Below are 57671 nucleotides of genomic sequence, written 5' to 3'. Positions count from 1 at the left end.
GCTTTCACGGCCGAGCAGCGTGGTGCCACGCGCGCGTTCGGCCCGCGGGACCACCGGAATGGCCGCGATATCCGTGGCTTCGGCTGCCGACGCGGTCGGTTCGATCTCTTCGTCGGAGAGCAGCGCGGCGAGATAGTCGGATTGCTTGCGGGCCATGGGCTTACCTCGAAGGACGCTCTGAGAGGGCAGGGGTATCGGAATTTAAAAAGAACAAATGGAAAACGCCGAACCTCGACGGCGTTCCCGAAAGAACGATGCCGTCGCGGTCCGGAAGGGCATGGTCAGCCATTGACCAGCAGCTCCTCGTCCACTTTCTGGCTGCGGCCCCAACCGGCGCGAACGAGCTGTTCGATCTGGCCCAGCGCCTCGTCGAGATTGGCGCGCGAGCGCTTGTGCGTACGCGCGGTGCCGATCGGCTTTTCCAGTTCGTAGACGGTCATCATGCGCATGGCGGCATGGCTGATCTCGGCGCTTTCGAGGATCGGGACCGGGAGCAGGGCAGGGCCGAAAGTCTGCTCCATGATCGTGCGGACCATCTCGTGGCTGGGATCGTTGCCGTCGAACTTCGAGCAGATCAGGCGAACGAACGAATAGTCGACCTCGATGCCGACACCGGTCAGCTGGTCGAGCACCTGGTCCATCATCGAAAGGAACTGCACGGTCGAGCAGAAGTCCGGCGTGGTGGCGGCAAGCGGCACCAGCAGGGCATTGGCCGCCTGCATCACGGCAAGGCTGATCGTGCCGAGCGCCGGCGGCGGATCGAGAATCACCACGTCGTAATGGCGCGAAAGATCCGTAAGTCCTTGCTTCAGCTTGCGGAAGCGCGCGGCCAGTACCGATTGCCCGTCGGAACCGGCAGCGGCGAGTTCGTACTCGACGTCGAACAGTTCAAGGTTCGAGGGGATCAGGTCGACATTGGGCCAGGGCGTGCGCTTGACCGCATAGAGCAAGTCGGCCTGGGTCGGGTCGATCGAGAGATAGGGGTAGAGCGTCTCTTCCCGCGTGATGTTGAAGTGCGGGTTGAAGCCGAACAGCGTGGTCGTGGTTGCCTGGCTGTCGCAGTCGACCACCAGCACCTTGTAGCCGTGCACCGCGAAATAGTGCGCAAGATGGGTGGTGACGGTAGATTTGCCGACGCCGCCCTTGAAATTCTGCACGGCGATCATCGCCGGAACGTCAAGCGGCGCGCGGGCCGGCGAGGCGCCGAGCACTTCGCGCATGTGCAGCATGTCCTCGATCGAGTAGCCGAGCCGGCGCCCGTTTTCCCCGGCGGGGGGAGGGGGCAGGCGGCCGTCGTCCTCTGCCATGCGGATACGGTTGGTGGAGCAGCCAAGCAGCTGCGCCGCTTCGGCGATTCCGGTGCGGACATTGAGTCCCTTGCGGCTTTCCGGCAGAAACGCCTTGCGCCGCAAGCGCTCGATCATCTTCTCTCCCGCCTCGGCAAGATCGCCAATCTGGGAAATGACGGCATTCGATTCGGCCACGCGGCACTCCATTGAAGCACTTTTGCGGGCAGGATAGGCAATTTCATTCATTTCGGCAATGGGATGGCCTATATTCCTGTTTGTAGTGCCACCCACCCCCTTTGAGACGCAATATCTTGGGGGCGGGCCTGTCTGGAGCCCTTTTTTCCAAACGGGCAGCAAGCTTGTTTGGCTGCCGTTCATTTGTTTGCCGGCGAATCATCGGAGGCGATTCAGGGCGGCGATTCGAGCCGGCGTTGTGCGTGGATACCGAACCGCCTCAAGGCCGAAAGCCCCCAACCTACGCCCGATGGCCGACTGCTTGAGGCCCACGAAGCGAGTGAGGGGTTCGCACCGTGCGGCGGCGTCTGGCTGGCGGTTGCGATCCCGCCCCAGCACGTCGTTTCGCAGGCCATATCTGCGTCGTTGGTGATCCGCGTCGGCCTCGTCAGCATCGGCTTCGTTGAAGCGGCGCACGGTGCCGGCGGGCAATTGTTGAGGAAGAAAGCGCGCGGCCGCACATCGAGGCGGGCGAACTGGTGCGGATGCTGGACGACCGGACGCTGCCGCCCGATCAGATTCCAATCGTTCAGGCCCCGGTTGTCAGCTTTCGTCCGCCGCCGTCTGCACCGACTGGAAGCGGTGGGCGTGGCGTTGCAGGCCGATGCGGGTGCGGCGGATATGGAGGATGAGCGCGGCCTGTGCGGTTTCAACCTCGCCCCGGATCACGGCATCGTAAAGCAACTGGTGCTCCACGTCATGCGTGCGGCTGCCGCTGGCGAAGGCAAGCTTCAGGTAAGCGCGGCGATAGCTCTGCGTGGTGTCCCAGACGCGCTCGACGATCTGCGCGAGAAGGGGGGTCTCGTGCCGCCGATAGGTGATCCAGTGAAACTCGCGGCCCAGCGCAATGGCCTCGTCAATGTCGGTGACTTGTTCGTTGCGCTCCATCACCCGCTTGAGATCGGCGAAATCGCCTTCGGTGAGGTGCGGCATGCTTTCGGCGAGCAGCAGCGGCTCGATCCGCTCGCGGATCTCGTAGGATACCTCAAGGTCGCGCAAGGACAGGCTGGCCACGCGCGCGCCGGTATTCGGGCGCATGACGACAAGGCCGCGCGCTTCCAGCATGCGCAGAGCATCGCGCACCGGGATGCGGCTCGTTTCCAGTTCAGCGGCCAGTTCGTCCTGCTTGATGCGCGCGCCGGGGGCGATCTCGCCCGCGAGAATACGCTCGGCAAGGATGTCGGCGATGCGCTGGCTGGCCGCTCCCGAGCTGGCCAAATTTGAACTGGAAGCAGGTAACGTCATCAGGTTCCTTCGAAGGCCGCTGACGGCTGCATAGCGCTCCTGCCCGAACCAAGGAAGCTTCTGTCCAGTTCATCGAGCCGGGTGATCCCCAACATGGCCATCGCCACGTCGATCTCGTTCGCGAGCAAGGCCAGCGCATGGGCCGCCCCGGCCTGTCCTGCGGCGGCGCAGCCGTAGAGCGTGGCGCGGCCGATCATCACCGCGTCAGCGCCAAGCGTGATGGCCTTGATGACATCGGCCCCGCGCCGCACGCCGCTGTCGAATAGCACGGTGGCGCGGCCGCCCACGGCGTCGACGATAGCTGGCAGGGCATCGATGGCGGGCGGCGAGGAATCGAAGTTGCGCCCCCCGTGATTGGATACGGCAATGCCGTCCACCCCGTGCTCGACCGCGCGGCGCGCGTCGTCCGGATGGAGCAGGCCCTTGACCACCAGCTTGCCCGGCCAGCGGCGGCGCAGTTCATCCATGTCCTTCCAGTCCACTGAGGCCGAATTGGTGACGCGCGCGACTTTGCCGGTGATGCGGCCGCCGACTTCGGCGGGATAGTTGGCGAACTGCGGCAGTCCGCCTTCCAGCATATAACGCCCCATGACCGAGGCGAGCCAGCCTGGGCGGCGCAGGAAATCGCTGACGAGGCGGGCGTTGGGCCGGACCGGGTTGGACATTCCGGCGCGGCGGTTGAATTCGCGCAGCGGCCAGACCGGGGTATCCACGGTCAGCACCAGCACGTCGGCGCCGTGCTTCCCGGCAGCTTCCACCACTTGCCACGAAAGCTCGCGCCGTTCCCACAAGTACATCTGCATCCAGTGGCCGGCACCGGCGACCTTGGCGATATCCGCAAAGCTGGTGGTCGAACTGGTGGTCTGGGTGAAGGGAATGCCCGCCGCGGCAGCGGCGCTGGCGATGGCGCGCTCGCCCCGGTGCCACATGAGGTCGGCAATGCCGGTCGGCGCAATCACCAGCGGCAGGGGCTGGCGGCGCCCGAACAGCACCGTTTCGGCCGAGCGCGCGGACACATCGCGCAAAGTGCGCGGCGTGAGGTGCAGCGATTGCAGGGCCGAGACATTGCGGCCGATCAGCAGATCGTCCTCGGTCCCGCGCTCCATGAACTCCCAGATCGCGCGCGGCAGCCGGCGCCGGGCAAGGGCGCGCAGCTGACCGATGTTGTGGGCCTTCTTCGCTATGGCCATCAGGTCAGGCCGAGGTTGGCGGCAAACGTCGTGCCTTCGTATTCGGTGCGGAAGACGCCGCGCTTTTGCAGGATCGGCACGACTTCATCGACGAAGTTGGTGACGGAAGACGCCATGACCGTGGGCGTCAGGTTGTAGCCATGGCAGCCAGTTTCGCGCCAGATCTGCTCCAGCTTGTCGGCCACTTGCTCGGGCGTGCCGACGATCTGCGGCATGCCGACCGAAAGGCCCCACTTGATCGCCACTTCGCGCAAGGTGAAGGGGCGGTCGCCCAGCACCGAGGTGAAGGCCTTCATCAGCCCCTGCGAGGCCTGCGTTGCCTGTTCCTGCATCGGCTGATCGAGTTCGATGCCGGAGAAATCGACGCCCATCGTGCCCGAAAGCCGGGCAAGGCAGCCGTCGAGCGGCAGGCGCTCGACCAGATCGTCAAGGTGGCGCTGCGCTTCCTCCTCGGTGCCGCCAAGGATCGGCTGCACGCCGAACAGCACGCCGGGCGCCTTGCGGCCGAGGCCGGTCGCGGCTTCCTGCAACTGGTTCATGTAGCGCTGCATGCCGGGCAGGTTGGGCTGGATTGCGAAGACCACGTCGCCATGCTCAAGGCCGAAGCGCAGGCCGCGCCCCGAGGTGCCCGCCTGGAACAGCACCGGGCGCTTCTGCGGCGAAGGCAGCACCGGGCCGACCGTCTGGCACTTGTGGAACTCGCCGTCGAAATCGACGAACTTCACCTTGGAAGGGTCGGCGTAGATCCCCGCCTCGCGGTCGGCGAGGACGGCGCCTTCGCCGATCGAATCCCACAGGCGGTAGCAGATCTCCATGTATTCGTCGGCGGCGTCGTAGCGGCGGTCGTGATCGAGCTGCTGGTGGCCGAGCGCGCGGTGCTCGCCGCGCAAGTGGCCGGTGACGATGTTCCAGCCGATGCGGCCGCCGGACAGGTAGTCCAGCGTGGAAAGCTGGCGCACGATCGACCACGGGCGGTAGGAACTGGTCGACATCGTGGTGGCAAGGCCGAGGTTCTCGGTCACGGCAGCAAGCGCGGAAAGCAGCACGACCGGATCGTGGTTGGGCCAGCAGATGCCGTACTTCACCGCGTCTTCATGGCTGTCGCGATAGCGGTCGAACACGCCGGGCGTATCGGCGAAGAACAGGCCGTCGAACTTGCCGCGCTCCAGCGTGCGGACGAGGTCCTGCCACGCCTTGAGATCGGCCATCGCGTCCAGCCGGTTGTCGCCGGGCGCGGCCCAGCTGAGCACGGTGTGATTGATCGGTGAATGGATCTGGAAGCTGACCAGATGCATCTGCTTGCCTGCCATTGTCTCTCTCCTGCTTCCTTCGCGATGCGCGGATTTCAGCCCGGCGCATGCAGTCTTTTTGTTTCCGGCCTGTTTTCAGGATGCGACCGGGCCAATGGGCGGAACTGTCGGCCCGGTCGCCCCTGCTGGACCGCCTTGCGGTCCCCTCCCCAGGTGCAGCTTTTACGTTCTTAAGACGCGGCGTCGTTGAAGGCGCCGTCGTGGATTTCGATGCCGAGGTCGGCAATGATCTTGTCCATGCCGAGGATCTCGAACAGCACTTCGCCTTCGCCGATGCGGCGGCGGAATTCGACTTCGGCGGCGGCGCGGGTCTCGGCCTTGGTGACGGTCTGTTCGATGAGTGCGCGCGGGATCACCAGCACGCCGTCGGAATCGCCGACGATGAGATCGCCGGGCTCGACCTGAACGCCGTCGGCGACGATCGGCACGTTGACGGCGGCCGGTCCGCGCTTCTTGGGATGCTCGACGGAGACGGCGGTGGACCAGACCGGGTAGCCAAGCTCGCGGATCGCATCGACATCGCGCATGGCGCCGTGGACGACGGTGCCGGCAAGGCCCTTCTGTTTCGCGTAGGTGCAGGCAACGTCACCCCAAAGTGCACCTTGGTGCCCGCCGCCATTGGTCAGGACCAGCACGTCTCCGGCCTCGGCAACCCAGAGCGCGGCATGAATGGCAAGGTTGTCGCCGGGGAAGTTCCACGCGGTGACGGCCGGGCCGCAGAGCTTCTGGCCGGGGGCGATGGGGACCATGGCGGGGCTCATCAGGCCCATGCGCCCGGCGATCTCGCCAAGGCCTTCGTGCAGGTCGGCCACACCGAACTTCGCGGCGCGGGCGACCAGCGCGGGATCGGGCCTGGGAATGCTGCGATAGATCACGGACTTGAGCGGGGCAGTCATGCGAAAATCTCCGGATTGAGCAGGGTTTCCGGCCGCTCACCACGGCTCACGAGCGCCACCACGCGGGCGACATTGAGCGCCATGTCGCGCATTCCGGCCTCGGTAACGCCGGCGACATGGGGTGAGAGCAGGCAATTGGGCAGGGCGAACAGCGGATTGTCGCGGGCGGGGGGCTCGGCCTCGAACACGTCGATGCCGGCGCCGGCGATCTGGCCCGCTCTCAGCGCGTCGGCGAGCGCGGCCTCGTTGACGATGCCGCCGCGCGAACAGTTCACCAGGATCGCGTGGGGGGACATCAGGCCCAGCTCCACAGTGTCGATCAGATTGCGCGTGCCTTCGGTCAGCGGGGTGTGGATCGAGATCACGTCGCGCCGCAGGATTTCCGCCAGCGGCAGCGGTTCCACCCCGGCAGCGCGGATGTCCTCATCGGGAACCACGGGATCGAAAGCGGCCACTTCCGCGCCGAAACCGGCACCGCAGATCTGTGCGACACAGCGGGCGATGCGGCCGAAGCCGATCAGGCCCACGCGCGCGCCGGTCAGGTCGCCAAGGCGGACGGCCCAGCGTTCGTCCCAGCGGCCATCGCGCACAAGTGTATCCATCTCGCGAGTCCGGCGCAGCAGCGCCAGCATCATCGAGACGGCCCCTTCGGCCACGGCGGTGGAATTGTTGCCGCCCGGCGTATTGGCCACCATGACCCCGCGCGCGGTGGCAGCGGCAATGTCGATATTGTCCACCCCGGCCCCGTGTTTCACGATGGCTTTCAGGCGCGGCATCGCGCCGAAAACCTCGGGCCCCAGCGGGCTGGTGCGGATGACGATCACACTGGTTTCGGCAAGGCGCGGGTCCTCCCGCCAGTTCGCCGGAGCGATGATATCGTGCGCCTGCTCCATCCGTTCGACGCCGAGCGGATGAATCGGATCGATAATGCATACGAGTTCACGGGAACTCATGGGGTTTTCGCCTCTCCAAGCCATTTATGTATACTTTTTTGTCTGATGGCTTGGTGAAGCCTCTTTTCAGAACGGTCAATGGGCAATAGGTCTTTCGCCAAGCAGGAGGCGTGCCCATCGGCGCAATGCCGTGGGAGCGATGCCCCGAAACAGGAGAGAGAGATGTTCGCTGCACCGCCCGCCGTCATGGCGGAATTGTTCTGCCGCATTCCCGACAAGTTCCGCCGTTTCGGCGAAAGCACCGAATGGGCGCGGGTGCAGCTGCACGGCGCGCCGGCCCCGGTATTCCTCGAAGGTCCGGTGTTCGACGCCGAGGGCAACCTGTGGGTGACGGACATTCCCTGGGGCCGCCTGTTCCGCATCTCGCCCGACGGCACTTGCGAACTGGGCTTCGAGTACGACGGCCAGCCCAACGGCATGAAGTTCCTGGCGGATGGGCGCCTGCTGGTGGCGGACCACCACAAGGGCATGGTGATCTGCGATCCTGCCACCGGCAAAGTGGAGACGTGGTTCGACCGCTATCTGCTGGAGCCGTTCCTCGGCTGCAACGATCTCACGATCGCCAGCAACGGCGATATCTACTTCACCGATCAGGGCCAGTCGGGCTGGCAGAATCCCAATGGCCGCCTGTTTCGCGTGCGCGCCGGAACGGACCGGCTCGAACTGCTGCTGAGCGGCATCCCCAGTCCCAACGGCCTCGTGCTTAACAAGGCGGAGACCGCGCTGTTCCTGGCCGTCACCCGCGCCAATGCGGTCTGGCGCTGCCCGCTTGTCGAAGACGGCGAGGTCGTGAGCAAGGTGGGGACCTATATCCAGATGTCCGGCGGCTCGGGTCCGGACGGCCTGACCATCGACGAGGATGACAATCTGGTCGTCTGCCACGTCGGCTTCGGCGCGGTCTGGCTGTTCAGCAACCGGGGCGAGCCGATGCTGCGGATCGACGTGCCCGAAGGCCGCCACACCACCAACGCGGCCTATGGCGGCCCGGACAACCGCTGGCTCTATTTCACCGAATCGAGCACCGGGACGGTCTATCGCACCGAGATGCCGGTTCCCGGCCGGCCGATCTATTCGGCCAGCATCTGAGACCTTACCAGTCCGGCGGGGCAGCTTGCGAGAGGCCCCGCCATTCTTCGAAGAACGGCGTCAGTTCGCCCGGAAGCGCGGCAACGAAGGCCTCGTCCAGCGGATAGTGCGGCATCGCTTCCGCCACCGCGTCGAGCAGGGCAAGGCCCTGCACCCGGTCCTTCGGCCGCTTGAGCGGATTGCGCTTGGCCTGCGCCGCCATCCAGAGCTTGTGGAGGGCAAACCAGCGCGGATCGGGCGCAACGATACGTGCCGGCGAGCCATCGCGGCAACCGATCACCTGATCGACCGGGCGCCCCAGCAGCAGCCATTCCTGCTCGGGCAGCGGCACCGGGCGCGGCTGGTCTCGTCCGCCCAATGTGGCCGCGCGCGACGGGGCCACCAGCAGTTCCACTTCGTAGGCCTTGGCATTGCGCGCCTGAAAATCGCGCTCGGCATTGACGGTGAACGTGGAATCGACCGCTTTCAGCATGTCCCACACGCGCCGCTCGTGCTCCTCGGCTTCCAGCGCGATCCACGCGAGGTCGAAGTCCTCGGTCTCGTCGGGCAGATCGATACGGCCATTGGCCTCGATCATGTAGGCGGCAATCGCATTGGTGCCGACGACCAGCAGGTGCGAACCCAGCAGGTCGCGCCGGTCACATTCGCGCAGGATCGGCCCTGCGTCGGAGGACAGCAGCGGCAGCCGCAGCGCGCGGTAGAGCGCCGCCGCTTCGGCAAGGGCCGGGCGCAGCGCGCGCACGCGCTCTTTCAGCGCCGCTTTTGCTTCATGATAGTCGGCAAACTGCGCTTCCCGTGCCGGCGTCATCGGCCCGAGGCTCTTGCCGTTGCCGCCCCGGTCGAAGATGCGGTAAAGGTATTCGTGGCCGTTTACCGTCTTGCGCCGCAGGTCGTAGGGCAGGGCGGCAAGGTCGCGCTCGGCATAGATCCATGTCTCGTAGCGCTGGCGCAAGTTGACCAGCAGGCGGGACTGCTCATCGGAGAAGGGGCGGACGCGGGCCATGGCTTTTTATCCCACAATTTATAGATATCGTCAATTTGTGGGATAATTGCGCCCAGCCATTCGAAAATCCTCTGGCTGCCAGAAAGGTTCGACAGGTTCCGGCGCGCAAGAGGCTTGCATAAGCTGCGGGCAAAGAAAAACCGGAAGAGGATTTGCCAATGTCGATCAGCCTGCTGCCGGACAATCCGGCCTCCTGGACCTATCGCCGTTTCGAGGACCTCTATGCGATCCCGCGCGAGGAGCGCGAGAAGCTGCAACTGGAAGCCGTGCGGATCAATTTTGCAAAATTGCGCAATCGGATCCCGGCCCTGAAGAAGCTCGCGGACCGGCAGGGCGTGGAGGCGATCGATCGGATCGAGGATATCCTGCCGGTCTGCTTCGATCACCGCGTGCTCAAGAACTATCCGATCCAGATCATCGAGAACCGCGATTTTGCAAAACTCACCGGCTGGCTGGACAAGCTGACCGCGCATGACCTCACCCGCGTCGATCTTACGGGCGTGACCACCATCGAGCAGTGGCTCGCCCGCCTCGAAGCCTATGGCATGCTGGTGACCTATTCGAGCGGGACGACCGGCAAGCTCTCTTTCGTGCCGCGTTCCTATGACGAGCTTGGCCCGTGGAAATTCCACTTCTTCAACGTCAACCGTGCGTCGAGCGGCGTCGATCCCTGGACCACCAAGCTGCCGACCTTCTTTCCCGGCTATCGCGGCGGCTATCAGACGATGCTCAAGATGATGAGCCTGTTCAATGTCGAGATGGCGGGCGGCGAGGCCAACTACCACACGCTTTACGACACCCACATCCCGGCCGACCTGATGGCGCTTTCCGGACGCCTGCAGGCCGCCGAAGACCGGGGCGAGGTGATGAGCCTCGGCCTCGATCCGGCATTGCTCGATCAGCGCGAGGCGATGATGCGGCAGGGCCGCACGCGCGAGGCGGACATGGAGTCGTGGTTCGGCAAGCTGATCCACGACTTCCGGGGCCAGCGCGTGAAGATCGGCGGCACCTTCGCGGACCTCTACCGCGTGGCCCGCGCCGGGCTCGACAAGGGGATGACCTGTCAGTTCGCAGCGGGCTCCATCGTCGAGGGCGGCGGCGGCATGAAGGGGTACAAGGATGCCCCCGCTGACTGGGAAGAACAGGTGAAGGCCTTCTTCGGGGTCGCGCGGCTGGGCAACCAGTACGGCTTTTCCGAATGCATCGGCAATGCGCCGATGTGTTCGCACGGATACTTCCACTTCCTGCCATACACCGTGCCCTTGCTGATGGACGGCGAAGGGCGCGCGCTGCCACGCGAAGGTGTCCAGAAGGGCCGGCTCGCGCTCGTCGACCCGATCCCCACGTCCTATTGGGGCGGCTTCACGTCGGGCGATGAAGTGACGATCCATTGGGAGGAGGACTGCCCCTGCGGTTGGGGCGGTCCGCGCGCCGCCAAGACGATCCGCCGCTTTGCCGAGAACGAGGGCGGGGATGACAAGATCACCTGCGCCGGATCGCAGGCGGCCTACAACGAGTTCATGGAATTCGTGGCGGGAGAGGCGTGATGGAACCGTTCATGGCTGACGCTCTCGACATCCCGATCATCGCGCGGGGCCGGGTCATCATGCCGGGCGAGGACGCGGTGCTGTTCAAAGGGCGGGGAGGCGCGGATTTCCGGCAGGCCGATCCGCATAGGCACATCCACGACCTTGTGCTTGGCGATACGGCGCGGCTGCGCGACCTGCACGATACGCCGATCCGTGAGATCATCGACCTCTTGGCAGAACTGGGCAAGCGCCTGCGGCTGGAGGACAACGAACTGCTCCAGCAGAGTTTTGCCCTCGCCCTGAAAGCAGGCGGGCTGGCCGAACCGATCCTGCGCGGCGTTTATGATGCGCTGCCTGCGATGTTCGATGCGGCGATGATGACGGGGCTCGCGGACAAGACCATCGGGCTCGATCATCTCGACGGCTGGGTGCCGGGGCAGGGCGACTATGCCAATGTCAGCATCCGCGCGGTGGGCACGCGGCAATTGCACATCACGGCGGGAAACGTGCCGGTGGTGGCAGCGATGACGGTGGCGCGCGCGGGGCTCACCAAGTCCGACATTCTCATCAAGTCGCCGTCCAACGATCCGCTCACGGCCAATGCCATCGCCCGCACGCTGATCGGTCTGGCGCCCGATCATCCGGTGACGAAGCATATCGCCGTCGCCTACTGGAAGGGCGGAGAGGAATTCATGGACTCGCAGATCGTGCGCACCAGCCGCATCGACAAGATCACCGCCTGGGGCGGGATGAGTTCGGTGCGCCACATCCAGAAGTTTCTCCAGCCCGGCATCGACCTGACCGCGCTCAATCCGAAATATTCGATGTCGATGGTGGGCCGCGAGACGTTCCAGAGCGATGCCGCGATGGACGAGGCGGCGGTGGGGCTGGCGACTTTGGCGGGGTTCTACAACCAAACCGCATGCGCCAATACGCGCATCGTCTATGTCGAAAGCGATTGCGATGAGGCGTCGCTGGAGAGGGTGATCGATCTCGGCCGCCGCATGGTCGCGGCCTATGACCGGCTGCCGCCGCTGCTTTCGGTGCCGTTCACGGTGCCGAACCGCGAACTGGAAGCCGAATTGGCGGCCGCCGCGCTGGAGGACGATTTCTACCACGTAGAGGGCGACACGCTGAAAGGCGGCTTCGTCGTTTCGAAGTTCAACGACCGCGTCGAATTCTACGACAAGCTCTCCAATCGCGTGGTCAACTTCGTGCCGGTCGACAACCTAACGGACGTGCTCAAGTGGTGCGACGATACTACCCAGACCGTCGGCATTTACCCCGAGACCATCCGTTCGCGCCTCTTGGATCTGTTCGCCTTGGCGGGCGTGCAGCGGCTGGTTTCGCTGTCGGGCGGCGATCCGATGACAGTCTACGCCAATTCGCACCACATGCCGCCCGGCTCGCCGCACGACGGGATCGAGCCGATGCGCCGATCGGTGCGCTGGGTGGTGGACATGCGACCTGCTCCGGACGGTGTGGCGCTCGGCCTCGCGGCGGAATAGCATCCGCGTTCATGGACACCGCACACCTCAAGGCCTTCCTCAAGATCGCGGAAAGCGCATCGATCAGCCGCGCCGCGGAATCGCTGGGCATTGCGCAGCCCTCGCTCAGCCAGCAGCTTCTGCGGCTTGAGGATGAGATCGGCTTTTCCCTGTTCGAGCGCACCGCGCGCGGAGTGACGCTGACCGAGGCGGGTCATGTCTTTCGCGAACGCGCGCGACAGATCCTCCATGCGACCGAGCAGGCTGTTGCCGATGCCCGCCATTTGCGCGCCGATGCGCGCGGCCAGGTGGTTCTGGCGATGCCGCCCTCGCTGATGCGCGTGGTGGGTGCGCGCCTCGTTGAGGAACTGGCGCGACAGGCGCCCTCGGTTCGGCTGCGGCTGGTGGAGGCCTATTCCGGCGCGGCGCGCGGCTGGCTGGAAACGGAGAAGGTCGACCTGGGCGTTCTCTACGAGGTCCATCCGCTGCGCCACCTCGCCACACGCACTTTGGCGAGCGAGGAACTGGTTCTGGCGGGGCCATCCGGCCGGTTTGCGGCCGATGCGAAAGTCGAAATTGCTGCACTGGCCGCCGAGCCACTGGTACTGCCCGGGCCGCAGCATGGCTTGCGGCAATTGCTCGATCGCGACGCGGCGAGGCTGGGTCTGACATTGCAGATCGCGCATGAGATCGACTCTCTTGATACGACGATCTCGCTGGTGGAGCACGCGGCGGCGCTGACCGTCCTGCCGCTTTGTGCTGCGGCGGGCGCGAGAGAGAAGGGCCGGATCAGCACCGCGTCCATCGGCGATCCGCCCTTGCGCCGGACGCTGACGCTCGCCCGCAACCCCTCGCATGTGCTCACCCATGCCTCGATCATGGTCGAGGGCTTGTTGTGCCGCGTGATGGCCGATTGCGCGGCGGCGGGGCTTTGGCGAACCGATGTGAACGGTGAATGATAGGGAGTGAATGATGGGTGAGGGCGTTCTGGCCGGCAAAGTTGCGCTGGTCACGGGAGCGGGACGCGGCATCGGCCGCGCCATCGCGCTGCGACTGGCACAGGACGGCGCCCGGCTGGTCGTCCATTATAGCGGCAGCGAGCAGGGCGCACTGGAGACTGCAAAGATGATCCGCGATGCCGGCAGCGAGACCATGACTGTCCGCGCCGACATTGCGCGGCGCGATGAGGTGCGGGCGCTGTTCGAGGCGATCGATGAGGGGTTCGGACGGCTCGACGTGGTGGTCAACAGCGCGGGCGTGAGCGGCGGCGGTTCGCTGGCGGATCTCGATGACGAACAGCTTGAATGGATGCTGGGCGTCAATTTGCGCGGGCCGCTCTACGTCGCCTCGGAAGCGGCGCGGCGGCTGGGCGAGGGCGGCCGTATCGTCAATCTCTCCTCCAGTCTCGGTGAGTTTCCCATGGCGGGATCAGGCGTCTATTCGGCCACCAAGGTCGCGATCAAGAGTCTGACCGAAAGCTGGGCAAAGGAACTCGGCCGCAAGGGCGTGACGGTGAACACCGTGATCCCCGGCGCCACCGCGCCGGGCATGATGGACAAGGCGCCCGAGGCCACGCGCGCCTTCTTCGAGAACGCCTCTCCCTTCGGCCGGATCGGTACGGCGGGCGAGATCGCAGACGTGGTGGCGTTCCTTGCCAGCCCTCAGGCAAGCTGGGTTTCGGGGGCGCATATCATGGCGAACGGGGCCGCGAACACCTGACGTGATTTAACAATTAGACGCTGTTAAATTGGCGCGGTATATCGCCGCCATGGGCAGACGATCGGACCACACCCGCGACGAACTGGAAGCGCTGATCCTCGATGCGGCGCAGCAGTTGATGGAGGAAGTCGGCTTTGCCCGCTTCTCCGCGCGCGAGGTGGCCAAGCGCATCGGTTATTCGGTGGGCACGGTGATGCACGTCTTCGGCAGCGTCGATGCGCTGGTGCTGGAGATCAATACGCGCACGTTCATCCTCTGGGCGCAGTGGCTGGAGGAGCGGCTCGCGGCCGCGCAGGGGAGCGAGCGCATTCGCGCGCTGGTCGAAGGCTATTTCGATTTCGCCTCGCAGCGCCGTAATCTCTGGTCGGCGATCTACGAGCACCGCCTGCCCGAGACGATGGTCATGCCCGAGGATCTGGCGCGGCGGCGCAGTGGGCTGATGGCTATCGTCGAGCGCGAAGTCGCCATTGTCCTGCCGGAAGTGCAGCACGGAGAGGCGGCCCGCCTTTCGCGCTCGCTGGTGGCGACGGTCCACGGTCATTGCAGTTTCGCGCTTGGCGGGAGCTTCGCGCTGATGGGCGAGACGGAGCCGCTGGCCATGGCGATGGCGCGCGTCGTCGAAGTCCTGCGCGCACATGGCGCTGATCTCGACAGCGAGGATGCAGGCGGTCTCGCAGCCTGAATTTCATCCGGATCCGAAGTTCCAGAAGTGGTGATTGCCACCCATGTCACTTTACCAGAGGCTTTGGGTAAAGTGACACAGATGGAAAAAGTGACGGAAATTCGCGCTCTCATGCAGATTGTGGATTCCCACGGATTCGCACTTGTGCTTGATTCGTTCCATGTTGGAACTCCCGCTCAGCCGCCCGCCCGCCCCTGAACGCGGGCTCGACATGCCGGGGATCATGCGCACGATCGCCGTTCACTCGGCGCGGCCGCGCTATACCTTCATGGTACTGGACCTCATCGCCCGCGTCGCTGGCCGGGGCGGAGCGGCCGGGCCGCTCGTGCGCGACGGCGAACAGCTGGTGCCGATCCGCGAATGGTTGTCGGCCGCCATCGCGCCGAGTGCCGCGCGCCACCATTACCGCAAGGCAACTGTCGAGGCGGTGCGCCGCGGCATGGCCGAGCGCGGCCTGCTGCCCCCGGATGCGGCGCAGGCTCAGCAACTCGTCGACATGGAAGTTGCCGACCGCGTGCGCATCTCGGGCATGACCGCCGTCAGCCGCGCGGTTTCCGAACTTGTGAAGGCCGGTCTCGTGACCCGCCACTATCAGGGCTTCCGCGTCGACCATCACAATCGCGGCGCCCAGCGCCACGCCGTCTATACCGTGCCGGCGCAGGTCCTTGCTGCGCTGGCACGGGGACAAGTGGCCTGAGGTATCCGGCGGCCGTCTATCACTCGGCCGGCCCGGCTGGCTGCGTCCGCGCTTGCCATTGATAAGCCGGGACCGTTTCGCCGCGCGGACGGTATGTCAGGCTGAAACGACGGCCTTCGCGTTCGACCTGAAGGGTAAGGGTGGCATCCTGTTTCCCCTGAAGGGCGTCCTGCGGAAAGCGGTTGAGGATCCGGTCGCCGTTTTGCAGGCCCGCCTGTGCGGCGGCGGAGCCGGGTTCAAGGCCTTTGACCACGCGGTCGGGTGACACCAGCACGAGCGGATCGAAGCCAAGGTCGAACCTCTGCAGCGGCTTGACCACTCGCTCGAAGCCCGGCCCGAAGGCATCGGACGGGGGAAGCACGGTTTCACCTGCGAGCATGCGGTCGAAATCGGCCAGTCCTTGCGCGCCCAGTTCCTCGCCCAGAAGCCGCTTCCAGAGCGCAAGGTCCATCGGCTTTCCGGCGCGCCGCTCGGCGAGCATCTTGCGCACGACATCGTCGAGCGAGCGCTTCCCCTGCGAGGCATGGCGGATATCCGCGTCGACCTTCGCGAAATAGAGCGAGCCCCGGTCATAGGGCAGTACGCGGATACGCGTATCCTTCCAGAACCCGTCCGCGATCCGGTCATTGGGCATGGCGATAAGCGCATTCGTGTAATAGCGCGCAGCGGTCGAATTGAGGTCGTCCAGGAAAGCCTGCTGCGAGATCAGCCCGGCGCGCCAGGGCAGCATGCGCTGGTAGTGAACGGCAAGCCCTTCGCCGAACCACGAGAGGTTGAGCCCGCCCGGAGCATCCATCGAACCGCTCAGCGAATTGATCCAGGCATGGACCATCTCGTGCGCGAGCAGGCTCTGGAGATCGGTGATCGGGGTCGTATCGCTGAACGTGAAGGCGAAACTGTCGGTCAGCCCGATGCCGCTGCCGGGATTGAGCCTGTTGGTCCGGGCAAAGACGCCGAAGCTGGCAGGGCGCTGGTCGAAGAAGGCGCCGTAGAAGCCCTGAAGCCGCGCAGCCCAGCTCATCAACTCGGGTGCCTCGAAGCCGAAGCGGCCTTGCCAGGCGCCAAAGAAAGTACCCTTGGAATAAGAGCCGATCTGCCCGGCCATGTAATAGGTGTCGGCCAGCTCGGCGGATCCCAAGGGATGGCTGCTCACGGCATCGCCGGCGCCCAGACTGGAGATTCCGCGCGCAGCGGCGCCGGCGCGCGAAAGGTCCCAATGCACCGAGACATTGCGGAGCCTGTCGTCGGCGGGAAGCACGAGGAAGGCCTTGCCCGAACCCGAGATTCCGCCATCCGCCGCGCGCAGTTCGTACTGCGGCTTGGCGAGTTCGGGCTGATGCGGGTCGATGGCAACGCGATAGGCGAGGGTCACGGGCCCCTCGACGGGACGCTGCGGCGTCCATTTGCGATCGACATTGTCGCCGTCCTGCCGCGCGTCTTTGACGGCAACCGGGATCACGCCTTTTGCGTCGGTGAAGACAAGCCCTTCCATGGTTGCGGCCGAGGTTTCGACCGTATTGGCCGTCAAGGCGATGGCGGCCAGCGCGCCGTCGTGCAGGGGATCCTCGAAGCGGATGACGACGTTCATCCGCGTCAGCGCGCCGCTCGGATCGGCGAGCGGGGCCAGCGTAACGGTCAGATCGGGCGTTTCAGGCGTGGATGCGGCGGCCAGCGGTGTGGAAGCCAGCAGGGCGGCGCCAAGGGCGATGCGAAACGAACGAGGGCGTGTCATGGTTCAAGGCTAACAGTCTGCGCCGGTGGGATTTGTGCAAAGGTCGCAGGCCGTGCGCGTCCGCGTGCATGAATTATGCACCCGAAACACTTTTGCCGGGCCTCACCTGGGGGAGTTCTACGATCAGGTGGGGGCCGAGGGCAGCGGCAGCCGGTGCGTCCACTTGAGTTCGGAAAGCGTTGCCGTGGAGCGCACATCCTCAACGCCGGGAAGGCGCAGCAGAGTCCGGAACGTAAAGTTCTGGTACCAGGCAATGTTCGGAGCCAGGACCTTGAGCATCACGTCCATCTCTCCGAACAGCGTATAGGCTTCCAGGATTTCCGGCGTGGCGTTGACCGCGCTGATGAAGCGTTCGCGTTCGGTGTCGGACAGGCGCGACATCTTGAGCTGCGCGAAAATGAACATGCTCTCCCCGAACTTTTCGCGATCGAGGATGGCCACAGTCTCCCGCACATAGCCATCTTCCTTGAGCCTCTGGATCCGCCGCCAGCAAGGCGACTGGGAAAGGCCGACGCGTTCGGCAATCTCGTTCGAGGATTCAGTGGCGTCTATCTGCAGGCGATCGAGGATCTTGAGATCGAGCCGGTCGAGTTCGGCAGGCAAATTTATGCTCCCTGACGTGTTCTGTTGGTTTGATCATGCCATGATCTGTCATCCTGACGCAACAAAGCGTGAGAAATTTCCAAACGCCGCGCTAAGGTTGATGCTGAACGCATGAGGTATCGGGGGCGGGGCGATAAGATGAAACGGAGCGAACTGGCAGTCTTCGATGCCGAAGACGTGCGGGCCTTGCTGGACTATCCGTCCTGCATCGCGGTCGTGCGCGAGGCCATGAAGGCGCTCTCGCGCGGAGAGACGCGGCAGTTGCTGCGCACGATGATTCACATGGGCGGAGGCCGAACGTTCGCGCAGATGCCCGGCGCGCTATCGGACAGCGGCATGTTCGGCGCCAAGATGATCAGCGTCTTCGCCGAACCCGGCCAGCCCGGCGTGCGCCGCCATCGCGGGCTCGTGACGATGTTCGAACCCTCGGAAGGGCGGCCGGTCTGCGTCGCCGATGCCGAAGAGATCACGCATATCCGTACGGCTGCCGCCACGGCCGTCGCTACCGATGCGCTGGCGCGGGCGGATTCCCGGATCCTTCTGCTGGTGGGCACGGGAGCACAGGTTCATTCGCACCTGGAAGCCTTGCCGCTGGTGCGGGACTTCGACCGCATCCTGATCTGGGGGCGCGACCTCTCGCGGGCGCAAGCCGTGGTCGACCGCTGGAGCGGCCGGCTGCCGGTCGAAGTGGGCGCCGACCTTGAAGCGGCGGCGGGCGCGGCGGACGTGATCTGCACGCTGACCGGCGCGCGCGAGCCGATCCTGTTCGGCAAGTGGATCAAGCCCGGCACCCACATCAATATCGTGGGATCGAGCGGCCCGGGGCCGGTCGAGATCGATGGCGAACTCGTCGCCGCCAGCCGCTATATTGCCGACAGCCGGGCTTCCGCGCTCGATGCGGCAGCCGAGTTCCTCAGCGCCAGATCGGCGGGACTGGTCACCGACGCGCACATCGTCGCCGAGATCGGCGAAGTGCTGCTGGGCCGTATCGCCGGCCGCGAGAACGGCGAACAAATCACGCTCTACAAGTCGCTCGGTCATGCGGTGCAGGACCTTGCCGCCGCCGCCCACATCTACGCCAAGCACCAATCCGGGAACGCCTGATGCCTTCGAAAAATGCCGCTGCGCTGCGCTGGCTCGCCTGCTCCACGCTCGCCCTTTCCGCCGCCGCGCTCCATGCCGAGAGCGAGCGCTTCGCCGTGATCGACAATGGCGAGAACGTCGGCCACGTCTATGCCGAGATCGACGGCAACCACGTCACGATCGATCACGACGTCAAGAGCAACGGTCGCGGACCGACCATGCACGAGGACATCGTGCTGGGGGTCGGAGGCGTGCCCATTAGCTGGACGCTGACCGGCACGTCGACCTTTGGCAATGCCGTCGACGAGCGTTTCACGGCCAAGGGCGGGGCACTGTCCTGGGCCGACACGACGGGCAAGGGGGCTCTGAAAGCGAAGACATCCACGCTCTATGTCGCGCAGGAAGGCAGCCCGTTCTCGCTCGGCATCTATGCGCGCGCACTGCTGGCCGATGCCCACCATGCGCTGCCCGCCGCGCCCGGCGGCGCGCTCTCGCTGGAGGAAGAAGCGCCGGTCACGCTGGGCGGCACCGCCTACAAGGCCTATCTCGTCAAGGGCATCGGGCTGACGCCAAGCGCGATCCTGCTCGACGATGCGGGCCGCCTCGTCGCCGCCTATTCGCCGACGAACGCCACGCTGCGCGAGGATCTGGCGACGTATGCGGGCGAACTGGGCCGCATCGCCGCAACCCGTTCGGCCGAGCGCTTCGCGGCGATCCAGAAGAAAGTCGCGCACAGCTACGACGCGCCGATCCGCATCCGCGATGTCCGCGTATTCGATCCCGCAAGCGGCAAGCTTGGCGATCCGGTTTCCGTGGTGGTCTTCGGCGATCGGATCGCTGCGATTGAACCGCTTGGCAGCCCGGCCTCGCCCGGCGAAGTGACTGTGGAGGGCGCCGGCCGGGTGGTGATCCCCGGCCTCCACGACATGCACGCGCACGTTTCGCTGCAATCCGCGCTGCTCTATATCGCCTCCGGCGTGACCAGCGTGCGCGACATGGGCAACGACAACGCGTTCCTGATCGACCTCACGCGCCGCATCGAGGACGGTGAGGTTGCCGGTCCGCGCATCGTGCGCAACGGGTTCCTCGAAGGGCGCAGCCCCTATTCCTCACGCAATGGGTTCATCGTCGACAGCGAGGCGGAAGCGCTGGACGCGGTGCGCTGGTACGGCGCGCGCGGCTACTGGCAGGTGAAGATCTACAACAGCTTCCATCCCGAATGGGTGCCCGCCGTCGCCGCCGAGGCGAAGCGGCTGGGCATGGGCGTCACCGGGCATATCCCGGCTTTCACCAATGCCGACGCGATGATCGCGGCGGGCTACGACGAAGTTACCCATATCAACCAGCTGATGCTGGGATGGGTCCTCGATCCCAAGGAGGACACGCGCACGCCGCTGCGCCTCACCGCCATGCGCCGCACCGCGGGGCTGGATCTGAACTCGCCGCGCGTCACTGCGACGCTCGATACCATGCAGGCAAAGCACATCGCGCTCGATCCCACGGCGGTCACGCTCGAACTGCTGATGTTGAGCCGCAATGGTACGATCAGCCCGGCGGTGGCGGGCTATTTCGATCACTTGCCCGTGGGCGTTCAGCGCAACCGCCGACAGGGGATTGCGCCGATTGCCTCCCCCGCCGATGCCGCTGCCTATGATGGGTCGTTCGTGACCATCAAGGCGTTGCTGCGCGACATGTATGGCCGGGGGATCACGCTCTTGCCCGGGACCGACGACCAGACCGGGCTCTCGCTCCACCGTGAGTTGCAGATCTATGCCGAGGCGGGCATCCCGACTGCCGATGTGCTGCGCATCGGTACGCTCGGCCCCGAGCGCTATATGCACCGCGATCAATCCTACGGCTCGGTCGAGAAGGGCAAGTATGCCGACTTCGTGCTGCTGGACGGCAACCCGCTGGAGGACATGTCGGCGCTGCACCGCATGGCCATGGTGGTGAAGGGCGGGACGGTCTATTTCCCGTCGGAGATCTGGAGCGAAGTGGGCGTGAAGCCCTTTGCCGCCGCGCCGAAAATCAGCGTGCCGCCGTCAGCGCCCAAGCAGGCGGCGCTGACCAATGGCGACGATGTGCACGAGGACTTTGCGTTCTGATCGGGAGAAATGGGCAGGGAAGTCAGACTTCCCTGCCGTTCCTCCTGGCGAAGTACCAGACCGCGCCCAGCATGCCCCAGATCAAAAGCAGGACATAGGGCCGCCAGTCGGTCTCAAGCCCGACGAAGATCAGTCCCATCGCGCAGAGGGTTCCGGTGCCGCCAAGCATCATCATCTGGCGGCGGGCGGGGCGGAAGCTGGCGCTTGCGTGAAGGTCCGGCCGGTCGCGCGCGACGCGCAGGGCGCAGAAGCAGATGCTCGCATATTTGGCGAGATTGGGGATGTTCACGGCGAGAAACAGGAACGTCAGTTCCATCGGCATCAGCAGGCCTGCGCAGCCGATCGCGAAGACCGCCAGCAGCGCCATGTGCGGCACGTGCCAGCGCGGGTGAACCTGCGAAAGCACGCGTGGCAGCACGCCCGCCTCGGCCATGGCAAAGAGGCTGCGGCTGAACATCGTGAAGATCGAATTGAGGCTGGTACCGATGGCGACGATGGCCGCCAGAACGATCACCGGAACGGCAAGCGGGCCCATGAAAGCCTGTGCCGTCTCCAGGATCGGTGCCTTGCTTCCCGCCAGTGCTTCCGGGCCGAGAACCCCGAGCGCGACGAACGCGACGGCGGTGTAGAGCACTGTCGCCGAACCGATGGCAAGGGCAATGCCCAGCGGGATATTGCGCCGGCTTTCGGCCACTTCCGAACCGGCCTCGGTCGCCGCCTCGATGCCGAAGAAGAGGCCCATCAGCAGCGGCGCGGCAGCGATCGCGCCATGGATGCCGTGCGGCAAGAAGGGTTCAAGGCGGGCCGGTTCGGCCGCGCCGAACCCGCCCCAGATCGCGAAGAGGCCGAACAGCACAATAAGCGCGCCGATCATCAGCGTCTGCGCCCGCGCGGCGACATGAACGCCGAAGATATTGGCCAGCAGCGCAAGCACGAGCACCGCAAACATCGTGGGCTTTACCGGAAGCGGCACGAGCAGCGAGACATAGCGCACGAGCACCAGTGCCAGGACGACCATTGCGCCCATGTTGGCGATGATCCGCATCCAGGCGATGAAGAAGCCGAGCGTCGGGCTGAGATAGCGCGATGGCCACACGAAACTCGCGCCCGACACCGGATCGGCCGAACCGAGATAGGCATAGCTCACGGCGATGAGATACATCGGCAGCGCGGCTATCAGCACCGAGAGCAGCATCCCCGGCCCTGCGAGCGCGGTCGCGGGCGAGACCGCCGAGAAGATCGACACGCCGACGGCCGTGCCGAGACCCATCGAGACGACCCCCCACAGGCCGATGCCCTTGCGCAGGCTGCTGGTATGGTCACTCATGTGCAGGGATCCGCCTTGATGAACTGGACGAGGTCGGCCTGGAACCGCGCGCGGCTGGTATCGTCCGAATAGAAAACGTGCCCGCCGACGTAGCGCGCGTTGCGGTAGCGCGCCGTGGGCAGGCTGGACTGCGCGAAGAGATAGTCCGCCGCGCCAATCGTGGTGGTGGTGTCATAGAGGCCGGTGCCGACGAAGAGGCGAAGGCAGGTGTTTGACTGCGCGTGTCGTTCCACCGTGGCCATGAAAGGCCAGTCCGCGAAAGGCGAATCCGCGCCGCCATAACGCCACTCGTCCTCGAAGCGGGCGAGCACCTTGTAGCTTGCGGCATCCGGCACTTTCAGCGTCGATGCCAGGTAATCGGTCATCGCCTTCCCGTAGATGTCCGAGATCGGCGACGAGGGATCGCCGGGCATCATCGTCGTCACTGTCGCCGGACGCGCCGCAAGGTAGCGCGCATCGTAGCGGCCCATGACCTTGCTTTCCCCGCGCAGCAGTTCGACGCGGAAGCGCTCCTTGGAAATGCGCAAGTCGTTGGCGAGGTAGAAGGCGGCGGGAATGCCGGTCAATTCCTCCAGCCGCGCGGCAATGCGCGCGCGTTCCTCCTGCGGGAGGTCGCGGCCCCGATAGAGCGCGGGCAGGTAGACGTCGCGGGCGAAACGGGCCGCCTCTGCCGTGACCGCCTCGGCGGTGCAGGGGGCCTTGAGCTTGCCATGGTAGCAGGCGATGGCCGCGAGCGTGGGCAGCGAGACCGCATAGGTCACGACGTTATCGGGCCTCTGCGAGGTCTCGATCATGTTGAGCGCCTGCCCGAGCAGGACGACGCCGCGCACGTTGCCGCCAAGGCCCATCTCGTCCAGCGCGTCCAGCATGGCAACGGCGCGGATCGTGCCGTAGCTCTCGCCAAGGATGTAGACCGGGGCTTTCTGGCGGTCATGGGCATAGAGCCACTGGCGCACGAGGTCCGCGGCGGCGTGGGCATCGCCGGAGACGGTGCTGTACGGCGCGGCGGCCGCGCCCTTGGGACGCTGGGAAAATCCGGTGCCCGGCGGGTCGATGAAGACCACATCGGCAAGGCCGTAGAGGGCAGATGCGCCGGGGATGTTTCCGGTCGAGGTCTGGCCGGGCGCCGCCGGGTCCTGCGGAACATGGGCGAGTGCGGGGCCCAGCAGGCCCATTTGCAGATAGGCCGAAGATGCGCCGGGGCCGCCGTTGAAGGCGAATATGACGGGACGTTCGTGCCCGGAGGCTTTCCGCGCGGAACTCTTGCGGGCGGGCGGCTGCGAATAGGACAGGAACCCGGCGGTGGCGGGCGTGGTGTCCGCGCCGGCTGAGACAGGGACAGTTCCCAGCTCGACGCGGACATGCTGGCCCAGATCAGGGGGACTGATCTCGGCAGCAATCTTCAATGCGATGGGAACCTGTCCCGGCGCCGGCTCTTGAGCCAGTACCGGGACAGGTCCCTGCAATGCCCCCAGCAGCGCAATCGCGGCGAATTTCATCGCTCGTCCTTGCGCTCTTTCGGTGCGACCCGAGGGCTTCGGCGAAGTGGGCATCATCGTGTGTCCGTATTTCGGTGGGTTTCGCGGTAGGTCAGCAGGCTGTCGGTCAGCGCCTGAAGCCCGTAATCCAGCCGCGATGGCTCCATTGCGAAGCCAAGCCGGATATGGCCGGGCGCGCCGAAGTAGTCGCCCGGAGCCACCAGTACTCCGCAGCGATCGGAAAGCCAGCCCGAGAAGTGCAGCGTGTCCCGGATGCCAACAAGGCGGGGAAACGCAATGCAGCCGTGCTCGGGCAGGTCGCCCTCGGCAAGGCCCTGCGCGCGCCAGTGGTCGTGGTAGGATTCGATGATCGGCCGCGCCCGGCCAAGGACGGAAAAGGTGTTCTCGCGGAACCGCGCCGGGTTTTCGACGACCAGCGCGGCGATCCCGTGCGCCAGGTTGGAAATGGCGAATTCGACTTCGCGCGCCATGTCGCGGATCGGGCCGAGCGTGGCCTCGTCGCCGACGATCCAGCCGCAGCGCAGGGTGGAAAGGCCGTAAAGCTTGGTCACGCTGCTGATGGAGAGGAAATGCGGCGAGATTCCGCGCGCGGCCGCCGGACGCGCGGCTTCCCCGGCATAGCCGCCGTAGACTTCGTCGAAGACGAAGGTGACGCCGCGCCGGTTGGCGATTTCTCCCAGCGCGCAGAAGGTCTCGTCATCGAGCGCCATGCCCGAGGGATTGTGCAAGTTGCTGAGCACGACGAGACGGGTTTTCGGCCCGATCGCCGCCTCAAGTTCGACGGGATCGATCTGGAACCGCGCGCCGCGCCGTTCGAAACGATCCACGCCATTACCGGTGGCATGGGCGAGATTGGCGAACAGATCGAAGCCCGGGTTTTCGATCAGGATACGTTCGCCCGGAGCCAGCAGCGCGCGGTAGACCAGCGACAGCGCGCCCGTCGCCCCGGTGGTCGTCAGCACCTGGCCTTCGCCAACGCCGTATTCCCGCGCCAGCGCGGCCACGAGGTACGGGTTCCCGCGAACGAATGTGCTCGTGTAGCGCGAGGTCACGCCCTTGCCGAAGCCTTCGAGCAGGACCTCGCGCAGCAGTTCGGTCGGTTCCGGCACCGAGCTTTCGAACAGGCCGACGAGCAGGTCGCGCGACGAACTGTTCCTGAGGATCGAGCGCCTGACCCAATCGGCATAAGAGGTCGTGGTCAGGGGGGGGCTTTCGGCCATGGGTCTGTAATCTACCGGAAAGTTCGGAAGGAACGTGAAGAGCTGCGGCGGTGCCGTTGAAACGTCACCGCCGCAGCCTCGATCACATCTTGACCTTGGCGCCGATCCAGAAGCGGCGGCCGAGGATGTCGCCGTAGGCGATCTGCGGGTAGGAGGGGCCTTCGTCGGTGAAGTTGTCGATACCGGCGCGCAGCGAGAAGCCGCCGAGGTCGACTTGCGCCGAGATCGAGTGGGTCAGGTTGCTGTCGAGCATCGGATTGGGATTGTTCTCGATCGTCGCGTCGTATGCGGCCTTGGTCTTGTCGAGATAATAGGCCTGATAGCTCACCCGCACCTTGCCGCGGCTCCAGTCGAGGTTGAGACGGCCTTCCCAGGTCGGCTTCTCGTACGTGTTGTCGGTGCGCGTGAAGGTCTCGCCGGTGACCGAGGTGGTCAGCAGCGAATTGTGCGTTGCGCTCACGCCGAGGTGGAAGGTCCCGATGTCACCCGGCGCGAAGGTGTAGTCGAGCGCGTAGACTTCGCCGCGATACTTGACGATGCCCGCATTGAACGTGGTCGTCGTGCCGGTGACGATGGTGCCGCCCGGGCTCACGCCGTCCGACGCCGCAAGACGCGTGAAAGCGTTGCAGACGGTCGGGTCGGGGGTCGTGTTGTCGTAGCAGGCGGAGGTGAAGTCCTCCGTGGTGAAGGCCGAGAGGCCGTCCTTCAGATCGATCTCGATGCGGTCGGCACTGATCGTCAGGCCCGGCACGAAGGCGGGCTGGAGAACGACGCCGTAAGTGAACGTATCCGAGATCTCGTTGCGCAAGTTCGGATTGCCGCCGGTGGTGATCGTGGCGCGCTCGAAGTTCTCCGACGGGTCCTGGAAGGCGGCGAGGCGCTCGGCCGCGCTCTTCCCGGCGTTGGTGCCGTCGGCTTCTACGCCGTAATTCGGGTTGGCCTGGAAGGCGGCCAGGCAGTTGGCCTGGCGGACCGACGGGTTGGACCCGCTGCTGATACGGTCGGCATCGCAAGGGTCGAACCCGACCGAGCCCAGTGCGGTTGTCGAGGGCGCGAACAGCATGGCCAGCGTCGGCGCGCGGAAATTGCGGCTGCGCGATACGCGCAGCGTAATCCCGTCAACCGGCTGCCAGCGCAGGCCGAGATCCCAGACCTGTTCCTTGCCCGCGATCGAATTGTCGACAAGCCGCCCGGCCGCGCTTGCCTCCAGCAGGCGCACGATCGGCACGTTCATGGCCTGATCCACCAGCGGAATCAGAAGTTCGCCCGAAAGCTCGTCGGTGTTGTAACCGGCCTTCTGCGCCACTTCCATGGTGCCGCCTTCGAACAGGCCGAGCTGGTTCGCTTCGAGCGGGGTGTACGACACCTGCTCGTCGCGGTGTTCGTAGGCGAGGCTGAACTTGACCGTTCCGCCCGGCAGGCGAACCACGTCGCCGCCGATGGTGGCGAGCAGGTCGGTCTGTTCGTTGGTGTAGTCCTGACCGGTGCGCACGCTCACATAGTTGCGCGCTGCGGACGAGACATTGCCGTTGCCGAAGGGGTTGATCGGTGCGCAGGCGGGATCGTCGTTGGTGGTGTCGGCGTCGGCATTGATGCCGCAGACGATCTTGCCGCCCGATAGCACCGAGTCGATGGCATTGGCGTATTTCGTGTTGTCGACGTTCCAGCCGCGCGTCTTGCCGTTGACGCGGGCGTAGCTGCCCGAGACGCTCCAGTAGAAATTGCGCTCACCGGCCGAGAAATCGCCGTCGAGAGCGAGCAGGGCGCGATAGGTGTCCGTCTTGTAGGTCTGCGTGTTGTCGGGCGTGAGGTCGTTGAAGTACTTCGAGAGGAACAGCGGCGCGCCCGCGGCGAACGCCGGACGCGCGGCCGAAAGTGCGGCCTTGGCCTGGTCCGTCAGGTAGGGATTGTCGATCGTGAAGATCACCGGACCGGCGTAAGTGCCGTAGTTCAGGATTGTGCGGCTCTGGCCCTGCGGGATCTCGGTGCCTTCTGTGCGAGCATAGAGCAATTCGGTGCGCAGCTTGATCGCATCGGTCACGTCATAGTGCGCGATAAGGTTGCCGGTGAACCGCTCGACGCCGGTGCGCAGGCCCGCAAGGTCGCGGTAGGCATAGCCGTCGCCGCCGCTCGAGAACGGAATGCCGACCTCGGTGCCCGGGTTGTAGGGAACGACGTTGCCGCTGGAATCGAATTGCAGCGGCGTGCCGTTCGACTGGGTGAGAAAGCGCGTGAACGGCGCGGGCGTGTTGAACAGCACGCCGTTGGAATTGAATTCCCAGAAGTGCGCGTCGAACAGTTCCTTAACCGACGGAATGCCGTCGCTCGGGCCCGTATCATCGGGATTGCTGACGGTCAGACGGCCGAGCGCGGAAAGCGGCCGGGCCGAGAACATCAGCGTTGGCGATTTCGCATAGCTGACATCGATTGCCACGTTGCCGCGGCCGCCGGCGAAGTTGGTGCCGGCCGTGCCGCGCAGGCTGTAGGTATGGAAGTCGCCGCGCGAGGCGATGCCGTTCTGGGCGTCGAGTTCGATGCCTTCGAACTTGTCCTTGAGGACGTAGTTGACCACGCCGGCAATGGCGTCGGAACCGTAGACGGCCGCGCCGCCGCCCTGGACCACTTCGACCCGGTCGAGCAGTCCCAGCGGAATGATGTTGGCGTCAACTTGCGCGTCGCCAAGGCCGGACGAACTGGTCACCATGCGGCGGCCGTTGACCAGCGTCAGCGTGCGTCCGGCGCCAAGGCCGAAGAGGTTGGGGAACTGCTGGCCCGAGCCGCTGCCGTTGCCGCTGCCGTCGGCCTGATTGAGCATCGGGCTGTTCGAGGTAAGCTGGTTCAGTGCCTGCGCCGCGCTGGTGAAGCCGCGATCGGTGATCGTCTGGGCATCCACCACGTCGAGAGGCGCGCTCTCGGCGGCACGGTCGCGGCGAATGCGCGAGCCGGTGACGACGATGTCGTGCGCGGGTTCCTCGCTGGCCGAGGCCGCCGTGTCCTGCGCATATGCTGGCGTGGCGGCGAAGATCGCGACGAAGGCGGTGGAAACCATGAGGCCTGCCAGGCCCCCGCTCCTGCCCATTCGCTGCTGCTGCTCCCTGTTTGTCATCGAACTACCCCTCATGTTCTGTCTGAATTTCACCTGTTGGCGACGACCCTAGCCCAAGGCGTGCGGCAGGTTTTTGCGAAGTGCATGCGCGGCGGGGGGCTCCACGCATTGAAATTATCGCGCCAATGGCGCGTGAGAAATTTTTAGTCCTGCTTTGCGCGCTTTTGTGGATTGGAAATGAAAGTGGACAGGTCTTGCACAAATTGACGGCTGGCGGCGGGGTCCTCGTACATCATGTGCCCGCCGGGATAGCAGTGCGCGGCGATCCGCGCGGCCAGCGCAGCGGGAAAATCGCCCGCCGCCTGCCGGTTGGCGGCGCAGCCGTTGAGCGAATCGTATAGCCCGGTCGCCACGAAAATCCGGCTCTCGGGCGCCTTTTCGAGCACGTGCTGCACCCACGGCTGCGAGGCGCTCGGCGGACCTTCGCCTGCCATGGCGCGCGCCAGCGATTCCTTCGTGATCGGGGACTGGTCGTATTGCCAATGCTCGCCCACTGGCAGCGCGGGCACGTCGATACCGGCGTACTGGCCGCCGGCGTAGCCGAGCTGGCGCCGGTAGAAATCCAGGATGGCGGCGCTGCCCTGCTTCTCGTCCTCGGCGGCATCGGTGCGGCGCATGTCGAAGATGCCCAGCGTCTTGCCCTCTCCGGCCATGAGGCCGCGCCGGAAATCGCGGGGCGAAACCCAAAGCGTCTTCGCATCGATCCGGGCGGGCGCAAGGCCGGTGTAGCGCGCCAGATCCGCGACCACTTTCGCACGCGCGGCGTCGTCCACTGCCTCGGGATGGGCAAGGGCGGGGTACCAGACCCGGCGCGCCCAGTCCTCGGACGCGGCAAGGGCAGCGGCAGGATCGGCCGCAAATGCAGCGTCGAGCTTGCCCAGCGCGAGCGCGGTGGCGGTGCGATTGGGCAGGGTCAGCGCCCGCATCAGCGCCCGGTCGCGCTCCTCGCCCATCGGAATGCCGCCCGAAATGAGCGCGATCCCGGCGACCGGCTGCCCCTGGTCGATCAGCGCTTCCGCCACGCCTGAAGCGCGCCAGGTGCCGAAGCTCTCACCGACGAGATAGACCGGCGAACCCTCGCGGTGCTGTGCCTTCAGGAAGGTGCGAATGAACCGGGCGGTCGCTGCGAAGTCTCCGGTGGTCGAGTAGAGCCGCTCGGCCGCCTTGTCGGATGCGGCGCGGCTGAAGCCGGTACCGGCAGGATCGACGAACACGAGATCGGCGACGGCGAGCGGGCTGTCCGGATTGTCGGAGAGCGTCTCGCCTTTGAGAGTCCGGGGCCCGAGTGCGTGGAATTGCAGCAGGCGCGAATCCGCGCCGGGGCCGCCGTTCCATACGAATGCGATCGGGCGCGGCGTCGCGCCCTGCGGGGCGGCAAGATAGGCGGTGTAGAACAGGTCCGCGGCCTTGGCGCCGGTCTCGTCGGCAATGGCGATCGTGCCTGCGCAAGCGCGGTAGGCGAAGGCTCCGCGTTCGGCCGAAAGACTGCTCTGCGTGCCGCTCGCTCCTGCCGGACAGGCGGGCGTGTTCGCCCCATGAGCGACAGCGCGCGTGTCAGCATGGGCCTGCGCGATAGGCGGCGCGGCGATGGCGGCGAGCAGGGCGCCGAGGATGGAAAGCGGCTTGGCGGGCATGGACGGCCTTTCGGGATCGGACTGGCGCGGAGCAAGCTAGCGCAGCCTGCGCGGCAATTTTATGCACGAATGGGGGACGTGCCCGATCGTCATGCACCGAGTTCCGGGGGCGCTATCTTGTCGCTCGGGTCAAATGCGCAATTCTTATGCGCAAGCCTTTGCCTAGGATGCGTAAATGATCCAGCGAACCGATTCGCCTCGAATGCCGATACTCTCGCGCCGGACCGTGCTTCGCGGATCGGCGCTCGTGCCTCTGGCGCCTGCCGTGGCCGGAAGCGCATTTGCCGCGCCTGCCGCTGCCGGTTCGCTGGCCCGGCCCGGCGATTTCGCGACCTTGAGCAAGGTCTACCTCGATTCCGGCACCATGCACCCGGTGCCGCTGCCCGCGAAGGCTTCGCTCGACGCCTATCTTCAGGCCCGCGCGGAAGGGCGTTCGTGGTCGAGCCACGATGTCGAGACCCGGATCAAGTCCGCCTTCGGCCGCCTGGTCAATGTCGCGCCCTCCGATCTCGCTTTCGTGCAGAGCACCACGGCGGGTGAGCAACTGGTGGTCGACGCGCTCGACCTTCCGGCCCGCAAGGGCAGCGTCGTTACCGACACATTGCACTTCTTCGGCTCCTTCTGGCTCTACGAACAACTGGGGAGGCAAGGTGTCGAGGTGCGCTGGATCCGCCCGGTGGACGGGCGCATCGATCCGGCCGCCTACGAAAAGGCGATCGGTCCCGATACCCGGCTCGTCAGCCTTTCCGTGGTCTCGACCTACAACGGCTTCGAGCACGACCTGAAGCGCATCTGCGAGATCGCCCACGCGCGCGGGGCGATGGTCTATGCGGACATCATCCACGCTGCCGGCACCGTCCCGCTCGACCTGACTGCGAGCGGCGTCGATTTCGCCGCGACCGCCTCGTACAAGTGGCTGATGGGCGATTTCGGGCTCGGCTTCCTCTATGTCCGGCCTGACCGGCTCGCCGGGCTCAAGCGGCCGCAATATGGCTATTATCAGCTCGATGGCTTCACGCCGCATGTCTATCCTTTCGATACGCCGGGAGACACGATTGCCGACGTGACACCGCGCGCCGATGCCGAGGGCATGTTCGCTATGGGCACGCATTCGCACGGCGTGATGGCGCAGCTCGACTGGTCGCTGGCGCGGCTGCTCGAACTGGGTGTCGACAACATCACGGCGCATCGCCAGCCGATGCTGCGGCGCCTGCACGAAGCGCTGCCTGCGAAGGGCTATACCGTGGTGACGCCCCCGGAATGCCGCAGCCCGCTGCTCACTTGCGTGTTGCCCGATGCCTACAAGCGGCTGTCCGAGCCGCTGGAGAAGGCCGGGATCGGCATCACGCTCAGCCGCAACCGTTTCCGGGTCTGCCCTTCGTGGTTCAACACGATGGATGACATCGAACGCCTGATCGATGCCCTCCCGGCCCAATCTCCCGCCGTTTCCTGACAGGACAGAACCACCCGATGACCCAGACGATCCTGCGCGCTCCTCTTCTTGCGCTCGCGCTTGCCGCGCTTCCGGCCACGGCCATCCACGCACAGGACGAGAGCCTGCCGATGCCGCCGGTGTTCCTCAAGGCGATGGAGCCGATGGCGGAGCGCGAAGCAGCGACCGAGCGGGTGATCGTGACCCATCACAAGGGCGCCATCGGCGGACGCACGATGGCCTACGACGCCATCGTCACCGAGACGCCCGTCTCCAACGACAAGGGCAAGCCGGCCGCTGTCGTTGTGACTTATGCCTATGTTGCGCCGGCCGCCAAGGGCGGAGCGAAACGCCCGGTGCTGTTCGTGTTCAACGGCGGCCCCGGCGCCTCGTCCTCGCCGCTGCATTTCTCGGCCTTCGGGCCGGTACGGATCGCGGACCGAAAGGGCACGACGCCGCACCTGGAGGCCAACCCGCATAGTCTGCTCGACGTGGCCGATCTTGTCTTCATCGACCCGCCGGGCACCGGGGTGAGCATGCCGGTCAAGGGCGCCGATGCCACCAGCCTCTTTTCGGTAGAGGGCGATGCCCGTGCGGTTGCACAAGTGGTGCAGCATTGGCGCGAGGCGAACCACCGGACCGACGCGCCCTTTGCGCTCGTGGGCGAAAGCTACGGCACGGCCCGCGCGCTGGCGATGCTGGGCGCAGAGAGCAAGGACAAGCTACCGCTGCCCGATGGCGTGGCCCTGCTCTCGCTGGCGATCGGCGACAACGATGGTCCGGTGATCTCGGACGTCTCGCTCCTGCCGACGCTCGCGGCGGTCGCGTGGTACCATCAGGCCGTCGACCGCAAGGGCCTGACGGTGGAGCAATACTTCGCCGAGGCGCGCACCTTTGCCGAGAACGACTACGCCCGCGCCCTGATCGCCGGGGCCTCGCTGGCGCCGGCCGAACGCGCGCGCGTGGCCGCGCGGCTGTCCGAACTGGTCGGCCTGCCCGCAGCGCAGTTTGAGAAGGACGGACTGCAACTCGACCGGCATGCATTCATGCTCGGACTGCTGGGCGCCAAGGGGCTGCGGACCGGCCAGCTCGATGGGCGCGTGACGCGCGCCATCAGCGAATCGAACATGCACCCGCCCTTCGACGATCCCTCGATGACGCTGGGCGCGGAAACCGGCACGCTGCTGGCGGACTATATCGGCAAGGAGCTCGGCTATCCGCTGCCGAGCGCTTACAGAACGCTCAATCTCGGTATCAACTTCAAGTGGAATTGGGGCAAGGGAGAGCTTTACAGCACGCTTCGGTTCGCGCCTTACCTTGCCGATGCGATGGCGGCGAAGCCTTCGCTCAAGGTCATGACCGTGGGCGGCTACTATGACATCACCACCCCGCTCGCGGCCGGGCAGTTTGCGCTGAACCGCGTGGGGGTCGGGCCCGAACGGCGGACATCGCTAAGCTACGCTGCCGGTCACTCGGTGTTCGAGGACGAGGGCGAACTCACGCGTTTCGCCTCCGATATGCGGGGCTGGGCCAAGGCGCTGGGGGGCGCCGCCCACTGATCCTGCATGTCCGGGGCCGGCGTGCCGATCTGCACGGGCAGGTCGGTCGCCGGCTCCGGGCTTAGTGTGCGAGAAAGGCCGCGCAGGCGAGGTCCTGAACGATCGAGCCCAGCGACTTGTAGACCGTGACTTGCGACGCGGACTCGCGCCCGGCGTCGAGGCCGGCGAGAATCCTGCCGATTTCGGGACCGACATCGTCCTCGGCCGCAAGGCCGAGTTCGACCGCGCGCAGATACTCGGCCCCCTGTGCCAGCACGCCCACGCGGTGGTCGGGAATGAAGCGCGTGCGGCGGACCAGCGCGGGATCGATCTCGACCGGCCCGGCACGGCTTGAACCGACGGCATTGACGTGAACGCCATCGGCGACTTGCTCCGAAAGCAGGATCGGTTCGGCGGCGGCGCTGACCGCGCAGATCACGTCCGCATCCTTGACCGCTTCGTCCACGCTACTGGCCGTGCGGGTGGCAAGGCCGAAGTCCCGCTCGATCCGCGTCGCCATGGCGCGCGTCTTGGCGGGATCGCGGCCCCAGATGGAGACGGCCTCGAAGGGGCGGACATGGCGCAGTGCGGCGGCGTGGTGCCAGGCCTGCTCGCCGGTGCCGAGGATCGCGAGACGCTTGGCATCCGCGCGCGCCAGCGCGTCGGTGGCGACGGCGGTCGCGCAGCCGGTGCGGATCGCGGTGACCTCACCGGCATCGACGACGGCGGCGGGCGCGCCGGTCACGGGATCGAACGTCACGATCACGCCCTGATGCGATCGGCCCTGCGCCGCCGCGCCCGGAAAGACGCTCACGATCTTGGCGCCGAAGCCCGATCCTGTGAGCGCGCCGGGCATGACGCCGAAAGCATTGCCCTCATCGAGGTCGATGATTCCGCGCAGCAATTGCTTGCTGCCGCCGGTCGAGAGCGCGATCATCGCCTCGCGCACCAGCGCGATGCCGGTCCGGTGGTCCAGCCGCTGCGCCACTTCCGCCGCATCGATCAGCCGCATGGTCACGCGCCCCAGATGGTTTCGGCGTAGCGCAGGAAATTCAGGCCGAGGATCTTGTCGATCCGCGCCTGCGAATAGCCCTTCGCCTCCAGCATCCGCGCGAGTTTGCGGAACTGGTCGGGGCCGCGCAAGTCGACCACGAAGGGGTAGGTGTCAGGCCGTTCGCCTGCCGCGCTGATCCCGGCGGCGCGGCGCTCGGCGATCTCCTTGGCGAGTGCGGCGCGATAGGCGACGAGATCGTCGATCTGCGTCACCGTGCCGTCGGTGCCGATGCCCACGTGGTCCTCGCCGCACAGGTTCACGGCATAGTCGATGTGGCGCACCACGTCCTCGGCCGTCGCATGGCCGGAGAGGTTGAGGAACGGCATCGAGTAGATCCCCACGAACCCGCCCCTTTCGGCCACCAGCCGCAGTTCCGCGTCGGTCTTGTTGCGCGGCAGGTTGGTGACGGAGCGGCAGCCCGTGTGGTTGATCGAGATCGGTGCCTTGGAAATACGCGCCGCCTCCAGGCAGGTCTGCTCGCCGCTGTGCGACAGGTCGACCATGACTTTCGCCGCGTTCAGCCGCTCGACCACTTCGCGGCCGAAGGGCGTGAGCCCCCGGTTTTCCGGGGCCATCGAGCCATCGCCAAGCTGGTTGGCCGGGTTGTAGGTGAGCTGGATCACCTTGACGCCAAGGTTCGCGAAGATGTCCACGCGCGAGGCATCATTGCCCATCATCGCGCCGTTCTGGAAGCCGTAGATGACCCCCACTTTGCCTTCCGCCTTGGCCTTGCGGATATCGGCGGCGGTCAGGATTTTCAGCAGGCGGTCGGGATGGGCACGCATGGCCGCATCGGTTTCGGCAACAGAGCGCACGCTGAATTCGAACGGGTCCTGCGGGCCCGAAACGTACCCGAGCGTGACATTGACGGCCGTAAGCCCCGAAGCGCGCGCCTCTTCCAGCACGCGCGGGCTGAACAGGACCGCGTCGCCGCCTTCCGGACTGTTCGGGTCACCCAGACCACCCAGCGCGTTGATGACGATGCGCCCCGAAACAGGATCGCTTGCCCCCACGGCGGCCGCCATGGCACGCGGGCCCAGCGCGGCACCGGCCATCGCGACCGAGCCCCCTGCGATCAATGCGCGCCGATCAATCTTCATCGTCATTCCCCATTTCCTCGACCGTCACCGGCCGGTAGTCGGCGCGGGCGAATTCCTTGCCGCGCTTCACTGTCATGGCGATGCTGCGCACATTGCCGATGTCCTTCACGGGATCGGCGGCGAGCACCACGAAATTGGCAAGCTTGCCCGCCGCGATGGAGCCGGTGTCCTTCGCCTGCCCGGCCGCTTCGGCGCCGACCAGCGTGGCGGCATGGATCACCTCCAGCGGCGGCATGCCGACATCGTGGGCAAGAAAGTCCAGCTCGTCATAGAGTGCGGGCCAGGGGCTGGCGACATCGGCCTCGAAATCCGTGCCTGCCGAAACCGGCACTCCGGCCTTCCATGCCTGCCGCACCAGCCGCGCGGTTGTCGCGCCGGTGCAGCGCAGCGGGCGGATTTCCGGGTGCGTCTTGCGCAGCTTGTCGTAGCGCACGAAAAGGCTGCCGGTGGCATCTACAATGGTGCCTTTCGCCAGCATTGCCTTGTAGAGCCCGGCGATCACTGGATCGTCGCCCGTCTTCGCCAGCAGGCTCTCGTTGACCGGGGTGTGATCCTCGTAGGAAGCGAGCATGACCGGCTCGACCTGATAGGCGAGATAACAGGCGTGGCTGACGACATCGACGCCCGCCGCGATCACGTCCGCCGGGCGCGTCGGGAAGACCGCGCTGTGCGCCCAGACCAGCATGCCCTGCCGGTGCGCCTCGGCGGTTAGCTTGGCGATGAGGTCGGCCGGCAGGTCGGCATAGATCTTGATCGCGGCAGCGCCAGTGCCGCGCGCCAGCGTGATCGCCGGGGGAATGTCGGTGCTCTCGTCGATCGCCTGCGCCCAGGGGGCGGTGCCCGCCTTGTAGCCCATGCTGACCGCGCCGATGCGCGGGTCGTTGAAGAACGGCGGTCCGGCGGTGACGGCGGCGGCGCGGATGTCGGGCCCCGGGATTTCGCTGACCAGCGTCTGGCGGGACAGTTCGCTGACCGAGCGCAAGTCGTCCGCCATATCGCGGACCGTGGTGACGCCGCCGTAGAGCAGGCGCCGCAGCATCGCCTGCGCCCGCTTTGGGTTGGGCGGGGTGGCCATGTGGACATGCGTGTCGATCAGACCGGGGATCACCCAGCGCCCTGCGAGGTCGACGCTGCGCGCCTGTCCGGCGGGCAGCGAGCCATGCGGCCCTACCGCGACGATGCGCTCGCCCTCGACGAGAATGTCCTGACCGGCGCGGGCCGGGGCGCCGGTCCCGTCGATCACGGTTGCGCCCGAATAGAGCACCCGCTGCGGCGGTGCTTCGGCGGCTTTGGCACCGGCAGTTACAGCAAGGGCGGCCAGCCCGGCGAGGAGCGTGAATTTACGGAAACGTGCGACCATCCGCCGTCGCTAGGACAGGTTTGGCCGCCTTCGCAAGCGCCTCGCCGCAAGCGAGTGGGAAAATTCGAAAGTTTTTGCGCAGCGGCAGGCGGCCCGAGATTTCTCGACCGCCGCGCGCGGTTCGGCTAGGCCGATGCAGGCCGCAACCGGAGACGAACGAGGCATGCGCGATTGCGACGATCAGGCCGAGACAACCGCCTTCCTTTCGCAAGCCGGTAGCTACGGCCTCGACACGCCCGTCGAGCGGATCGATACCCACGCCGCCCTGATCTTCCTCGCCGGTGAGCGCGTCTACAAACTCAAGCGCGCGGTGCGCTTTCCCTATCTCGATTTCTCCACTCTCGCGCAGCGCCGCAAGGTCTGCGAGGCCGAACTCGCACTCAACCGCCGCACCGCGCCGGACCTCTATCTCGCGGTCGAGCCGGTGGGCCGTCTGCCGGACGGTTCGCTTGCAATCGGGCAGGGCGAGCCGGTCGATTGGCTGGTGGTCATGCGCCGCTTCGCGCCTGAATGCCTGCTCGATACGGTGGCGCATCAAGGCCCGCTCGATCCGCTCCTGATCCGCGAACTGGCCGATGCCATTGCCGCGTTCCACCAGAGCGCGGAAATCGTGATCGGGCCGGGCGCCGCACGGGTGCGCTCGGTAATCGAAGGTAACCGCACGAGCATGGCCGCTCTTCCCGATGGCCTGCTGCCTGCGGAGACCTGCGACGACCTCTGCCGCCGCAGCCTTGCCGACCTGGACCGGATCGCGCCCTTGCTGGACCGCCGGGCCATGGACGGCCACGTAAGACACTGCCACGGCGACTTGCATCTTGCGAATATCTGCCTGTGGAACGGACGGCCGACGCCGTTCGATTGCCTTGAATTCGATCCCGAACTGGCGACATCGGACGTGCTCTACGATCTCGCCTTCGTACTCATGGACCTGTGGCGCCGCGGCCTGCACGGCGAGGCGTCGCTGCTGTTCAATCGCTATTGCGACATGTCCGGCGAAAGCGAGGGCCTGGAAACACTGCCGCTGTTCCTGTCGATGCGCGCGGCGGTCCGCGCCCATGTCAGCGCGAGCATGGCCGCGCGTCAGACCGACCCCGCAGCGGGCGAACGGCGGCGCGTTGCCGCGCGCGGATATCTGTCGGCGGCGCTCACTTTTCTCGACCGGCCGGTGCCGCGCCTCGTCGCGGTCGGCGGGCTGAGCGGCACCGGCAAATCGACGCTCGCGGGCGGGCTGGCCCCGCATGTCGGAAGCGCGCCCGGCGCGCGGTGGCTGCGGACCGACGTGCTGCGCAAGCGCATGGCCGGCGTGCCGCCGGAAACGCGGCTGCCGCCTTCCGCCTACACGCGCGAGCAGAGCCGCGAGGTCTATGCCCGGCTGATGACGCAAGTGCAGGCGGCCCTGTGGGCGGGCCGCAGTGTGATCGTCGATGGCGTTCTGGCCGATCCGTCCGAGCGCGATGCTCTGGCGGAGGTGGCGCGCGCTTGCGAAGTCCCTTTCACCGGTCTGTGGCTGGAAGCGCCGGGCGATGTCCTGCGCGCCCGCGTCGATGCGCGCCGGGGCGATGCTTCGGATGCCGACGCCGGTGTCGTCGACCGTCAGCTCGGCTATTCGCTGGGCGATCTTGGCGGATGGGCGCGGATCGCGGCGCAGGGCGAGCCTGACGATGTGCTAGCCAGGGCGCTCGACATACTCTCCGCGTGATGGATTGGCGCCGACGCGCTTCATGCAATTGAGTTGACCTTGCCCGTGCAGGGTATAGATCGGTGGGACAGGTGGACATGCGTCCCTATAAGTGGACCGCAACAGCGAGATTCTGACCAATGGCGACACTGCGCGAGGACAAGCCCGATGTCGAAGTGAAGGGCACGCAGACATTGATGCGTGCACTCGACATCATGGACGAAGTGATCGACGGCCCCATCCGCGCGGCGGATCTCGCACGCAAGCTGGACATGAGCAAGACCACCGCGCACCGCCTTGCGCAGGCGCTTCGCTCGCGCGGCTATCTTTCGGTCACGAACGACGGGTTCGGACTGGGGCCCAAGCTGCTCGAACTGGGCGTGATGGCTACCGAACAGATCGACTTCGTGCGCGTCGCCCGTCCGTTCATGGAAAAGCTGTCAGACGAGACCGGCTTTTGCGTCTTCGTCGGCAAGCGCGAAGGCAACTGGTCGCGCCACCTTGACCGCGTGACCGGCCGCCAGCGTCTGCGCGTGGCGACCGCGCCGGGCGATCGCCGCCCTATCGCCGAAACCGGCCTGGGCAAGGCGCTGCTGCTCGACGAGGACGAGGCGGTCTGGGAAGACCTCTACCGCGAGGCCAATGGCGGCAAGGTTCCGGCCAAGGCGATGAAGGAATACATCGCGCTGATGCGCGAGCACAAGGCGCGCGGCTATGTGCTGCATGACAGCGAACTGGGCGACGGTGTGCGGTCCATCGCGGTGCCGATCCGCGATGCGCGCCGCCAGATCTGCATCGCCATCTCCATCGCGAGTGCCGCGCATTATCTGACCGACGATATCGTGCCTGAGCTTGTTGCCGCGATCGTGGCGGCGGCTGGCCGCATCGGCGAGGCCGTCGGCTACCGCGCGCCGAGGCGGTGAGGGAGGCGCGTGCGGGGTGCAGGGCGCCGGATAAGGCAACCATGACATCTCAATTCCGCTCAGGCTGAGCTTGTCGAAGCCCCCTGCGGGCGTGGCGCGAGGCCTCGCATCCTTCGACAGGCTCAGGATGAGCGGAGTGGGTGGAAGTGGCGGAGCGCATTCACGCCCCCGCACTTACCACAGGATCAGTTCCCCGCGTTCACCGGCTCGCCGAGATCACCGTTCGCGGTGCCCTGCTCCACCAGCGGGTTGCGACCCCAAAGCTGGTCGTAGCGCCAGCCCGAAAGGTCTTCCACCACCGCCTGAGCCTCGGGGCTGGTGGGCGTGCGGGCGCCGCTGCGCAAGTGCTCGATCTCGGTCATGAGCACCGCGTGGGTGGCGGGCGAGAGGCGGAAGCGCATCGAGACGGCAACGCCGAACACCAGCATGCCCACGGTGCCGAGGCCCAGCAGCAATGCGATGGTGTGAATGGCGCCGTCGCTCTGCCGCGCCGCGCCAGAGACGAAGCCGCCCGCCTGCATCACGAAGCCCACGCCCGCCACGGCCGCCGCCTGCGTGGCCTTGCGCACGAACGTCATCACGCCCGCGAAGCTGCCCTCGCGGCGGCGGCCGGTGACGATCTCGTCCACGTCGGCCATGTAGTTGTAGGTGGCCCAGGGGATGTAGTTGAGCGCGCCGCGTCCGAGGCCTGCGAGAACGATGGGGATCCAGACCATGTGGCTCGTGGCCGTGACGCCGCCGATCCACAAGCCGACCAGCGTGATCGCCCCCGCCGCGAAGCTGGCGGCGGCCATCTGGTAGGCCGTACTGGGCGAGGCGCGCAGGGCCATGTTGATGGCGATCACCACCGCCACGAACTGCACGATATACATCGTGCCGAGCAGGCCCGAGGCAATTGCGGTGGTGCCTGCCATCGCGAAGATCACGAAGAAGATGAAGGCGGCGTTGAAGATATCCTGGCTGATATAGCCGCCGAGGTAGATGCCCAGGTGCAGGCGGAAGGCGCGGATGCGCATGGTGGAAAAGAGATTGCGGTAAAGCGCCTTCAGCGCGTCCACCGGCCCGGCCGCCGTCTTGCGGTGGTCTGCGGGCAGCGGCGTGCCGCCGGGCATGTGGCGCTCCCAGCTGAAAAGATAGAGCAGCCCTGCCGTCACCATGAACAGGCCCGAGAAGATCAGGCCCATGTAGAAGAAGGTATCCGCGCTGTCGCGCCCCAGCGTATTGATCAGCCAGAGCGGCAGGAAGCCCGCGAGGATGGCGGCGGCCTGCCCGAACAGGATGCGCGAACCGGCGAACTTGGCTTTCACGCGGTAGTCGCTGGCCATTTCCGCCGCGAGCGTTTCGAACGGGATGATCTCCATCGCGTAGACCAGCTCGAACAGCACGTAAGTGACGAGGTAGTACCAGAAATGCTGCCCCGGCAGCCACATCAGCGCGAAGCTGGGGAGCAACGGGATCGCGGCGAGAATGAAGAACCGCCGCCGGCCGAACCGGCGGCCCAGCGCGGTGGTGCCGAAGTGGTCGGAGATATAGCCGATCATCGGCGAGGCGAAGGCGTCCAGCACCCGCGCCACCGCGAAGATCGTCGCTGCCTGTGCCGCCGAAAGCCCGCAGAACTGGGTGTAGAAGATCAGCACCCAGCCGGAGATGACCGCCATCGATCCGGCCCCGAGCACGTCGTTGGAGCCATAGGCGAGGTAGTTTCTCAGGCGCACGGGACGCACGGCCGCTTGGCTTTGGGGCACTACAGGATCCTTCACCGTATTGTTCTTTTGCAGGGGCCGCCTTCGTGGGCGGACCGATTGGCGTCTGTTATTATGTCGGAGTAATGGGTTTGTCAGCAGGGACGAAGCGGATCGCCTCGATCATCACGGCGGGGTCGCCGCTTTCGATGGAAACCCTGTGCTGCCCCGCGCCGAGCGCGGCAGAGAGCGGCAGGGAAATGCGGTTGTCGAGCACGGCGCGGGCCCAGTCGCGGTCTCCGGTATGGCGCGGCACGTTCAGCGTCTGCGTGGTACCGTCGACGCGGACAGTCAGCTGCAGCATGTCGCCGTTATCCCAGGGGTAGGCGGGCAGCAGATCGACCACCGCGCGCCAGTTTCCGGCAGGCAGGACGATGGATGCGTTTGTCGGCGCCGAAGGTGCTCCCGCGCCCAGCACCGCGCCGTTGCGGCCGAGGCCGTCGACTAGACGCCAGCCCTTTGCGCGTGCGAATTGCGCGGGCGTCAGCATGGGCAGAACGGGAGCGGCTGGCACGAGCGCGGCATCGCCAACGGCGGGCATTTCGGCGACGGCGGGCACGACGGGCGGCGTCAGACGGAAGCCGCGCCATTGGCCGTCGGCGGGCTCCACAGCCATGATCCCGCGCCACTTGCCGCCCGCGATCTCGCGGTTGTAGCGGCGGGTGAGGGCGGTCAGTTCCGCGTCGGCATCAGCGGCGATCCGTGCGCGGCGCCAGCTTTCCGCAGGGTCCGCATCGCGTAGCGCGTCATGTGCCTCGGCGGCGAAGAAGCGGCGGTTAGCAGCGGCTGAGGCGGAGACCGGATAGTCCAGCAGTTCGAAGAACGCATCGGCCCGGACGGCCGGGATCAGCGGGCGCAGCGCGGCAAGGCGCTGCTCCATCGCCGCGAACCCGGCGAGGCGCGCGTCGGCCTCGGCGATGCTGAGGGGACTGGCATGCGGCTTCTCGCCCGGCAGATACCACTGGAGATGCTCGGGACGGCGCGCGAAGTTGAGGCGGTAGTAATCGCCCAGCACGTCGGCGGCCTGCGCGCCGGTGCCCTGGCCCAAAGCGCGCTCGGCCCATTGGCCCACCCAGGTCCCGATCGGCTGGGTGCGTGTGCCCTCGATATCCCAGGCAAGGCTCAGGAAATAGTCGATGCCGAGTTCGGCGGGCTTGATGTCGCCGACATTGGCGATCCACATCTTGCGTGCGCCCTTGTCCCACGCGCGGCCCATTTCCTCTCGGATCAGTGCAGGCGGCGTGGTCGAAAGCCAGATGTAGGAGAGCGGCGCGCCGAGGTAGGAGAGGTGGTAGTAGACGCCGTTGCCGCCGCCGCGCGCCCGCTCGGCATCGTCGGGAAAGTGGCGCAGATAGCCGAAGTTGTCGTCCGTCCACATCAGCGTCACGTCGCCCGGCACCTTCAGCCCGGCGCGGTAGATGTCGAGCACTTCCTTGTAGGGCGTGAAGACTTGCGGCGCGCCGGCAATCCCGGCCTCGTCCAGCATCTGGCGCTGGTCGGCGAAGACCTGTTCCAGCGCGGCGCGGCGTTCCTCGTCGGTCTTCGGGCCGATCATGCCGCTATCATGGATACCGCGCAGGCCGAGCGTCCAGATCGTCTCGTAGGCAGCATTGCTGCGGACCCGCTGGCGCCAGTAATCGCGGATGGCATCGCGGTTGGTCAGGTAGTTGAAGTCGTCCGCCTTGCCCGTCCATTCGCCCACATTGTTGCGCAGCATCGGTTCGGCATGGCTGGTGCCCATGACCACGCCGTAGCGCTCGGCCAGCGCAGCATTGGCGGGATCGGCGTTGAAGGCGCGGCTGGCTTTGTGCATCGCGGGCCAGAGCGTGTTGGCGCGCAGCCGCAGCAGCAGATCGAAGACTTTCGCATAGGTCTTCGGCCCCGGTGCGGGTTCGTTCGGGGCGAAAGTACCCTGCGCCCAGGGCACGAGGCCCCAGTCCTCATCGTTGATGAAGATCCCGCGATACTGCACCGAAGGCGGCCCGAAGCGCCGCGTTCCGGCGGAGACGTAGAGCGCGTCGTGATGTTCGGGCGGAACGTCCGCCCACCAGTGCCACGGCGAGACGCCGATGGCGCGCGAGAGTTCGTAAGCCCCGTAGGCCGTCCCGCGCCGGTCGCTGCCGATCACCACCAGCGCCTGCTTCACGCCGGGCGCTGGGTTCGGCACGGCGGCGATGACGAAGCTTTCCCATGCGCCGCGCAGCTTGGCAGCATCGATCCGGCCCGCCGCGACAAGCCGGTCGATGCCCGGGTTGCGGCCCAAAGTGCCGATCCAGACCTCAGTGCCCGATGCCGCTTTGACGCCGGTGACGGCGGTCAGGTCACCGCGCAAGTCCTCGGCGGCGATGCGGACCACGTCGTAGTCTTCCGGCGCCGTGACGACTTGCGCGACCCGGCCGTCCTTCGCGAGAGCAAAATCCCCGCGCGCAGGCTCGAAATGCACCCAGTCCTCATGAGGCGGCGTGGCGGCCGCCTGCGCCGGACCGGCGAGCGCGAAGCCCGCCGCCAGCAACAGGGAAGCCGCCCCGCGCATCGTCAGATATAGGTCCGCAGGAACTCGGCCAGCGCGCAGATGGCAAGGCTCTGTCCATAAGGCATCGAGGTGAGCGCGATGTCTTTGTAGAACTGGAGCGTGTCGCCCATCGCCGTGCCGAAGCTGACCTGCTGAAGCTCGCCCGTCTCGTCGATATTGGCGAGCACGCCGCGCACCGCCTTGATGCCCACAGCTTCGTATTCGCGGGGCAGGTAGCCCTTGCGCACGGCCTTCAGGATGCCATAGGCGAAGCCCGCCGTTGCGGAGGCTTCAAGGTAGCTCGTCGGATCGTCGATCAGCGTGTGCCACAGGCCGGTTTCCGCGTCCTGCGCACCAGCCAGCGTGCGGACCTGCGCGGCCAGCGCATCGATCAGGAATGTGCGGAAGGCATCGCCGGGTTCGAGATCGAGCAGGTCGATGATCTCGGGAATGGCGATCGTCACCCAGCAGTTGCCGCGCGCCCAAAGCGCCTCGGCAAAGTTGTGGCGGCCGTTGAAATCCCAGCCGTGGAACCACAGGCCGGTCTTCTTGTCGGCCAGGTACTTGATGTGGATCAGGAACTGGCGCTTGGCTTCTTCGATATAGTGCGGGCGGCCCAGCAGCAGGCCGATCTTGGCCAGCGGCAGCACGCTCATCATCAGCGTGTCGTCCCACAGCTCGCCGGGGTTCTCGTCGTTGTAGACGATGTGCTGGAAGCCGCCTTCCTCGGTCTTGGGCAAGCCATCGGGCGCCATCAGCCACTCGGCCCAGGTGTCCAGATAGGGAATATAGCGCGGATCGCCGTCCAGCTCGTAGAGGTAGGCCAGCGTGATGAAGGGCGCCATCGTGTTGATGTTCTTGGTGGGCGTGCCCTCCGCGAAGCGGTCCTCGAACCACTGGCGGATGATGTCCAGCGCCTTCTCGTCGCCGGTCTGCTCGAAATAGCGCCACATGCCGAACAGGCCGACACCGTGGGTCCATTCCCAGCCGGCCCAGCCCTTGGTGTCGATCACGCGGCCGTCTTCGAGGTGCAGCAGGAATTCGCCGGTCTCGTCCTTGATGTTGACGAGGTTATGCATCAGCAGGTCGATCGCCGCGGTGACCTGCTGGCGGGGGATGTCATGGGTTAGGGCGGCCACTCAAGTTCTCCTGTGGGCGTAGCTGCGGCGGGGCGCGGACCGGGTCATTTCAGGACTCCGTAATCGCGCGCCATTTGGCGATAGAGTTGGAGGAAGGCGGGATCGGCATCGTACCGGCCGCCATGGTTTTCGGATTTCGCTGCGCTGGCGACGGGCCCCGAAGGGGGCGTTGCACCGGGCGCTTCGGCTGCGTTCAGGCCCTGCGACAGCAGATCGGGGCGCGGGCCTTCCCCGGCATTGCGGCCGTCCTTTAGGAAGATCGCTTCCTGATGGCGGGTCGGCTCCCAGATGAAGCTGCCCCACCCGTTCGGACGGGCATGGATCAGGTCATTGAGGTAGCGCTTGCGCGAGGAGTACTCGATCGCGAAGAAACCCTTGTCCGGGTAGCGGCGGCTGAATTCGGTGAACGTCCGCTCCCAGTCGCCCTGCGCCGCCTGCTGGTAGCAGGAGAAGCCGAGCGCATCGAAATCGACGCCGCGCGACATGAGATTGTCGGTCCAGTACTGGACGATCGGCCAGTGGCGGCCGAGGTGATTGTGGAGCGCGATCGGCGTTCCGGGAAGCTGAGCACGGGTGGCGGCGATCCCGGCCTTCAGCAGCGCGGCGAACTGGTCGTAGCCGCCCGCGCCCGGCACGTTCATGTGCACTTTGTCGGTCACCGGATTGCCAGTGGGAATGGTCAGCGGCACGCGGCCATCGGGCCAGAGCATGCCGAAAGTCGTCTCGTTGCCCAGGATCGCCAGATCGGGGGCGACACCGGCGGCTTTCATCGCCGCGAACGTCTCGGCGGTATGGCGATGGACGGCTTCGACCAGCTGGGGGAAGGGCAGGTTCGCCCATGCCGCGGGCTTGTCCTGATGCTGCGGATCGGCCCAGGTGTCCGAATAGTGGAGCGTCACCGAGAGGTGGAAACCGGCGGCCTTGATGCGCCGTGCGAAATCGATGGTGCGGGGCAGGTCGCACCACGGGCCGCCGGGCTTGCCTTTCGAATAGCCGTTCGCGGGATCGACGAAGAGGCGCAGCTTGATCGCGTTGAAACCGGCGTCGCGGAAGATGGCGAGCGGGTCCTTGCGCTTTGCGCCCTCGTAATAGGTCGCGCCTGCCGCTTCGTCCTCGGGGATCCACGAGACGTCCGCGCCAATCAGATAGGGCCATGAGCGTGCACCTGCCTTCGGCGCGGCGCTGGCCATGCCGGGCAGCGCGGCAAGGCAGAGCGCGCCTGCGCTCCCGATGCCCAGCTGGCGGCGGGTGAGCGCGTCCAAGGTCACTTCAGCTGATCCGGGCGGGTGGGCGCAGGGACCATCTGCACGGGGATGCCGCCCCGGACGTTGCGCAGCGTGACGAGCTTTACCGCTTCCAATGCGTCGCCGGGGGCGCCGTCGCTCGTCACTGCAAGGGCGACATGGTTGGTGCCGTGATGGTTGAGAATGCCCTCGGGGATCGGGAAGACCCGCTGCGGGCCGATGTGGGCGACGAATTGGCCCATGTTCCAGCCGTTGACGAAGATCAGCACCCGGTATTTCGCGGGCGAGCGCGGGCTCTCGGTATCACCGAAGGCGAGCGCGATAGTGGCGTCCTGTCCCTTGGGCACGGCGAGATCGAACGCGGTGCGATACCATGTCGTACCGGGCGCGGCGCTGGTCGCGGGAACTTGGGCGGCGGTCCACTGACGGTCGTCGAACAAGGGCAGGTGCCAGCCCATGCGCTCGCCGTAGAGGCCGCCGCTGTTGGCGGGGCCGCGCACGGGATCGGCAAGGTCTTCGCCGCCGCGCTGACCCTGGATCTTCCATGCAATCGGCACGGCAAAGCTGCGCCCGCCGGGCTGCGAGATCGAGGCCGAGATCAGCCCGCGCGCTTCCTTGTGGAAGTCGTCGGAATCGAGGTCCCAGTTGTGGCCGTTGTTGCGGACCATGACTGAAAGGACATGGCTGCCGCCTGCTTGCGCCTCGGGCGGAAGGTCGAGCGTGACAGTGCCCGTGGTGATCGGGCGGGGGAGGCCGCTGGGCGTCTCGGCCTGACCGATGAACTTGCCGTCGAGCCACGCCTGAAGGAGGCCGGAACCGCCCGCGCCGTAGAACAGCGAGACGGTCTTGGCGCTGGGATTGCCCTCGAAACGGCCGCGATACCATACGTCGCCTTCGTGGAAGCCGTAGGCATCCATGGCGAGGTTCGGCTGGCCGTCGGGGCGCTGGGTGATGGTGGTGTTGGGGCGGTTGCCGCCTGCGGCCTGCCATGTGCTGTCATCGAACGCGGGATCGGCTTCGGGCGAGCCCTTGGCCATGCGCCAGCCGGTGAGCGTGGGAAGCGCAATTGGCGCGGGGCCGGGCAGCGGACCTGTGGAGGTGAGGCTGCCGATGGCGCTGGGCTTGACCGCAATGCGCGCGCCGTCCCACGAAAGGGTGCGGAGGCTGCCGGGCGCCCAGACTTCGATCGGACCGGCCGCGCCGGTGTCGCCGGTGAGGGTCAGGGAGCCGCCCCTGAGCGCGGCGCTGCGGACGAGTTCGGGGCCGCGCACCAGAACGGGTCCGGCGGCGGTCTCGGCGCGGGTGTAATGGGTGCCTTCCGCCTCGTCGGCGAGGATCAGCGTGAGGTCTTCGCGCCCGCCTCCCGTCACGCGCAGGACCGTGCGGCCTTGATGCGCGTAGGTGAGTTTCAGGTCACCCTTGGTGTCGTTAAAGGCGCTTTGTGCGGAGCCTTCCAAAACCTCGACTTTCGGGGCGGAGGCATAGCGCAGAACGGTCTCGCCGGGCTCGCCCGCGCGGCCATAGAGCAGCAGGAGGTCGCTGGTTCCGGCCTTCGAAACCGATTGCAGTTCCGAGGTCGAATAGACCAGCCGCTGACCGCCGAGATTTACGCCCGCGACCAGCCACTTAGCGTCGAAGCCATTGAGCTGCATCGGGAAACTGTAGCGCCCGTCCGGCAGCATGGCGGTCACGGTGAAGGCCGCGCTACCCTGTCCGTTCGACGGCTTGTGCGTCACCAGCAGGAAGCGCGCGCCGGTCTCCGGGCTCTTGTTGTGGTAGACTTGGATGTCGGGTGAGGAAACATCGACCGCCCCCGCCGGGACCATGCCCGCAAGATCGGGCACTGAGGCGATCAGTCCGCCAAGCTGCTTCATCTCCAGCGCTTTTTCGCGCAAGTTCCGCGCCTCGGAGATGGCGGCGCCGTAGTCGTAGCTGGTGAACACCACCGGGGCGGGCAGCCAGCCCCAGCTGGTGCCGCCATAAGTCATGTAGAAGCTCTGGATGCCGATGCCGTTGGCCAGATTGGTGCCGTAGAACACCCGCTGGAACCGTTTGCCGCGTTGGACCGCGTTGCACTCGTAACCGCCGTTCGAGCCCCAGTAATCGAACCAGCCTCCGCCGAATTCGGCAAGGAAACCGGGTGTTTTCGGTGAGGCAGAGGCACCGCCCTTGGCGCCGCCGGGGCCGTAGAAGCCCCAGTCGGGCGCGGCCACGCCGCGCGTCGGCTTGCCGTCCACGGTGCAGGTGCCGCCGGGGTAGCCGTCAAAGGCGTACATGTCATTGGGGCCGTGGACGACCTTGTCCACCAGCGATCCCTCCGGCACCCAGTAGCCGTTGCGGCCCTGATCGTTGTGGAAGATCGGCACGGTAATGCCGTCGGCGCGCGCCTTGGCGTAGAGGTGATCCATGTAGCGGCGCTGGGCGGGCGTGGTCAGCGCCAGTTCGTTCTCGATCTGGTGGAGGATCACCGATCCCTTATGCCCTTTGCCGTCGCCGTTGATCTGGTGGCGGGCAATGATCGCGTTGATCTGCGTCAGCCACTCATCGGCGGCGGCCATGTATTCGGGATCGTCGGTCCGGGCGCGCGCCTTCTGGTTGACCAGCCAACCGGGGAATCCGCCGCGCGACAGTTCTGCGTTTACGTAAGGCCCGGCGCGGGTGATGACCCAGAGGCCCTCTTCATCCGCCATCGTCAGCAGCCGGTCGAGATCGCGGATGCCGCTGAAATCGTAGACGCCCTGCTTGGGCGAGTGGTAGCCCCAATCGAAATAGAGCGCGACGGTGTTGAACCCGCTCGCCTTCATCTTTTGGAGCACGTCGCGCCACAAGTCCGGGCTGGGCAGGCGGAACGGGTGGAACTCGCCCGACCAGATCACCTGCCGCTTGCCGTCGATCATCAGCGAGCGCGCGTCGAACCAGACGCGGCCGAATTTCTGGACCGGCGCCGAAAGATCGGCCGTGGGCTTCGCCTCCTGCGCGATCGCGGGAAGCGGGACAGCCGTCAGCAGCAGGGCGGTGAGCAGCGCGCGTTTCATGTCGCTCAGTCCATGTGGAACATGAGCGGGAGCGGCCATTCCTTCGGCCGATTGTCGGGTTCCACTTCCATCAGCGGGGCCATATGGTCCCACCAGCGGCGCATCACCGGGTGATCGGGCAGGGTATCGCGGGTATTGCCGGGCGCGGCGCGCAGCACGGCGAAGAGCGCCAGGCTCTCCTCGTCGAGGAAGATCGAATAGTCGTAAATCCCCGCTTCGGTCAGCAGGGCGGAGAGTTCGGGCCAGATCGCGTCATGGCGGCGGCGATATTCCGCAACCGTGCCGGGCTTCAATTGCATCCTGAAGGCGTGGATCGACCCCGTCCCGGTATCCGGCACCCCTATTCTCCCGTTGTTCCATTATGTGGATATCAATACCGATATTTGGTAACCGATCCACAAGCCTCGGTCAATCGTCATTTGGCCGGAGCGGCGTGCGCGAAAAGCGCGGAAATTCGACGTTTTCGAGATGGATGGGCGGTCGCGCCTCGTTTGCCAGTGTTTCGGCGCTGAACCGATCCACGGAAAGCTGTTCCACATGGCGGGCCCAGAGCGCCCATGCCGGAAGCACGCCGAACATGCTGGGTTCCGGGTAGGCATTCGCGTGATCGGGCACGGCGCGCGCGGCATCTTCGGCGGTTCCGCCCGCCATTCCGCGCGCCCCATAGACGAGATGGACATCGCGCAGGACAATCGATTCGATCGGCCGCTCGGCCAGGCCTGCGAAAGCGACAGGGAAGCGCGGATCGATTCCCCGCGCGTCGATCTCCGAAAAGACCACGCGGCGCACCGCGCCGATTCCAGTCCCCTCCGGCCCGCGCCTGCGGTCGCCGAGGCGCACGAACAGCGGCGCGGTGGTGACGTCGCGCAGGACGAGGCGGCTGGCGACGACGTTTTCCATGACGCCGCCGTCCACCGTCTCCAGCGCGAGGCCCCGGCAATGGGTGAAGGTGCAATCCTGCACCACGACATTGCGGTAGCCGCCATTGCTTTCGGTGCCGAGCTTGATGCGGCCGGTCACGCGGTCGCGATCCGGCGCGAATAGCTGCGTCTTGCGCCGGGTCCCGTCGATCAGCGTGCCCAGATCGTAGCCCGAGACTGCGCAGTCGCGGATCATCACGTTTTCGGCCGCGATGGGCTCGCCCAGCGCAAGGCTGGACTTGAGCACGATGCCATCGTCGTTCGGCGAATTGACCTTGCAGCCGCGCACCAAAGTATCGCGCACGCTGTCGAGGTCGATGCCGTCGCGGTCGGTGTCGATGGTCAGGTTCTCGATCAGCAGCGCGCTGGTGCCGGTGGCGAGAATGGCAAAGTGCCCGCCCTTGAGAATGGAGAAGCCGGATAGGCGGATATTGCGGCCACGCTTCAGCGCGATGGCCTTGTTGCCGAGGCCCTGCATCGCCGCCACGGCGGGTTCGAGATCGGCGATCTGCCGCTCGCTCATGCCCTGCATCGAAAGCGGACGCTCGCCGGTCTGCGCCTTCCAGCGCGCGCCGGGGCCATCGCGCGTGAGGCCAAGGCCGTGGATCAGACCGGGGCCCTCGATGCTCACGTCTTCAAGGTCCTCTCCCCAGATCAGGCTGTTGCGCCAGTGGCTATGACCGAAGTCCTGATAGAGGCCGGGGGCGGGCTCGGGCAGGTCGTAGCTGCCGCCGTGGAGCGCCGGATCAGCCGCGACGATCACCGCGCCGCGATCGAACACCAGCCTGATCCGGCTCTGGAGGCGGATCGAGAAGCAGAGATAGCGACCGGCTGGAACCACCACCGTACCGCCGACGCGCGCGGCTTCGGCAATCGCGGCGTTGAAGGCCGGGCTGTCGATCGCCGCGCCGTCGCCCTTTGCGCCGAAGTGGCGGACATCGAAACGGCCCTCGGCCGCGAGCAGGGATTGCGGCATCAGGGCTCCCGTTAGGCAGAGGCCGGAGAACAGGCGGCGAGGCATGTCCATCCGCTTAGCTCCCTTCCGGCTTGCTTTCTTCGAGCGGAATGCTGGGCGCGATCGGCATTGCATCGGGCAGCGGCGGATGGGCGGGATCGAAGTCCCCAAGCGTGACGTAAGGCGCGAGTTCGGGGATCTTTTCGCGCACCTGCCGGGCGATGGCGGCGGCGAAGAGCCAGGCGCCGTAGTTGCTGTTATGCGTCTTGTCCTTGCCGTCCTCCGCAAAGGCGCGCGGCGAGACTTCGGGGCCGAGCGCCTGCATGATCGCGACGCTGTCGCGGTTGAGGTCGATCAGCGGCACGTTCTCTTCCGCCGCCACCTTGCGGACCGCGGCGGCATAGGCGCCGAGCGTGTCCTTGATCTTGCCCGCCGCGTCGAAATTGCGCCGCTCGGGCGAGGTCACCAGCACGGGATGGACGCCGCGGCGGCGCGCCTCGGCAATGTAGCTGCGTAGGTAAGCCGGATAGGTCAGTTCGGGATCGAGGTAGGTCATCGGCCATTCGGCCTTCTGGTCGTTGTGGCCGAACTGGATGAACAGCCAGTCCCCCGCGCGCACTTGCGTCAGCACCTTGGTAAAGCGCAACTGCGCGATGAAGGACTTGAGCGTCGCACCGGACTTGGCGTGGTTGGCCACGGCGATGTGGTCGTCCAGCATCGCGGGCAGCATCTGGCCCCAGCTGGTGAAAGGCTCGGTGTACTGGTCCGCCACGGTGGAGTCCCCGGCAAGGAACAGGCGCGGCGCCTGCGCGGGCTCGATGTGGATGGCAGACACGCGCGGCTGGCCGAGGAATTCGAACGTCAGCTTGTCATCCCAGCTGAAGCTGGCGAGATCGCGCTCGTCCAGCAGCACCGTCTGGCCGAAGCGCGGCGCGCCTGCGGGCTGAGCGGGAAGGTGGGCATCGCGCACGTCGACAAGAAAGCTGCGGGTAACCGTCTGTCCGCGCCGGGTGGCGACATCGCGCAGAAACAGGCGGCGGCTCTCGGCCTTCACGGTAGTATTCCCGGCGCTGCGCTTGTCTCCCAGTGTCAGCGTCACGCGGTAGATGCCTTCGGGCAGCGCCACCGAATAGAGGAACCCGCCGGAGGGATCGCGGCGCTCCACGCCGTTGCCGCCGGGGCGGAAGGCGGGCATCTGCTCGGGCGTCTTGCCGGCAAGGTCGATCTGGATCGCAGGCACGTCGGAAGCGGCACCGCCGGTGACGGAAGCAAGGGCCAGAGCAAGCGCCGTGGTCAGGGACATGTCGATCCTCTCCAGATCATTTCATCATGGTCCGCATTGGGATTATGTTCCATATGACGGTTTATGATCGCATATATCGGGAGTAGCGAAAGTCAATCCGCACGGGCGGGATCCGGTGCGGCAAGCCGTTCCCGTCATGCGTGGAATTAAGGGGTATGGATCGTTTGGAAGCGATTTTGACTGGAAATGATCGAAAGTGCCATATATGGTAACACGTGATCCCACATAATGGGACTAACAACAGAGCCATATTGGGAGTGAGATAATGGGTAGGGCGACCTCCAAGTCCGTCATGTGCAGCCGCGTATCGGCCCCGGCGCTGGCTCTTGCCGCGCTGATGTCTCTGTCTTCACATGCTTTTGCGCAGGATGCCGCGCCTCAGGATGCAAGTGCGGATCCGGCACCCAGCCCCGAGGACATCATCGTCACCGGCTTCCGCGCCTCGCTCAACGCCGCGCTGGCCGACAAGCGCGACCAGACCGCCGCGATCGACACCATCAAGGCCGAAGACCTCGGCAAGTTCCCCGATTCCAACCTTGCGGAATCGATGCAGCGCATTCCCGGCGTGGCGCTTCAGCGCGGTGACGGCGGCGAGGGCAAGAACATCTCGGTACGCGGCCTTGGCGCCGATTTCACCCGCGTGCGCATCAACGGCATGGAAGCCGCTGCGCAGACCGGCGGCTCGGACATCTACGGCGCGGGCAACAACGGCCGCAGCTTCGACTTCAACGTCTTCCCGACCGAAATCTTCTCGGCGCTGACCGTGCGCAAGACGCCCTCGGCCGATGTCGAGGAAGGCTCGCTGGGCGCGACGGTGGACCTTTCCGCGCCCCGGCCGATGGATCAGGCGCAGGACTTCGTGTTCTCCGCCACCGGGCGCGGTGTGTGGAACGCGCTGTCCAAGAAGGTCGATCCGCGCGCTTCGGCATTGGTCTCCAAGAAGTTCGGGGACAGCGGCTTCGGCATCCTGGGCTCGCTCGCCTACCAGAAGCGCACCACGCGCGAGGTGGGCTATTCGGCGGTGGACATTCTTTCGGCCAACCAGAACGGTCTCGATCCCGATGGAAGCGGCCCCGCACCGGTCATGCCGTTCTGCACGCCGATCGGTTTTCCGATCCAAAGCCCGCCGACCAGCGCCACTACCGGTGCGGATGCGAACAACTGTTCGGCGGGTAACCCGCGCACCAGTACGACGGCGGCGTACAATACGATTTATAACGCTCGCCGTGATGACTTGCCGAATACCCCCGGCAGCGGGGCGTTCTTCCCGCGCATCCCGCGTTACCTGAATTCCGACCAGACCCAGGAGCGTATCGGCGGCACGTTGTCGCTTCAGTACAAGCCGGACGACGATACCGACATCTCGCTCGACTTCCTCTATTCGCGCCTGAACGTCACGCGTGACGACAACTATATCGAGGCGATCTCGTTCGGCCGTTCGGCGTCGAACCAGGGCAATCCGATGATGTCGATCAAGGATGCCCAGCTTTCCGATCTTGGTTCGGTACAATATGCGCTGCTGGACGGCGTGGACGTGCGCTCCGAAGGGCTGCACTCCAAGTATTCCACGACGTTCAAGCAGATGAACTTGAACTTCATGCACCGCTTTACGGATCGGCTGACGATTGACGCCAAGTTCGGCCTCAACCAGTCGGTCTGGAAAGACAAGGTGCGCATGCAATACTTCATGGATGCGCTGGATACCGACAATTTCTCGATCGACTATACCGGCGGCGGGCGTACTCCGGTGCTGGGCTTCGGCTTCGACGTGTCCGATCCGAACAACTTCCTCTACGGCCCGACGCCTGGCGCGGGCATCGTCACCGGCGGGTTCAGCCTGCAAGGAAAGCCCGCCAGCAACACCACCGATGGCGTGCTGGGCGAGTTCAACGCGCACTATGAGGTCTCGGACGCGTTCAAGATCCACGCCGGCGGCCAGTTCCGCTCCAGCGACTTCAAGCAGCGGCTGACCACCTATTACACTGCCGATACGCTGGTGCAGGCGCTGCCCTCGGGCGTCTCGCTGGCGGATATCACCACGCAGATCACGGGGATGGACAAAGTCTGGGGCCATGGCGCTCCGTCGAGCTGGGCAACGCTGGACTGGCAGAAGCTGGCGGACACCTACAACCTGTTCGACGCGCGCACCTGCACCGGCTGCGGCGAAACCAATCCGGGCGTGAAGGAAGAGCAGAGCAGTGCCTACCTGATGGGCACGTTCGACTTCTCGGACGCGGTGGGCTTCGGCCTGCGCGGCGACGTGGGCGTGCGCTACATCCACACCTGGCAGCGTTCGACCGGCTACATCAACCTGTCGGACCCCACTTCGCCCACCGGCCTCACCGGCCAGTTCCGCGCCGTTTCGCGCAGTTACGACGACTGGCTGCCTTCGGCCAACATCGTGTTCGAGCCGGTGAAAGACCTGCTGCTGCGCCTTTCCGCCGCCAAGGTCATGTCGCGCCCGGCACTGACTTCGCTGGCGCCCACGGTGACTATCAATCCCACCACGCGTTCCGGCTCGCTGGGCAATCCATTGCTCGAACCGATCCGCGCCAATACGTTCGACGCGGCGGTGGAATGGTACTTCCGTCCCGGCTCGCTGCTCTCTGCCGCGTTCTTCTACAAGGACATCAAGACGTACGTGCAGAGCGTGAACTCGCTGGTGCCGTTCAGCTCGCTGGGCCTGCCGAACGAACTGCTGATCGGCAGCAACACTACACCGGATGAGCTGTTCAACATCTCCACGCCCACCAATACGCCGGGCGGCCCGCTCAAGGGCGTGGAACTGAACGCGCAGATTCCCTTCAACTTCGTTTCGGGCTTCATCAGCCACTTCGGCGTGCTGGCGAACTACACGCACGTGATGTCGAAGATCAATTACTGCCTCTCCAGCTCGGGCGGCGTCTGCACGGTAACGACGCGCGACGATCTGGTCGGCCTGTCGAAGGATACCGCGTCGGGCACGCTGTACTGGGAGAACGCCAAGTTCTCGATCCGCGGCACGATCAACTATCGCGGGCCGTTCATTCGCGGCATCCCGGCCTCGCCCGGCAGCGATCTCGTCGGCAACCACGCGACCACGTATGTTGATGCCTCGGCCTCGTACAACCTGACGGACAATGTGAAGCTGATCCTCGAAGGCACCAACCTCACCGACGAGCAGAACAGCCTCTACACCGACAGCGAGCGCCAGGACACGCTGTTCCAGACGCGTGTCGGCCGCACGATCTCGGCAGGCGTCAACGTGAAATTCTGATTTCGAAGATCCCGGCGGGGCCCTCCCGCGCCGGCACTGACGGCTCCCGGACCTCCATCCGGGAGCCGCTTTTTCAGGTGTCGCCCATTCCGCCTTCGAGCGCGGCGAGAAGCCTGCGGTCGATCCGCACCAGCGAACCGTGGCGCGCGCCCGGCGGCATGACGAGACGGTCGCTCACATCCTGCCAGTGGATCATGTCGCGCGTGGCCATCGCGCCCCAGCGGCCGTCGCGGTAGACATCGTAATAGCAGATGAGATCGGCGCCGATCCGGGTTGTCATCGGGCCTTCCACCCACGACGGGGTAAACGGCTCACCAAGCGGCGCGAACGGACCTAGCGGGCCGCGCGCGGACGCGTCGCGCAGCCATTTGCGCGGCGGATTGACCGTCTCGTCCTTCACCACCAGCCAGAGACCGCCGTTGGGTGCATGGACGAAGGTGCCGTCGATCACGCTGAAGCCGGGATCGTAGAGCACTTGCGGCGGGGCGAAAGTCTCGAAATCGGCGGTGGTCGTGTACCAGAGCCGGTGATTGTAGCCGCTCTCGGAGGTGCCTGCCGTTTCGGGGAACCGGCCCTCGACCGTGCTCGACCAGAAAATCACCGTGCGCCGCGTGGCCGGGTCGTAGATCGCCTCGGGCGCCCAGCAATTGCGGGTTCCCGGCACCGAGGCCATGACCGGCACCGCGCGCTGCGGCGTCCAGTTCACGAAATCGCGCGTGGTGGCATGGCCGATCGTCACGCCTTCCCACGCTGTGGTCCAGACGCAGTGCCATGGCGCATCGGGCCCTTCGCCGCGCCAGAGGAAAGGATCGCGCAGCAGCTTCTTCTCGCCGACTTCGGGCACGAGGAACGGCTTGCCGCCGCCCCCATCGCCCCCCAACGTGCGGAAGGTGAAACCGTCCTCACTGACGGCCAGTTTCAGCCCGTCCGCCTCGCCCTTACCGGTACTGAAATAGGCGAAGAGCAGCGGACCTTCGGGCTCGGCAGCGCGGACGCGCGCGGTCGCGCAGCCTGCGAGCGCCGCCGCGCCAAGGCAGAGCGAGCGCCGGTCGAATGCAAGGCTCATCGCCGTACCTCCTTCGGCGGCGTGACTTTCATGATGGCGGGGCAGCCGCGGTCCTTCTCCTTGGGTTCCGCGCGGCGCGCTCCACTCGCATCAAAATTCGGCGGCATAATTTTGTTCCGATATATGGAATTCAATTCCTTAATATGATTGACTGGCCGGGTTTCGCAAGCCATCGATACGCCGGCGGTAGAGAGGAGTAGTGAAGGTGCGGATATCCTGGCGAAAGGGAAAACGAACACTCGCATTCATCACTTTAGCCAGTGTTGCGGTTCCGGCCAGCGGGTCCGCTGCCGAAACGGGCAAGGCAGCTGAGCTTCGTTCGCACATTGCCATCTCGGCAACCGCAAGCGGCCCGACGATCGATCCGAACATCTATGGTCAGTTTGTCGAGCACCTCGGGCGCGGTGTGTACGAGGGCATCTGGGTTGGTCCGGATTCTACGATTCCGAATGTTCGCGGTATTCGATCGGATGTTGTCGCTGCGCTTCGCCGCCTCAAGGTGCCGGTCATTCGCTGGCCAGGCGGTTGTTTCGCGGACGGCTATCATTGGCGAGACGGCATCGGTCCGGCCGACAAGAGGCCGCGCGGGCTCAACGCCGCCTGGGGCAAGATGCCCGAAACCAATGCCTTCGGCACGCACGAATTCATGGATTTCCTCGATCAGATCGGCGCCAAACCGTTCGTTTCGGTGAATCTGGGCAGCGGCAGCGTGCGGGAGGCCGATGACTGGCTTCGCTACATGACCGCTCCGCAAGACAGCGCACCGGGGCAGGAGCGCGCAGCCAACGGCCGCGCCTTGCCCTGGGAAGTGCCCTTCATCGGGGTGGGTAACGAGAGCTGGGGCTGCGGCGGCAACATGACTGCCGACACGTATGCAGCGGCGTTCCGGCACTATGCGGCTTTCCTGCGAACCTATTCCGGCGAGCGCGCCAAGCTCATTGCCGTAGGGGCCGACACGGACGATTACGCGTGGACGGACCGTGTGATGGCGCAGGCGATGGTGTGGCGGCCGCACCCGACACCGCTTGGGTTGACGTCGGACAAGCCGTTGATGTGGGGGCTGTCCCTGCACTTCTACACTTTCGCGGGCAATGACTGGCATGCGAAAGGACGGAACGTCGATTTCGACGAAAATGGCTGGGCGGAGGCTCTCGCGCGGGCCGATCTGACTGACGAGATTATCCGCCGCCACGCGGAGATCATGGACCGTTACGATCCCGGCAAGCACGTCGCGCTCGCAGTGGATGAGTGGGGAGGCTGGTTTGAGAGCGAGAAGGATGCGCCTTCGCAGCTCTATCTGGAAAGCACCCTGCGCGATGCGCTGATCGCGGCGAAGAGTCTCAATATCTTCAATCGCCATGCCGACCGGGTGAAAATGGCGAACCTCGCGCAAATGGTGAACGTCATCCAGTCGCTGGTGTTGACGCGCGGGCCCGCGATGGTCGTCACGCCGACTTATCATGTTTTCGACATGTACAAGGTACATCAGGGGGCGCAGGCATTGCCTGCCACGGTCGAGACGCCGGATTACGTCCGGGGCGATGTTCGCCTGCCCAGTATCGACGTGTCGGCGTCCCGCGATGCAAGCGGTAAGCTGCATGTCACCGTCGCCAATCTCGATCCGGCCCGAACGAACCGATTGAGCATCCACCTGGATGGTGGCCCATGGCGCCGGGCAAGCGCGCAGGCGCTCACCGCCGACAGCATCGATGCCCGCATCACCTTCGACAAGGCGGATCCCTTCGTGCCGCGTCCATTGCCGGTGCGCCTGTCGGGCGGCGACGT

42 protein-coding genes (2 of these 42 only partly in view) are annotated in these 57671 nt (G+C 65.9%); 15 read left to right on the top strand and 27 right to left on the bottom strand.

What is annotated here, in order from left to right; genetic code table 11:
* The 7 genes from AC1VVK_RS18245 to AC1VVK_RS18215 form a co-directional block, all read right to left on the bottom strand.
* Positions 1-156: the 5' portion of a ParB/RepB/Spo0J family partition protein gene (locus tag AC1VVK_RS18245; RefSeq protein ID WP_482906207.1), read on the bottom strand. 909 nt of this gene lie to the left of the window's left edge; the window shows 156 of its 1065 coding nt (coding positions 1-156); its start codon is at positions 154-156; its stop codon lies beyond the left edge, outside the window.
* A gap of 125 nt (positions 157-281) precedes the next feature.
* Positions 282-1424: an AAA family ATPase gene (locus tag AC1VVK_RS18240; RefSeq protein WP_243652783.1), complete on the bottom strand. Its 1143-nt coding sequence runs from the start codon at positions 1422-1424 to the stop codon at positions 282-284.
* Positions 1425-2066: 642 nt separating this feature from the next.
* A complete protein-coding gene (locus AC1VVK_RS18235; protein ID WP_482906206.1) occupies positions 2067-2768 on the bottom strand; it encodes a GntR family transcriptional regulator in 702 nt (233 codons plus the stop codon).
* Positions 2768-3958, bottom strand: coding sequence for an alpha-hydroxy acid oxidase (locus AC1VVK_RS18230; RefSeq protein ID WP_482906205.1), 1191 nt, complete (start codon positions 3956-3958; stop codon positions 2768-2770). Before AC1VVK_RS18230 ends, AC1VVK_RS18235 begins: the two co-directional genes overlap by 1 nt.
* Positions 3958-5268, bottom strand: a complete 1311-nt coding sequence (locus tag AC1VVK_RS18225) for an NtaA/DmoA family FMN-dependent monooxygenase (protein WP_243652777.1) — start codon at positions 5266-5268, stop codon at positions 3958-3960. Before AC1VVK_RS18225 ends, AC1VVK_RS18230 begins: the two co-directional genes overlap by 1 nt.
* Positions 5269-5438: 170 nt before the next feature.
* Positions 5439-6164, bottom strand: coding sequence for a 4-carboxy-4-hydroxy-2-oxoadipate aldolase/oxaloacetate decarboxylase (locus AC1VVK_RS18220; protein WP_482906204.1), 726 nt, complete (start codon positions 6162-6164; stop codon positions 5439-5441).
* Positions 6161-7117 (bottom strand): hydroxyacid dehydrogenase, encoded by a 957-nt coding sequence (locus AC1VVK_RS18215; RefSeq protein ID WP_482906203.1) that lies wholly within the window; start codon positions 7115-7117, stop codon positions 6161-6163. The genes AC1VVK_RS18220 and AC1VVK_RS18215 overlap by 4 nt, the downstream gene beginning before the upstream one ends.
* Positions 7118-7279: 162 nt before the next feature.
* Between AC1VVK_RS18215 and AC1VVK_RS18210 the strand changes: the two genes are divergently transcribed.
* Positions 7280-8203 carry an SMP-30/gluconolactonase/LRE family protein gene (locus AC1VVK_RS18210; protein WP_482906202.1) on the top strand — a complete coding sequence of 308 codons (924 nt, stop codon included), beginning with the start codon at positions 7280-7282 and terminating at the stop codon, positions 8201-8203.
* Between the two features lie 4 nt (positions 8204-8207).
* Here AC1VVK_RS18210 and AC1VVK_RS18205 read toward each other — a convergent pair whose 3' ends face one another.
* Positions 8208-9206 carry a GSU2403 family nucleotidyltransferase fold protein gene (locus AC1VVK_RS18205; protein ID WP_482906201.1) on the bottom strand — a complete coding sequence of 333 codons (999 nt, stop codon included), beginning with the start codon at positions 9204-9206 and terminating at the stop codon, positions 8208-8210.
* A gap of 158 nt (positions 9207-9364) precedes the next feature.
* On the opposite strand from AC1VVK_RS18205, the gene AC1VVK_RS18200 reads away from it, so the two are divergent.
* The 6 genes from AC1VVK_RS18200 (at position 9365) to AC1VVK_RS18175 (ending at position 15320) form a co-directional block, all read left to right on the top strand.
* Positions 9365-10753 carry a hypothetical protein gene (locus AC1VVK_RS18200; protein ID WP_482906200.1) on the top strand — a complete coding sequence of 463 codons (1389 nt, stop codon included), beginning with the start codon at positions 9365-9367 and terminating at the stop codon, positions 10751-10753.
* An 11-nt stretch (positions 10754-10764) separates the two neighbouring features.
* Positions 10765-12243, top strand: a complete 1479-nt coding sequence (locus tag AC1VVK_RS18195) for an acyl-CoA reductase (RefSeq protein ID WP_482906199.1) — start codon at positions 10765-10767, stop codon at positions 12241-12243.
* Between the two features lie 11 nt (positions 12244-12254).
* A complete protein-coding gene (locus AC1VVK_RS18190; RefSeq protein WP_482906198.1) occupies positions 12255-13181 on the top strand; it encodes a LysR family transcriptional regulator in 927 nt (308 codons plus the stop codon).
* Between the two features lie 10 nt (positions 13182-13191).
* Positions 13192-13941: an SDR family NAD(P)-dependent oxidoreductase gene (locus AC1VVK_RS18185; RefSeq protein WP_482906197.1), complete on the top strand. Its 750-nt coding sequence runs from the start codon at positions 13192-13194 to the stop codon at positions 13939-13941.
* A gap of 49 nt (positions 13942-13990) precedes the next feature.
* Positions 13991-14623 (top strand): TetR/AcrR family transcriptional regulator, encoded by a 633-nt coding sequence (locus tag AC1VVK_RS18180; RefSeq protein ID WP_482906196.1) that lies wholly within the window; start codon positions 13991-13993, stop codon positions 14621-14623.
* 160 nt (positions 14624-14783) lie between these two features.
* The gene (locus AC1VVK_RS18175) at positions 14784-15320 is read left to right on the top strand and encodes a hypothetical protein (protein ID WP_482906195.1); all 537 of its coding nucleotides are present in this window, start codon (positions 14784-14786) and stop codon (positions 15318-15320) included.
* Between the two features lie 19 nt (positions 15321-15339).
* Here AC1VVK_RS18175 and AC1VVK_RS18170 read toward each other — a convergent pair whose 3' ends face one another.
* Complete coding sequence (locus tag AC1VVK_RS18170; RefSeq protein WP_482906194.1) at positions 15340-17052, bottom strand: M61 family metallopeptidase; 1713 nt, start codon at positions 17050-17052, stop codon at positions 15340-15342.
* 123 nt (positions 17053-17175) lie between these two features.
* Complete coding sequence (locus tag AC1VVK_RS18165; RefSeq protein WP_132391661.1) at positions 17176-17655, bottom strand: Lrp/AsnC family transcriptional regulator; 480 nt, start codon at positions 17653-17655, stop codon at positions 17176-17178.
* A 138-nt stretch (positions 17656-17793) separates the two neighbouring features.
* On the opposite strand from AC1VVK_RS18165, the gene AC1VVK_RS18160 reads away from it, so the two are divergent.
* Together AC1VVK_RS18160 and AC1VVK_RS18155 are read left to right on the top strand one after the other, a co-directional pair.
* Positions 17794-18759 (top strand): ornithine cyclodeaminase family protein, encoded by a 966-nt coding sequence (locus AC1VVK_RS18160; protein ID WP_482906193.1) that lies wholly within the window; start codon positions 17794-17796, stop codon positions 18757-18759.
* Positions 18759-20843 carry an amidohydrolase family protein gene (locus AC1VVK_RS18155; protein WP_482906192.1) on the top strand — a complete coding sequence of 695 codons (2085 nt, stop codon included), beginning with the start codon at positions 18759-18761 and terminating at the stop codon, positions 20841-20843. Before AC1VVK_RS18160 ends, AC1VVK_RS18155 begins: the two co-directional genes overlap by 1 nt.
* Positions 20844-20865: 22 nt before the next feature.
* Here the strand turns inward: AC1VVK_RS18155 and AC1VVK_RS18150 are convergent, their stop codons facing one another.
* From AC1VVK_RS18150 to AC1VVK_RS18130, 5 genes are all read right to left on the bottom strand, one after another.
* Positions 20866-22170: an APC family permease gene (locus AC1VVK_RS18150; protein WP_482906191.1), complete on the bottom strand. Its 1305-nt coding sequence runs from the start codon at positions 22168-22170 to the stop codon at positions 20866-20868.
* Positions 22167-23669, bottom strand: coding sequence for a S10 family serine carboxypeptidase-like protein (locus AC1VVK_RS18145; protein WP_482906190.1), 1503 nt, complete (start codon positions 23667-23669; stop codon positions 22167-22169). Before AC1VVK_RS18145 ends, AC1VVK_RS18150 begins: the two co-directional genes overlap by 4 nt.
* A 53-nt stretch (positions 23670-23722) precedes the next feature.
* On the bottom strand, positions 23723-24889 hold the full coding sequence (locus AC1VVK_RS18140; protein WP_482906189.1) for a pyridoxal phosphate-dependent aminotransferase: 1167 nt from the start codon (positions 24887-24889) through the stop codon (positions 23723-23725).
* An 82-nt stretch (positions 24890-24971) separates the two neighbouring features.
* Positions 24972-27995, bottom strand: a complete 3024-nt coding sequence (locus AC1VVK_RS18135) for a TonB-dependent receptor domain-containing protein (RefSeq protein WP_482906188.1) — start codon at positions 27993-27995, stop codon at positions 24972-24974.
* Between the two features lie 143 nt (positions 27996-28138).
* Positions 28139-29629 (bottom strand): S10 family serine carboxypeptidase-like protein, encoded by a 1491-nt coding sequence (locus AC1VVK_RS18130; protein WP_482906187.1) that lies wholly within the window; start codon positions 29627-29629, stop codon positions 28139-28141.
* Between the two features lie 175 nt (positions 29630-29804).
* Here AC1VVK_RS18130 and AC1VVK_RS18125 point away from each other — a divergent pair, with 175 nt between their 5' ends.
* Both AC1VVK_RS18125 and AC1VVK_RS18120 read left to right on the top strand, forming a co-directional pair.
* Positions 29805-31082, top strand: a complete 1278-nt coding sequence (locus AC1VVK_RS18125) for an aminotransferase class V-fold PLP-dependent enzyme (RefSeq protein WP_482906186.1) — start codon at positions 29805-29807, stop codon at positions 31080-31082.
* A gap of 17 nt (positions 31083-31099) precedes the next feature.
* Positions 31100-32620: a S10 family serine carboxypeptidase-like protein gene (locus tag AC1VVK_RS18120; RefSeq protein WP_482906185.1), complete on the top strand. Its 1521-nt coding sequence runs from the start codon at positions 31100-31102 to the stop codon at positions 32618-32620.
* Between the two features lie 61 nt (positions 32621-32681).
* Here the strand turns inward: AC1VVK_RS18120 and AC1VVK_RS18115 are convergent, their stop codons facing one another.
* Genes AC1VVK_RS18115 through AC1VVK_RS18105 form a run of 3 tightly spaced genes read right to left on the bottom strand, consistent with a single transcriptional unit; the run spans position 32682 to position 36113 of the window.
* The gene (locus tag AC1VVK_RS18115; protein WP_482906184.1) at positions 32682-33611 is read right to left on the bottom strand and encodes an ornithine cyclodeaminase family protein; all 930 of its coding nucleotides are present in this window, start codon (positions 33609-33611) and stop codon (positions 32682-32684) included.
* Positions 33612-33613: 2 nt separating this feature from the next.
* Positions 33614-34753 carry a dipeptidase gene (locus AC1VVK_RS18110; protein WP_482906735.1) on the bottom strand — a complete coding sequence of 380 codons (1140 nt, stop codon included), beginning with the start codon at positions 34751-34753 and terminating at the stop codon, positions 33614-33616.
* A complete protein-coding gene (locus AC1VVK_RS18105) occupies positions 34743-36113 on the bottom strand; it encodes an amidohydrolase family protein (protein WP_482906183.1) in 1371 nt (456 codons plus the stop codon). The genes AC1VVK_RS18110 and AC1VVK_RS18105 overlap by 11 nt, the downstream gene beginning before the upstream one ends.
* A 163-nt stretch (positions 36114-36276) precedes the next feature.
* On the opposite strand from AC1VVK_RS18105, the gene AC1VVK_RS18100 reads away from it, so the two are divergent.
* Positions 36277-37812 carry a bifunctional aminoglycoside phosphotransferase/ATP-binding protein gene (locus AC1VVK_RS18100; protein ID WP_482906182.1) on the top strand — a complete coding sequence of 512 codons (1536 nt, stop codon included), beginning with the start codon at positions 36277-36279 and terminating at the stop codon, positions 37810-37812.
* 119 nt (positions 37813-37931) lie between these two features.
* A complete protein-coding gene (locus AC1VVK_RS18095; protein ID WP_482906181.1) occupies positions 37932-38714 on the top strand; it encodes an IclR family transcriptional regulator in 783 nt (260 codons plus the stop codon).
* A 185-nt stretch (positions 38715-38899) separates the two neighbouring features.
* Here AC1VVK_RS18095 and AC1VVK_RS18090 read toward each other — a convergent pair whose 3' ends face one another.
* The 8 genes from AC1VVK_RS18090 to AC1VVK_RS18055 all read right to left on the bottom strand — a co-directional run bounded on the left by AC1VVK_RS18090 (position 38900) and on the right by AC1VVK_RS18055 (position 51564).
* Entirely contained in the window at positions 38900-40459 is a 1560-nt protein-coding gene (locus AC1VVK_RS18090; protein WP_482906180.1) for an MFS transporter, read from the bottom strand.
* 70 nt (positions 40460-40529) lie between these two features.
* Positions 40530-42989, bottom strand: a complete 2460-nt coding sequence (locus AC1VVK_RS18085) for a glycosyl hydrolase 115 family protein (protein ID WP_482906179.1) — start codon at positions 42987-42989, stop codon at positions 40530-40532.
* A 2-nt stretch (positions 42990-42991) separates the two neighbouring features.
* Positions 42992-44107, bottom strand: a complete 1116-nt coding sequence (gene bglB, locus AC1VVK_RS18080; RefSeq protein WP_482906178.1) for a beta-galactosidase BglB — start codon at positions 44105-44107, stop codon at positions 42992-42994.
* Positions 44108-44151: 44 nt separating this feature from the next.
* Positions 44152-45375, bottom strand: a complete 1224-nt coding sequence (locus AC1VVK_RS18075) for a glycosyl hydrolase 53 family protein (RefSeq protein ID WP_482906177.1) — start codon at positions 45373-45375, stop codon at positions 44152-44154.
* Entirely contained in the window at positions 45372-48386 is a 3015-nt protein-coding gene (locus AC1VVK_RS18070) for a glycoside hydrolase family 35 protein (RefSeq protein ID WP_482906176.1), read from the bottom strand. The genes AC1VVK_RS18075 and AC1VVK_RS18070 overlap by 4 nt, the downstream gene beginning before the upstream one ends.
* A 5-nt stretch (positions 48387-48391) precedes the next feature.
* On the bottom strand, positions 48392-48685 hold the full coding sequence (locus tag AC1VVK_RS18065) for an L-rhamnose mutarotase (protein WP_482906734.1): 294 nt from the start codon (positions 48683-48685) through the stop codon (positions 48392-48394).
* 109 nt (positions 48686-48794) lie between these two features.
* The gene (locus tag AC1VVK_RS18060) at positions 48795-50327 is read right to left on the bottom strand and encodes a rhamnogalacturonidase (RefSeq protein WP_482906733.1); all 1533 of its coding nucleotides are present in this window, start codon (positions 50325-50327) and stop codon (positions 48795-48797) included.
* Between the two features lie 10 nt (positions 50328-50337).
* Complete coding sequence (locus AC1VVK_RS18055; RefSeq protein ID WP_482906175.1) at positions 50338-51564, bottom strand: rhamnogalacturonan acetylesterase; 1227 nt, start codon at positions 51562-51564, stop codon at positions 50338-50340.
* A gap of 265 nt (positions 51565-51829) precedes the next feature.
* Here AC1VVK_RS18055 and AC1VVK_RS18050 point away from each other — a divergent pair, with 265 nt between their 5' ends.
* Positions 51830-54820 carry a TonB-dependent receptor gene (locus AC1VVK_RS18050; protein WP_482906174.1) on the top strand — a complete coding sequence of 997 codons (2991 nt, stop codon included), beginning with the start codon at positions 51830-51832 and terminating at the stop codon, positions 54818-54820.
* Positions 54821-54893: 73 nt separating this feature from the next.
* Here AC1VVK_RS18050 and AC1VVK_RS18045 read toward each other — a convergent pair whose 3' ends face one another.
* Positions 54894-55886, bottom strand: a complete 993-nt coding sequence (locus AC1VVK_RS18045; protein WP_482906173.1) for a glycoside hydrolase family 43 protein — start codon at positions 55884-55886, stop codon at positions 54894-54896.
* Between the two features lie 499 nt (positions 55887-56385).
* Between AC1VVK_RS18045 and AC1VVK_RS18040 the strand changes: the two genes are divergently transcribed.
* On the top strand, positions 56386-57671 hold the 5' portion of the coding sequence (locus AC1VVK_RS18040; protein WP_482906172.1) for an alpha-N-arabinofuranosidase. 49 nt of this gene lie beyond the right edge of the window; 1286 of the gene's 1335 nt are visible here — the first part of the coding sequence; it begins with the start codon at positions 56386-56388; its stop codon lies beyond the right edge, outside the window.

This window comes from Novosphingobium sp. BL-S-32 (genome assembly GCF_056857055.1).
The sequence above is the reverse complement of the archived record's forward strand: the minus strand, read 5'-3'. Positions and strand labels throughout refer to the sequence as shown.

Coding starts and splice junctions, on each gene's coding strand:
- AC1VVK_RS18110 (WP_482906735.1), bottom strand. CDS start 34,753: ATGAAGATTGATCGGCGCGCATTGATCGCAGGGGGCTCGGTCGCGATG.
- AC1VVK_RS18070 (WP_482906176.1), bottom strand. CDS start 48,386: ATGAAACGCGCGCTGCTCACCGCCCTGCTGCTGACGGCTGTCCCGCTT.
- AC1VVK_RS18085 (WP_482906179.1), bottom strand. CDS start 42,989: ATGCGCGGGGCGGCTTCCCTGTTGCTGGCGGCGGGCTTCGCGCTCGCC.
- AC1VVK_RS18160 (WP_482906193.1), top strand. CDS start 17,794: ATGAAACGGAGCGAACTGGCAGTCTTCGATGCCGAAGACGTGCGGGCC.
- AC1VVK_RS18190 (WP_482906198.1), top strand. CDS start 12,255: ATGGACACCGCACACCTCAAGGCCTTCCTCAAGATCGCGGAAAGCGCA.
- AC1VVK_RS18225 (WP_243652777.1), bottom strand. CDS start 5,268: ATGGCAGGCAAGCAGATGCATCTGGTCAGCTTCCAGATCCATTCACCG.
- AC1VVK_RS18065 (WP_482906734.1), bottom strand. CDS start 48,685: ATGCAATTGAAGCCCGGCACGGTTGCGGAATATCGCCGCCGCCATGAC.
- AC1VVK_RS18210 (WP_482906202.1), top strand. CDS start 7,280: ATGTTCGCTGCACCGCCCGCCGTCATGGCGGAATTGTTCTGCCGCATT.
- AC1VVK_RS18205 (WP_482906201.1), bottom strand. CDS start 9,206: ATGGCCCGCGTCCGCCCCTTCTCCGATGAGCAGTCCCGCCTGCTGGTC.
- AC1VVK_RS18185 (WP_482906197.1), top strand. CDS start 13,192: ATGATGGGTGAGGGCGTTCTGGCCGGCAAAGTTGCGCTGGTCACGGGA.
- AC1VVK_RS18140 (WP_482906189.1), bottom strand. CDS start 24,889: ATGGCCGAAAGCCCCCCCCTGACCACGACCTCTTATGCCGATTGGGTC.
- AC1VVK_RS18220 (WP_482906204.1), bottom strand. CDS start 6,164: ATGACTGCCCCGCTCAAGTCCGTGATCTATCGCAGCATTCCCAGGCCC.
- AC1VVK_RS18125 (WP_482906186.1), top strand. CDS start 29,805: ATGATCCAGCGAACCGATTCGCCTCGAATGCCGATACTCTCGCGCCGG.
- AC1VVK_RS18100 (WP_482906182.1), top strand. CDS start 36,277: ATGCGCGATTGCGACGATCAGGCCGAGACAACCGCCTTCCTTTCGCAA.
- AC1VVK_RS18135 (WP_482906188.1), bottom strand. CDS start 27,995: ATGACAAACAGGGAGCAGCAGCAGCGAATGGGCAGGAGCGGGGGCCTG.
- AC1VVK_RS18215 (WP_482906203.1), bottom strand. CDS start 7,117: ATGAGTTCCCGTGAACTCGTATGCATTATCGATCCGATTCATCCGCTC.
- AC1VVK_RS18175 (WP_482906195.1), top strand. CDS start 14,784: ATGTTGGAACTCCCGCTCAGCCGCCCGCCCGCCCCTGAACGCGGGCTC.
- AC1VVK_RS18180 (WP_482906196.1), top strand. CDS start 13,991: ATGGGCAGACGATCGGACCACACCCGCGACGAACTGGAAGCGCTGATC.
- AC1VVK_RS18200 (WP_482906200.1), top strand. CDS start 9,365: ATGTCGATCAGCCTGCTGCCGGACAATCCGGCCTCCTGGACCTATCGC.
- AC1VVK_RS18240 (WP_243652783.1), bottom strand. CDS start 1,424: ATGATCGAGCGCTTGCGGCGCAAGGCGTTTCTGCCGGAAAGCCGCAAG.
- AC1VVK_RS18055 (WP_482906175.1), bottom strand. CDS start 51,564: ATGTCCCTGACCACGGCGCTTGCTCTGGCCCTTGCTTCCGTCACCGGC.
- AC1VVK_RS18095 (WP_482906181.1), top strand. CDS start 37,932: ATGGCGACACTGCGCGAGGACAAGCCCGATGTCGAAGTGAAGGGCACG.
- AC1VVK_RS18170 (WP_482906194.1), bottom strand. CDS start 17,052: ATGACACGCCCTCGTTCGTTTCGCATCGCCCTTGGCGCCGCCCTGCTG.
- AC1VVK_RS18195 (WP_482906199.1), top strand. CDS start 10,765: ATGGCTGACGCTCTCGACATCCCGATCATCGCGCGGGGCCGGGTCATC.
- AC1VVK_RS18155 (WP_482906192.1), top strand. CDS start 18,759: ATGCCTTCGAAAAATGCCGCTGCGCTGCGCTGGCTCGCCTGCTCCACG.
- AC1VVK_RS18105 (WP_482906183.1), bottom strand. CDS start 36,113: ATGGTCGCACGTTTCCGTAAATTCACGCTCCTCGCCGGGCTGGCCGCC.
- AC1VVK_RS18130 (WP_482906187.1), bottom strand. CDS start 29,629: ATGCCCGCCAAGCCGCTTTCCATCCTCGGCGCCCTGCTCGCCGCCATC.
- AC1VVK_RS18060 (WP_482906733.1), bottom strand. CDS start 50,327: ATGCCTCGCCGCCTGTTCTCCGGCCTCTGCCTAACGGGAGCCCTGATG.
- AC1VVK_RS18115 (WP_482906184.1), bottom strand. CDS start 33,611: ATGCGGCTGATCGATGCGGCGGAAGTGGCGCAGCGGCTGGACCACCGG.
- AC1VVK_RS18120 (WP_482906185.1), top strand. CDS start 31,100: ATGACCCAGACGATCCTGCGCGCTCCTCTTCTTGCGCTCGCGCTTGCC.
- AC1VVK_RS18050 (WP_482906174.1), top strand. CDS start 51,830: ATGGGTAGGGCGACCTCCAAGTCCGTCATGTGCAGCCGCGTATCGGCC.
- AC1VVK_RS18145 (WP_482906190.1), bottom strand. CDS start 23,669: ATGAAATTCGCCGCGATTGCGCTGCTGGGGGCATTGCAGGGACCTGTC.
- AC1VVK_RS18230 (WP_482906205.1), bottom strand. CDS start 3,958: ATGGCCATAGCGAAGAAGGCCCACAACATCGGTCAGCTGCGCGCCCTT.
- AC1VVK_RS18235 (WP_482906206.1), bottom strand. CDS start 2,768: ATGACGTTACCTGCTTCCAGTTCAAATTTGGCCAGCTCGGGAGCGGCC.
- AC1VVK_RS18150 (WP_482906191.1), bottom strand. CDS start 22,170: ATGAGTGACCATACCAGCAGCCTGCGCAAGGGCATCGGCCTGTGGGGG.
- AC1VVK_RS18045 (WP_482906173.1), bottom strand. CDS start 55,886: ATGAGCCTTGCATTCGACCGGCGCTCGCTCTGCCTTGGCGCGGCGGCG.